55 protein-coding genes, 1 pseudogene and 1 riboswitch (2 of these 57 cut by a window edge) are annotated in these 55,665 nt (G+C 72.1%); of the genes and pseudogenes, 16 read left to right on the forward strand and 40 right to left on the reverse strand.

The genetic code is table 11. The features are described 5' to 3' along the window. The 7 genes in view from ACZ45E_RS21180 to ACZ45E_RS21210 are tightly spaced (at most 53 nt apart) and all read right to left on the reverse strand, a layout consistent with a single transcriptional unit that may run on beyond the window. A protein-coding gene (locus ACZ45E_RS21180; RefSeq protein WP_468222672.1) for a PH domain-containing protein crosses the window boundary here: on the reverse strand, nucleotides 1–141 show its beginning. Its footprint begins 300 nt before the window's first position; the window shows 141 of its 441 coding nt (coding positions 1–141); its start codon is at nucleotides 139–141; its stop codon lies off the left edge, out of view. A gap of 11 nt (nucleotides 142–152) precedes the next feature. Then, a complete protein-coding gene (gene hisG, locus ACZ45E_RS21185; protein WP_468222673.1) occupies nucleotides 153–1,001 on the reverse strand; it encodes an ATP phosphoribosyltransferase in 849 nt (282 codons plus the stop codon). Nucleotides 1,002–1,054: 53 nt separating this feature from the next. Further along, nucleotides 1,055–1,327 (reverse strand): phosphoribosyl-ATP diphosphatase, encoded by a 273-nt coding sequence (locus ACZ45E_RS21190; RefSeq protein WP_324775649.1) that lies wholly within the window; start codon nucleotides 1,325–1,327, stop codon nucleotides 1,055–1,057. Between the two features lie 34 nt (nucleotides 1,328–1,361). Beyond that, entirely contained in the window at nucleotides 1,362–1,847 is a 486-nt protein-coding gene (gene ribH, locus ACZ45E_RS21195) for a 6,7-dimethyl-8-ribityllumazine synthase (RefSeq protein ID WP_324775647.1), read from the reverse strand. A gap of 36 nt (nucleotides 1,848–1,883) precedes the next feature. Beyond that, nucleotides 1,884–3,173, reverse strand: a complete 1,290-nt coding sequence (locus tag ACZ45E_RS21200) for a bifunctional 3,4-dihydroxy-2-butanone-4-phosphate synthase/GTP cyclohydrolase II (protein WP_468222674.1) — start codon at nucleotides 3,171–3,173, stop codon at nucleotides 1,884–1,886. Beyond that, a complete protein-coding gene (locus tag ACZ45E_RS21205; protein ID WP_468222675.1) occupies nucleotides 3,170–3,820 on the reverse strand; it encodes a nicotinamide mononucleotide transporter family protein in 651 nt (216 codons plus the stop codon). The genes ACZ45E_RS21200 and ACZ45E_RS21205 overlap by 4 nt, the downstream gene beginning before the upstream one ends. Further along, a complete protein-coding gene (locus ACZ45E_RS21210) occupies nucleotides 3,817–4,464 on the reverse strand; it encodes a riboflavin synthase (RefSeq protein ID WP_468222676.1) in 648 nt (215 codons plus the stop codon). Before ACZ45E_RS21210 ends, ACZ45E_RS21205 begins: the two co-directional genes overlap by 4 nt. A gap of 162 nt (nucleotides 4,465–4,626) precedes the next feature. Then, a riboswitch (FMN riboswitch) is annotated at nucleotides 4,627–4,757 on the reverse strand. Between the two features lie 107 nt (nucleotides 4,758–4,864). On the opposite strand from ACZ45E_RS21210, the gene ACZ45E_RS21215 reads away from it, so the two are divergent. Both ACZ45E_RS21215 and ACZ45E_RS21220 read left to right on the forward strand, forming a co-directional pair. Continuing rightward, a complete protein-coding gene (locus ACZ45E_RS21215; RefSeq protein ID WP_468222678.1) occupies nucleotides 4,865–5,767 on the forward strand; it encodes an RNA polymerase sigma-70 factor in 903 nt (300 codons plus the stop codon). Nucleotides 5,768–5,885: 118 nt separating this feature from the next. After that, nucleotides 5,886–6,629: an SDR family oxidoreductase gene (locus ACZ45E_RS21220; protein ID WP_468223084.1), complete on the forward strand. Its 744-nt coding sequence runs from the start codon at nucleotides 5,886–5,888 to the stop codon at nucleotides 6,627–6,629. Nucleotides 6,630–6,660: 31 nt separating this feature from the next. Here the strand turns inward: ACZ45E_RS21220 and ACZ45E_RS21225 are convergent, their stop codons facing one another. Continuing rightward, complete coding sequence (locus tag ACZ45E_RS21225) at nucleotides 6,661–7,851, reverse strand: ROK family transcriptional regulator (protein WP_468222679.1); 1,191 nt, start codon at nucleotides 7,849–7,851, stop codon at nucleotides 6,661–6,663. Between the two features lie 109 nt (nucleotides 7,852–7,960). On the opposite strand from ACZ45E_RS21225, the gene ACZ45E_RS21230 reads away from it, so the two are divergent. Beyond that, nucleotides 7,961–9,163 carry an MFS transporter gene (locus tag ACZ45E_RS21230; protein ID WP_468222680.1) on the forward strand — a complete coding sequence of 401 codons (1,203 nt, stop codon included), beginning with the start codon at nucleotides 7,961–7,963 and terminating at the stop codon, nucleotides 9,161–9,163. 52 nt (nucleotides 9,164–9,215) lie between these two features. Here ACZ45E_RS21230 and ACZ45E_RS21235 read toward each other — a convergent pair whose 3' ends face one another. Beyond that, nucleotides 9,216–10,487: an alginate lyase family protein gene (locus ACZ45E_RS21235; RefSeq protein ID WP_468222682.1), complete on the reverse strand. Its 1,272-nt coding sequence runs from the start codon at nucleotides 10,485–10,487 to the stop codon at nucleotides 9,216–9,218. A gap of 182 nt (nucleotides 10,488–10,669) precedes the next feature. On the opposite strand from ACZ45E_RS21235, the gene ACZ45E_RS21240 reads away from it, so the two are divergent. From ACZ45E_RS21240 to ACZ45E_RS21250, 3 genes are all read left to right on the forward strand, one after another. Further along, nucleotides 10,670–12,100 carry a uracil-xanthine permease family protein gene (locus tag ACZ45E_RS21240; RefSeq protein ID WP_468222683.1) on the forward strand — a complete coding sequence of 477 codons (1,431 nt, stop codon included), beginning with the start codon at nucleotides 10,670–10,672 and terminating at the stop codon, nucleotides 12,098–12,100. Between the two features lie 143 nt (nucleotides 12,101–12,243). Continuing rightward, the gene (locus ACZ45E_RS21245) at nucleotides 12,244–12,960 is read left to right on the forward strand and encodes a DUF5995 family protein (RefSeq protein WP_468222684.1); all 717 of its coding nucleotides are present in this window, start codon (nucleotides 12,244–12,246) and stop codon (nucleotides 12,958–12,960) included. A 100-nt stretch (nucleotides 12,961–13,060) separates the two neighbouring features. Beyond that, a complete protein-coding gene (locus ACZ45E_RS21250) occupies nucleotides 13,061–13,990 on the forward strand; it encodes an LLM class F420-dependent oxidoreductase (protein ID WP_468222686.1) in 930 nt (309 codons plus the stop codon). 192 nt (nucleotides 13,991–14,182) lie between these two features. On the opposite strand, the gene ACZ45E_RS21255 is transcribed toward ACZ45E_RS21250, so the two are convergent. The 3 genes from ACZ45E_RS21255 to ACZ45E_RS21265 all read right to left on the reverse strand — a co-directional run bounded on the left by ACZ45E_RS21255 (nucleotide 14,183) and on the right by ACZ45E_RS21265 (nucleotide 18,044). Beyond that, complete coding sequence (locus ACZ45E_RS21255; protein WP_468222687.1) at nucleotides 14,183–15,886, reverse strand: flavin monoamine oxidase family protein; 1,704 nt, start codon at nucleotides 15,884–15,886, stop codon at nucleotides 14,183–14,185. A 213-nt stretch (nucleotides 15,887–16,099) separates the two neighbouring features. Then, nucleotides 16,100–16,552 (reverse strand): Lrp/AsnC family transcriptional regulator, encoded by a 453-nt coding sequence (locus ACZ45E_RS21260; protein WP_468222689.1) that lies wholly within the window; start codon nucleotides 16,550–16,552, stop codon nucleotides 16,100–16,102. A gap of 10 nt (nucleotides 16,553–16,562) precedes the next feature. After that, nucleotides 16,563–18,044: an amino acid permease gene (locus ACZ45E_RS21265; RefSeq protein WP_468222690.1), complete on the reverse strand. Its 1,482-nt coding sequence runs from the start codon at nucleotides 18,042–18,044 to the stop codon at nucleotides 16,563–16,565. 442 nt (nucleotides 18,045–18,486) lie between these two features. Between ACZ45E_RS21265 and ACZ45E_RS21270 the strand changes: the two genes are divergently transcribed. From ACZ45E_RS21270 to ACZ45E_RS21300, 7 genes are read left to right on the forward strand one after another with little or no spacing between them, the layout of a single operon-like run. Further along, a complete protein-coding gene (locus ACZ45E_RS21270; RefSeq protein WP_468222692.1) occupies nucleotides 18,487–19,371 on the forward strand; it encodes an STAS domain-containing protein in 885 nt (294 codons plus the stop codon). Continuing rightward, nucleotides 19,368–19,769 carry an STAS domain-containing protein gene (locus tag ACZ45E_RS21275; protein ID WP_468222694.1) on the forward strand — a complete coding sequence of 134 codons (402 nt, stop codon included), beginning with the start codon at nucleotides 19,368–19,370 and terminating at the stop codon, nucleotides 19,767–19,769. The genes ACZ45E_RS21270 and ACZ45E_RS21275 overlap by 4 nt, the downstream gene beginning before the upstream one ends. 16 nt (nucleotides 19,770–19,785) lie before the next feature. Beyond that, the gene (locus tag ACZ45E_RS21280; RefSeq protein ID WP_468223087.1) at nucleotides 19,786–20,208 is read left to right on the forward strand and encodes an ATP-binding protein; all 423 of its coding nucleotides are present in this window, start codon (nucleotides 19,786–19,788) and stop codon (nucleotides 20,206–20,208) included. Next, nucleotides 20,205–21,215: an ATP-binding protein gene (locus ACZ45E_RS21285; RefSeq protein ID WP_468222695.1), complete on the forward strand. Its 1,011-nt coding sequence runs from the start codon at nucleotides 20,205–20,207 to the stop codon at nucleotides 21,213–21,215. The genes ACZ45E_RS21280 and ACZ45E_RS21285 overlap by 4 nt, the downstream gene beginning before the upstream one ends. Then, a complete protein-coding gene (locus ACZ45E_RS21290; RefSeq protein ID WP_468222696.1) occupies nucleotides 21,212–22,450 on the forward strand; it encodes a PP2C family protein-serine/threonine phosphatase in 1,239 nt (412 codons plus the stop codon). The genes ACZ45E_RS21285 and ACZ45E_RS21290 overlap by 4 nt, the downstream gene beginning before the upstream one ends. Next, entirely contained in the window at nucleotides 22,447–22,848 is a 402-nt protein-coding gene (locus ACZ45E_RS21295; RefSeq protein ID WP_468222698.1) for an STAS domain-containing protein, read from the forward strand. Before ACZ45E_RS21290 ends, ACZ45E_RS21295 begins: the two co-directional genes overlap by 4 nt. A gap of 9 nt (nucleotides 22,849–22,857) precedes the next feature. Next, the gene (locus tag ACZ45E_RS21300; protein WP_468222700.1) at nucleotides 22,858–23,229 is read left to right on the forward strand and encodes an ATP-binding protein; all 372 of its coding nucleotides are present in this window, start codon (nucleotides 22,858–22,860) and stop codon (nucleotides 23,227–23,229) included. A gap of 28 nt (nucleotides 23,230–23,257) precedes the next feature. Here the strand turns inward: ACZ45E_RS21300 and ACZ45E_RS21305 are convergent, their stop codons facing one another. From ACZ45E_RS21305 to rpe, 5 genes are all read right to left on the reverse strand, one after another. Beyond that, nucleotides 23,258–24,700: a GuaB1 family IMP dehydrogenase-related protein gene (locus ACZ45E_RS21305; protein ID WP_468222702.1), complete on the reverse strand. Its 1,443-nt coding sequence runs from the start codon at nucleotides 24,698–24,700 to the stop codon at nucleotides 23,258–23,260. Nucleotides 24,701–24,869: 169 nt separating this feature from the next. Continuing rightward, nucleotides 24,870–25,217, reverse strand: coding sequence for a barstar family protein (locus ACZ45E_RS21310; protein WP_468222704.1), 348 nt, complete (start codon nucleotides 25,215–25,217; stop codon nucleotides 24,870–24,872). Further along, a complete protein-coding gene (locus ACZ45E_RS21315; RefSeq protein ID WP_468222705.1) occupies nucleotides 25,214–25,642 on the reverse strand; it encodes a guanyl-specific ribonuclease in 429 nt (142 codons plus the stop codon). Before ACZ45E_RS21315 ends, ACZ45E_RS21310 begins: the two co-directional genes overlap by 4 nt. Nucleotides 25,643–25,665: 23 nt before the next feature. Beyond that, nucleotides 25,666–26,646 (reverse strand): sugar-binding transcriptional regulator, encoded by a 981-nt coding sequence (locus ACZ45E_RS21320; protein ID WP_468223090.1) that lies wholly within the window; start codon nucleotides 26,644–26,646, stop codon nucleotides 25,666–25,668. A gap of 157 nt (nucleotides 26,647–26,803) precedes the next feature. Continuing rightward, a complete protein-coding gene (gene rpe / locus ACZ45E_RS21325) occupies nucleotides 26,804–27,487 on the reverse strand; it encodes a ribulose-phosphate 3-epimerase (RefSeq protein ID WP_468222707.1) in 684 nt (227 codons plus the stop codon). A 181-nt stretch (nucleotides 27,488–27,668) separates the two neighbouring features. On the opposite strand from rpe, the pseudogene ACZ45E_RS21330 reads away from it, so the two are divergent. Then, a pseudogene (locus ACZ45E_RS21330) lies at nucleotides 27,669–27,959 on the forward strand (MMPL family transporter); the annotation flags it as partial. Here ACZ45E_RS21330 and ACZ45E_RS21335 read toward each other — a convergent pair. Both ACZ45E_RS21335 and fmt read right to left on the reverse strand, forming a co-directional pair. After that, entirely contained in the window at nucleotides 27,948–29,441 is a 1,494-nt protein-coding gene (locus ACZ45E_RS21335) for an RsmB/NOP family class I SAM-dependent RNA methyltransferase (RefSeq protein WP_468222709.1), read from the reverse strand. The pseudogene ACZ45E_RS21330 and the gene ACZ45E_RS21335 overlap by 12 nt on opposite strands. A 124-nt stretch (nucleotides 29,442–29,565) precedes the next feature. Next, on the reverse strand, nucleotides 29,566–30,495 hold the full coding sequence (gene fmt, locus ACZ45E_RS21340; protein WP_468222710.1) for a methionyl-tRNA formyltransferase: 930 nt from the start codon (nucleotides 30,493–30,495) through the stop codon (nucleotides 29,566–29,568). Between the two features lie 270 nt (nucleotides 30,496–30,765). Here fmt and ACZ45E_RS21345 point away from each other — a divergent pair, with 270 nt between their 5' ends. Then, a complete protein-coding gene (locus ACZ45E_RS21345; protein WP_468222711.1) occupies nucleotides 30,766–31,308 on the forward strand; it encodes a hypothetical protein in 543 nt (180 codons plus the stop codon). A gap of 85 nt (nucleotides 31,309–31,393) precedes the next feature. On the opposite strand, the gene ACZ45E_RS21350 is transcribed toward ACZ45E_RS21345, so the two are convergent. The 14 genes from ACZ45E_RS21350 to pyrR form a co-directional block, all read right to left on the reverse strand. Next, a complete protein-coding gene (locus ACZ45E_RS21350; protein WP_468222713.1) occupies nucleotides 31,394–33,538 on the reverse strand; it encodes a primosomal protein N' in 2,145 nt (714 codons plus the stop codon). 108 nt (nucleotides 33,539–33,646) lie between these two features. After that, on the reverse strand, nucleotides 33,647–34,855 hold the full coding sequence (metK, locus tag ACZ45E_RS21355; protein WP_404219708.1) for a methionine adenosyltransferase: 1,209 nt from the start codon (nucleotides 34,853–34,855) through the stop codon (nucleotides 33,647–33,649). A gap of 211 nt (nucleotides 34,856–35,066) precedes the next feature. Beyond that, nucleotides 35,067–36,275 carry a bifunctional phosphopantothenoylcysteine decarboxylase/phosphopantothenate--cysteine ligase CoaBC gene (gene coaBC, locus ACZ45E_RS21360; RefSeq protein WP_468222715.1) on the reverse strand — a complete coding sequence of 403 codons (1,209 nt, stop codon included), beginning with the start codon at nucleotides 36,273–36,275 and terminating at the stop codon, nucleotides 35,067–35,069. A 105-nt stretch (nucleotides 36,276–36,380) separates the two neighbouring features. Continuing rightward, nucleotides 36,381–36,653, reverse strand: a complete 273-nt coding sequence (gene rpoZ / locus ACZ45E_RS21365; protein WP_005319902.1) for a DNA-directed RNA polymerase subunit omega — start codon at nucleotides 36,651–36,653, stop codon at nucleotides 36,381–36,383. A 69-nt stretch (nucleotides 36,654–36,722) separates the two neighbouring features. After that, nucleotides 36,723–37,280, reverse strand: coding sequence for a guanylate kinase (gene gmk / locus ACZ45E_RS21370; RefSeq protein ID WP_468222717.1), 558 nt, complete (start codon nucleotides 37,278–37,280; stop codon nucleotides 36,723–36,725). Between the two features lie 61 nt (nucleotides 37,281–37,341). Then, nucleotides 37,342–37,665 carry an integration host factor gene (locus ACZ45E_RS21375; protein ID WP_026246651.1) on the reverse strand — a complete coding sequence of 108 codons (324 nt, stop codon included), beginning with the start codon at nucleotides 37,663–37,665 and terminating at the stop codon, nucleotides 37,342–37,344. Between the two features lie 236 nt (nucleotides 37,666–37,901). Beyond that, nucleotides 37,902–38,750, reverse strand: coding sequence for an orotidine-5'-phosphate decarboxylase (gene pyrF / locus ACZ45E_RS21380; RefSeq protein WP_468222718.1), 849 nt, complete (start codon nucleotides 38,748–38,750; stop codon nucleotides 37,902–37,904). After that, the gene (locus tag ACZ45E_RS21385; protein ID WP_468222720.1) at nucleotides 38,747–39,850 is read right to left on the reverse strand and encodes a quinone-dependent dihydroorotate dehydrogenase; all 1,104 of its coding nucleotides are present in this window, start codon (nucleotides 39,848–39,850) and stop codon (nucleotides 38,747–38,749) included. The genes pyrF and ACZ45E_RS21385 overlap by 4 nt, the downstream gene beginning before the upstream one ends. A gap of 72 nt (nucleotides 39,851–39,922) precedes the next feature. After that, entirely contained in the window at nucleotides 39,923–43,231 is a 3,309-nt protein-coding gene (gene carB, locus ACZ45E_RS21390) for a carbamoyl-phosphate synthase large subunit (RefSeq protein WP_468222721.1), read from the reverse strand. Continuing rightward, entirely contained in the window at nucleotides 43,224–44,366 is a 1,143-nt protein-coding gene (gene carA / locus ACZ45E_RS21395) for a glutamine-hydrolyzing carbamoyl-phosphate synthase small subunit (RefSeq protein ID WP_468222723.1), read from the reverse strand. Before carA ends, carB begins: the two co-directional genes overlap by 8 nt. Beyond that, on the reverse strand, nucleotides 44,363–44,953 hold the full coding sequence (locus tag ACZ45E_RS21400) for a PH-like domain-containing protein (protein WP_468222725.1): 591 nt from the start codon (nucleotides 44,951–44,953) through the stop codon (nucleotides 44,363–44,365). The genes carA and ACZ45E_RS21400 overlap by 4 nt, the downstream gene beginning before the upstream one ends. Then, nucleotides 44,950–46,239 (reverse strand): dihydroorotase, encoded by a 1,290-nt coding sequence (locus tag ACZ45E_RS21405; RefSeq protein ID WP_468222726.1) that lies wholly within the window; start codon nucleotides 46,237–46,239, stop codon nucleotides 44,950–44,952. The genes ACZ45E_RS21400 and ACZ45E_RS21405 overlap by 4 nt, the downstream gene beginning before the upstream one ends. Before the next feature lie 2 nt (nucleotides 46,240–46,241). Next, complete coding sequence (locus ACZ45E_RS21410; protein ID WP_468222728.1) at nucleotides 46,242–47,219, reverse strand: aspartate carbamoyltransferase catalytic subunit; 978 nt, start codon at nucleotides 47,217–47,219, stop codon at nucleotides 46,242–46,244. 103 nt (nucleotides 47,220–47,322) lie between these two features. Next, nucleotides 47,323–47,895 carry a bifunctional pyr operon transcriptional regulator/uracil phosphoribosyltransferase PyrR gene (gene pyrR / locus ACZ45E_RS21415; protein ID WP_468222730.1) on the reverse strand — a complete coding sequence of 191 codons (573 nt, stop codon included), beginning with the start codon at nucleotides 47,893–47,895 and terminating at the stop codon, nucleotides 47,323–47,325. A gap of 242 nt (nucleotides 47,896–48,137) precedes the next feature. Here pyrR and bldD point away from each other — a divergent pair, with 242 nt between their 5' ends. Next, entirely contained in the window at nucleotides 48,138–48,638 is a 501-nt protein-coding gene (gene bldD / locus ACZ45E_RS21420; RefSeq protein ID WP_093894511.1) for a transcriptional regulator BldD, read from the forward strand. Nucleotides 48,639–48,732: 94 nt separating this feature from the next. On the opposite strand, the gene ACZ45E_RS21425 is transcribed toward bldD, so the two are convergent. From ACZ45E_RS21425 to aroB, 7 genes are all read right to left on the reverse strand, one after another. After that, nucleotides 48,733–50,193, reverse strand: a complete 1,461-nt coding sequence (locus ACZ45E_RS21425) for a pyridoxal phosphate-dependent decarboxylase family protein (protein ID WP_468222732.1) — start codon at nucleotides 50,191–50,193, stop codon at nucleotides 48,733–48,735. 16 nt (nucleotides 50,194–50,209) lie between these two features. Then, the gene (locus tag ACZ45E_RS21430) at nucleotides 50,210–51,604 is read right to left on the reverse strand and encodes an MFS transporter (RefSeq protein ID WP_468222733.1); all 1,395 of its coding nucleotides are present in this window, start codon (nucleotides 51,602–51,604) and stop codon (nucleotides 50,210–50,212) included. Nucleotides 51,605–51,705: 101 nt separating this feature from the next. Next, a complete protein-coding gene (gene nusB, locus ACZ45E_RS21435) occupies nucleotides 51,706–52,140 on the reverse strand; it encodes a transcription antitermination factor NusB (protein ID WP_468222735.1) in 435 nt (144 codons plus the stop codon). A gap of 2 nt (nucleotides 52,141–52,142) precedes the next feature. Next, nucleotides 52,143–52,709: an elongation factor P gene (gene efp, locus ACZ45E_RS21440; RefSeq protein ID WP_164303766.1), complete on the reverse strand. Its 567-nt coding sequence runs from the start codon at nucleotides 52,707–52,709 to the stop codon at nucleotides 52,143–52,145. Nucleotides 52,710–52,769: 60 nt separating this feature from the next. Then, nucleotides 52,770–53,888, reverse strand: a complete 1,119-nt coding sequence (locus ACZ45E_RS21445) for an aminopeptidase P family protein (RefSeq protein ID WP_468222737.1) — start codon at nucleotides 53,886–53,888, stop codon at nucleotides 52,770–52,772. An 85-nt stretch (nucleotides 53,889–53,973) separates the two neighbouring features. Next, complete coding sequence (locus ACZ45E_RS21450; RefSeq protein WP_468222739.1) at nucleotides 53,974–54,813, reverse strand: Pro-rich N-terminal domain-containing protein; 840 nt, start codon at nucleotides 54,811–54,813, stop codon at nucleotides 53,974–53,976. 134 nt (nucleotides 54,814–54,947) lie between these two features. Beyond that, nucleotides 54,948–55,665: the 3' portion of a 3-dehydroquinate synthase gene (aroB, locus tag ACZ45E_RS21455; RefSeq protein ID WP_468222741.1), read on the reverse strand. 392 nt of this gene lie beyond the right edge of the window; the window shows 718 of its 1,110 coding nt (coding positions 393–1,110); the start codon falls outside the window, past its right edge; it ends in the stop codon at nucleotides 54,948–54,950.

Here is a 55,665-nt window from a genome sequence, read left to right on the forward strand (position 1 = left end):
GATCCGCTCGCCCGGGCTCAGGGTGTCGAGGACCAGCGCGATGACGGTGATCACGACGAAGCAGGCGGCGCCGAGCCCGTGCAGGATGGCACGGGTGCGCCCGGGCCGGAAGGTGACGGGCAGGGTCGGGACGTCGGTCATGGCGGAGGTCCTCAGAGGCGGCAGGCGTGGATGGCCGTGGTGAGGATGGCCCGCGCGCCCAGGGCGTACAGGTCGTCCATGATGCGCTGCGCGTCCTTGGACGGGACCATGGCGCGCACGGCGACCCAGCCCTCGTTGTGCAGCGGCGAGATGGTCGGCGACTCCAGGCCCGGGGTGAGGGCGACGGCCTTCTCCAGGTGCTCGGCGCGGCAGTCGTAGTCCATCATCACGTAGGTGCGGGCGACGAGGACTCCTTGGAGTCGGCGCAGGAACTGCTGGACCTTCGGGTCCTCGGCGGTGTCTCCCTTGCGGCGGATGACGCACGCCTCGGACTTCATGATCGGCTCGCCGAAGACCTCCAGGCCCGCGTTGCGCAGCGAGGTGCCGGTCTCCACGACGTCCGCGATGGCGTCGGCGACGCCGAGTTCGATGGCGGTCTCGACGGCGCCGTCGAGGTGCACGACGGAGGCTTCCACGCCGTGCTCGGCGAGGTACTTGCCGACGATGCCCTCGTAGGAGGTGGCGATCGTCTTCCCGGCGAGGTCGGCGAGGTCCTTGACGGCGCCGGGCCGGGAGGCGAAGCGGAAGGTGGAGCGGGCGAAGCCGAGCGGCAGGATCGTCTCGGCGTCGGCCCCGGAGTCGATCAGCAGGTCCTGGCCGGTGAGGCCGATGTCGAGCTTGCCGGAGGACACGTAGATCGCGATGTCCTTGGGGCGCAGGTAGAAGAACTCGACCTCGTTGCCCGGGTCGACCGTGACGAGTTCCTTGGACTCCTTGCGCTGCCGGTACCCGGCCTCATGGAGCATCGCCGACGCAGGTCCGGACAGTGAACCCTTGTTGGGGACGGCGATGCGCAGCATGAGGTCGGATTCCTTTGCGTGAGGGGTGGGTCGGGCGAGCGCGGGGTGACGGCTCAGAGATGGGCGTACACGTCGTCGAGGGAGATGCCGCGGGCGACCATCATCACCTGGACGTGGTAGAGCAGCTGCGAGATCTCCTCGGCGGCGGCTTCCTTGCCCTCGTGCTCGGCCGCCATCCAGACTTCGGCGGCCTCCTCGACGACCTTCTTGCCGATGGCATGGACACCCTTGCCGACCAGCTCTGCGGTGCGGGAAGTGGCGGGGTCGCCGGTGGCGGCCTTCTGCTGGAGCTCGGTGAAGAGCTCCTCGAACGTCTTATTGGACATGGTGGTCCTTACTTTACGCGGCTCTCCCCGGGCCCTAGCGCCAGGGCTCGGAGACGGTACGCAGCGTGGTGGCGGTGGCCACGGCCGCGGTGACCGCTTCGTGCCCCTTGTCCTCGCGGGAGCCCTCGATGCCCGCGCGGTCCAGGGCCTGCTCCTCGGTGTCGCAGGTCAGCACGCCGAAGCCGACGGGGACGCCGGTGTCGATGGAGACCTGGGTGAGGCCCTGGGTGACGCCCTGGCACACGTACTCGAAGTGCGGGGTGCCGCCGCGGATGACGACGCCGAGCGCGACGATCGCGTCGTAGCCGCGGCCCGCGAGGACCTTGGCGACGACGGGGAGCTCGAAGCTGCCGGGGACGCGAAGGACGGTGGGCTCGCTGATGCCCAGCTCGGTCAGGGCGCGCAGGGCGCCGTCGACGAGACCGTCCATGACCTTCTCGTGCCACTGGGCGGCGATCACGGCCACCCGCAGGTCGCCGCAGTTCTTCACACTCAGTTCGGGGGCACCCTTACCGCTCACGCGCTTCTCCTCGTACGTAGTTGAAAACAGGGGGCTCTACTGGTTGGTGCAGGCGGACGTCGTGGGGACGTCCAGCCAGGGCAGGTCGTGGCCCATCCGGTCCCGCTTGGTGCGCAGGTAGCGGAGGTTGTGCTCGCCGGCGCTGATCGGCATCGGCTCGCGGGCGGTGACCGTGAGGCCGTGCCGGGTGAGGGCGTCGGTCTTGTCGGGGTTGTTGGTCATCAGGTGCACGGTGCGCACGCCCAGGTCGTCGAGGATCTGGGCGCCGGCCGCGTAGTCGCGGGCGTCGGCGGGCAGGCCGAGCTCCAGGTTGGCGTCGAGGGTGTCGCGGCCGCGCTCCTGGAGCTCGTACGCGCGCAGCTTGGAGAGCAGGCCGATGCCGCGGCCCTCGTGGCCGCGGAGGTAGACGACGACGCCGCGGCCCTTCTCGACGATGCGGCGCATGGACTCCTCCAGCTGGGGGCCGCAGTCGCAGCGCAGCGAGTGGAAGACGTCACCGGTGAGGCATTCGGAGTGGATACGGACGAGGACGTCCTCACCGTCGCCCATCTCGCCGTGGACGAGGGCGACGTGCTCGACGCCGTCGACGATGGAGCGGTAGCCGTACGCGGTGAACTCGCCGAAGGCGGTGGGGAGTTGCACGGTGGCTTCGCGCTTGACCGTGGGTTCGGCGGAGCGGCGGTAGGCGATGAGGTCCTCGATGGAGATGATCGTCAGGCCGTGCTTGCGGGCGAACGGGATCAGTTCGGGCAGGCGCAGCATGACGCCGTCCTCGCCGGCGATCTCGACGATGGCGCCGGCCGGGCGCAGCCCCGCGAGGCGGGCGAGGTCGACGGCGGCCTCGGTGTGGCCGTTCCTGGTCAGGACGCCGCCCGCCTTGGCGCGCAGCGGGAAGATGTGGCCGGGGCGGACGAAGTCGCCGGCCTGGGCCGTGCCTCCCGCCAGCAGGCGGAGCGTGGCGGCGCGGTCGGCGGCGGAGATGCCGGTGGTGACGCCGTGGGCACCGGAGGCGTCGACGGAGACGGTGAAGGCGGTCTTCATCGACTCGGTGTTGTTGCCGACCATCTGCGGGAGGTCGAGCCGGTCCAGTTCGTCGCCCTCCATGGGGGCGCAGATCAGGCCGCGGCACTCGCTCATCATGAAGGCGACGATCTCGGGCGTGATCTTCTCGGCGGCGACGACGAGGTCGCCCTCGTTCTCCCGGTCCTCGTCATCGACGACCACGACGGGGCGGCCGGCGGCGATGTCGCGGAGGGCCTGCTCGACCGGGTCGAGGCTCAGGTCGATGTTCGCGGAGACCTCGTACAGGTGGGCTGCGGTGCTCATGCGTGGGCTCCTTCGAGCGCGGGGGCGGCGGCCTGGGCGGCACGGGAGCGCAGCCACCAGTCGCGCATGCCCCACAGGACGAGCGCGCCGTAGATGACGTAGACGAAGCCGGAGAAGGCGAAGCCGTTGGCGAAGTTGAGCGGGACGCCGACGAGGTCGACGAGGAGCCAGGCGAACCAGAACTCGACCATGCCGCGCGCCTGGGCGTACATCGCGACGACCGTGCCGACGAAGATGTACGCGTCGGGCCAGGGGTCCCACGACAGGGTCGGGAACGCGGTGAACAGGCCGCCGACGGCGAGGGTGCCGACGGCCGCGGCGCCGATCAGGGCGCCGCGCTCGCGCCAGGTGGCGAACCGGACGGCGATGGAGCCGTCCTGCGCCTGCCCCTTGCCGCGGTTCCACTGCCACCAGCCGAAGAGGGCGACGACGATGACGACGAGCTGCTTGCCTGCGCTGCCCGAGAGGTGGGCGGTGGCGAAGGCGGTCAGCAGGATCGCGCCGGAGATCAGCTGGGCGGGCCAGGTCCACAGGGAGCGGCGCCAGCCGAGCGCGAGGGCGATCAGGCCGATGGTGTTGCCGATCATGTCCGACCAGAGGATGTGCTGGTCGAAGAGGGTGAATGCTTCGGTGTTGAGCCAGTTCACTTGGTGCCCCCCTGAGCGCTTCCCCGGCCGTTCTCCCGGTCGCTGCCCTGGTAACCGAGCATGCGCTCGACGTATTTCGCGAGGACGTCGACCTCGATGTTGACCGGGTCGCCGGGCTGCTTGAGCCCGAGCGTGGTCAGGTCGAGGGTGGTGGGGATGAGGCTGAGGGTGAAGTAGTCGGCGCCGGCCTCGACGACGGTCAGGCTCACGCCGTCGACGGTGATGGAGCCCTTCTCGACGACGTACCGGGCGAGCTCGGCGGGGAGCGAGATCTTGACGATCTCCCAGTGCGCGGAGGGGAGGCGCTCGATGATCGTGCCGGTGCCGTCGACGTGGCCCTGCACGATGTGGCCGCCGAACCGTCCGTCGGCGACCATCGGGCGTTCGAGGTTGACGCGGGAGCCCGTGGTGAGCGCGCCGAGGCTGGAGCGCTTGAGGGTCTCGGCCATGACGTCCGCGGTGAAGGAGTCGGCGTCGTGCTCCACGACGGTCAGACAGACCCCGTTGACCGCGATGGAGTCACCGTGCTTGGCGCCTTCGGTGACGACGGGGCCGCGGACGCGGAAGCGGGATGCCTCGACCGGGCTGCCGAGGTTCTCGACCGCCGTGATCTCGCCCAGTTCTTCGACGATTCCGGTGAACACTTCCCGGGTCCTCCCTCTTGGGGCATGGACTCCGGGGCACTGTCGCGCGACGGCGACAGAACGTACGGACGACGACACCGGGAGCGACGACGCCGCGTTCGACACCGCTCCCTTGCGGGAACGGCGAAACAATCGGCGACGCGCACACGAGGTGCCCGCCCGCCGCGCACTGCCTCCCATCCGGACTTTAACCGTCGGTCCAGGAATTTCACCTGGTCAACCGGCCACTGGAAGTGACCGGGTCGCGGACTGTAACCGCCGGTTCGGACTTTCACCGACCCCGGAGTGCGCTGCTTCTGGTACACGGCCAGTGTGCCACGTCCAGTGGTTGTGCATGCAAGCGAATACTGTGGGCTGACTCACAGATCTCGGACGATCTTCGCTCTGACAGGGTGAGGAGGTGACGACTTCGCCAGAACCCGGCCGGACGGCCGAGGAGTTCGAGAGCCACCGCCCGCGGATGTTCGGGCTCGCCTACCGGATGCTCGGCTCCGCCGAGGAGGCGCAGGACACGGTCCAGGACGCGTATCTGCGGCTGAGCGCCACCGAGCCGGGGTCGGTCGAGCACCTGGGTGCCTGGCTCGCGAAAGTGGTCACGAACCTCTGCCTCAACCGCCTCACCTCGGCCCGCGCCCGGCGTGAGCAGTACCCGGGCCCCTGGCTGCCCGAGCCCGTCCTCACCTCGGAGGGCGCGCTCGGCCCGCTGGAGTCGGCCGAGCGCCGCGACTCGGTGTCGTGCGCCCTGCTGCTGCTCCTGGAGCGGCTGACACCGACGGAGCGGGCGGTGTACGTGCTGCGCGAGGCGTTCGCGTACGGCTACCGGGAGATCGCCGGGGTGCTCGGCCTCGGTGAGGCGAACTGTCGTCAGCTGTACCGGCGGGCCGCGGCCCGCGTGGCGGCGCCCGGCGCCCGGTTCGAGCCGTCGGAGCGGGTCCACCGCGAGCTGGTGGAGGCGTTCGTCGATGCGGCCAGGGCCGGCGATCTGACGGCACTGGAGCAGACGCTGGCGGCCGATGTGAGCTGGTGGGGCGATGGGGGCGGCAAGGTCAGCGCCGCGCGCAGGCCCGTCGAGGGGCGCGAGAAGGTGGTGCGGTTCCTGCTCGGCATCCGGGAGCGGTTCGCGGCCGGCGCGGAGTTCACGTCCGCCGAGGTCAACGGGGCGCCGGCGCTGGTCGCACGGTCCGGCGGCGCGGTCTTCGCTGTCGTCTCGTTCGAGGTGCGCGGGGATGTCATCGTGGCCGCGCGGGCCGTGCTGAACCCGGACAAGCTGGGGTTCGTGGGCCGGCAGCTGGCCTCCGTCTGAGCGAAAATTCCCCGCCAAATCCCCCGCCACTGTCACATCCGTGGCACCCCGTCGGTTCTCAGCTGCCGAGGGGCGCTCCACGAGGGGGCGCTCCATGTCCGAAGGAGCTGATGCGGCGGTGACCACGATCCTGGTGACCGGAGGAACCGGAACGCTCGGCCGGCTCGTCACCGAGCGGCTGCGCGGCGCCGGGCACGAGGTGCGGGTGCTGAGCCGGCACGCCGAGCCGTACGCGGTGGACCTGCGGGAGGGCGGTCCCGCACTCGGCCGTGCGGTCGAGAACGTGGACGTGATCGTGCACTGCGCCTCGACGCCGCGGGGAGGCGACGAGCGGGCGGCACGGAATCTGATCGAGGCCGCGCGCGGCGCCGGTGTGCCGCACCTCGTCCACATCTCCATCGTCGGCGTGGACCGGGTGCCGCTCGGCTACTACAAGGCGAAGCACGCGGTGGAGCTCCTGATCGCGGAGTCCGGGCTCGGCTGGACGGTGCTGCGCACGACGCAGTTCCACGATCTCGTCCGCCGGCTGCTGCGGGTCCTCGCGAAGCTGCCGGTGGTGCTGCTTCCCGCGGGCGTCCGCGATCAGCCGATCGAGGTGGCCGAAGTGGCGGACCGGCTGGCCGGGTTGGCGCTGGAGCCCCCTGCCGGGCGGGTGGCGGACATGGGCGGCCCCGAGGTCCTTACGTTCTCCGAGCTGGCCCGCGCGTATCTGCGCGCGGAGGGCAGGCGCCGCCCGGTGCTGAGTGTTCCGCTGGCGGGCAGGGTGTACCGCGCGCTCCGCGCGGGCGGGCATCTGGCCCCGGAGCAGGCCGTGGGCAGGGGCACGTTCGAGGAGTACCTGAGCGAGCGCGCCGCGCGCTGACCCCGGCGGTGCCCGGCCGGGCAGGCACCCGCTACGCGGCGGGCGTCCGGCCGCCAGGCCCCGGGCCGAAGACGTCCTCCTGCGCGGCCTCCCGGGCCATCAGCAGCGCCCCGCGCAGCACCGCGCCGCCGCCGAGGGCGCCGGCCCGCACGTCCGTCGCCAGCGGTGACATCGCGGCCAGCCGCTCCGCGACCCGCCGGGCCAGCACGTCGCCCCCGGCGCGGCCGACCTCCCCGGCGAGCACCACGCACCCGGGGTCGAGGACCGCCACCACGGCGGCGGCGCCCAGCACCACACGGTCGGCCAGGGTGTCAAGGAACTCGTCCGTGCCGCGGGCGACGGCGTCGCGGACCACGTCGGCGGCTCGCTCCACCGGCTCGCCGGGCCCCACCAGGCCATGGGCGACGGCGAGTTCGAGGATGGCCGCCGATCCGGCCAGGGAGTGGAAGCCGCCGTCGCATCCGGTGGCGGAGGGCAGTCCGACCGTGCCCGGCACGGGCAGGAAGCCCACCTCGCCGGTTCCGCCGGAGGCGCCGCGCCGCAGTTTCCCGTCGAGCACGACCGCGGCCCCGATGCCGAGCCCGAGCCAGAGCAGCACGAACGTGGACCGGTCCCGGGTGGCTCCGTCGCGCTGCTCGGCGAGGGCCGCGAGGTTGGTCTCGTTCTCCACCAGCACCCGTGCGGGGAGCCGTTCCTGGAGCACCGCGATCAGGCGGCGGTGCCATGCGGGCAGGCCGGAGGAGTCGCGCAGCTCGCCCGAGGCCGGGTCGATCAGGCCGGGGGCGCCCACCCCCACCGTGTGCAGCCGCTCGGCGCCGGCCTCCTTCGCCGTCCGTTCCAGGAGGGCGACCGCCCGCTCGACGGCGGCGCCCGTCCTCTCGCCCTCCTCGACGGGCAACTCCGCCCGGGCGAGCGCGGTGCCCAGCAGGTCGGCGACGACGAGCCGCACGCCTTCGGTGCGTACGTCGAGGGCGGCGAGGTGGGCGCGGTCGGCGACGATCCCGTAGAGCCGGGCGTTCGGGCCGCGGCGCTGGGCACCCGTCTCTCCGACGACCGTGACGAGTCCGGAGGCGGTGAGCCGCTCGACGAGGTCGGCGACCGAGGGCCGGGAGAGTCCGGTGAGGTCCTTCAACTCTGTCGCGGTCAGCGGGCCTTCGTCCTGGAGGAAGCGCAGCGCGAGCCGGTCGTTGATGGCTCGGGCGGTCCTCGGTGATGCGGGCATGGCCGGGATCCTACGCCGGAAACAGGTTAACTATCAGGCAGGGTTCCTGATAGTTTACGGCCGCACCATGGGCGACGCGCATGGGGACGTACTGGGAGGGGCCCACCGGATGAGTGAAGTGACGTACGCGCTGGGGAAGGTGAAACGGGCGCGCTATGCCGTCGCGGCCGTGTTCTGCGTCCATGGAGCGGTGACCGGATCGTTCGCGACCCGTGTTCCGTGGATCCAGGACCACGCGGGCGTGAGCGCGGGCCAGTTGGGCCTGGCGCTCGCCTTCCCCGCGATCGGCGCCTCCGTGGCGATGCCGCTGGCCGGCAGTGTGAGCCACCGGTTCGGCGCGCGGACGGCGCTGCGCGGGCTGCTCGCCCTGTGGACGCTGGCTCTGGTCCTGCCGTCCCTCGCCCCGAACCTGCTCACGCTCTGCGCGGTGCTCTTCGTCTACGGCGCCTCGGCCGGCATGTCGGACGTGGCGATGAACGCGCTCGGCGTGGAGGTCGAGACCCGGCTCGACAAGTCGATCATGTCGGGCCTGCACGGCATGTGGAGCGTGGGCGCCCTCATCGGCTCGGCGGGCGGCACCCTCGCCGCGCACCTCGGCGCGGACGCACGCGTGCATCACCTGCTGGCCGCGGCGGTACTGACCGCGGCCGGGTTCGTGGCCTGCCGGTGGGTCCTCGACCTGCGGCCCACCGAGGACGAGGAGGCGCCGCCGCGGTTCGCGCTGCCGCCGAAGTCGGCGCTGCTCATCGGCGCGGTCGGGTTCTGTGCCGTCTTCGCCGAGGGCGCGAGCCTGGACTGGTCTGCGGTGTACCTGCGCGACGTGCTGGACACCTCGGCGGGGCTCGCGGCCGCCTGCACCACCGCGTTCACCCTCACCATGGCGGTGGCCCGGATCGCGGGGGACGCCGTGGTGGACCGGTTCGGCGCGGTGCGCACCGTGCGGGTGAGCGGGGTCGTGGCCACGCTCGGCGCGCTGCTCGTGGTGGTGGCCCCGCATCCGGCGCTCGCCATGGCCGGTTTCGGTCTGCTCGGCCTCGGCATCGCGGTCGTCGTGCCGCTCGCCTTCGCGGCGGCCGGGCGCAGCGGCCCGAACCCGAGCCAGGCCATCGCGGGCGTCGCCACGATCACGTACACCTCTGGCCTGATCGCGCCGTCGGCCATCGGCACGCTCGCGGACGCGACGAGCCTCGTGGTGTCGTTCGGCCTGGTGACGGTGCTGACCTGCGGCCTGATGGTGTTCGCGGAGGTGCTGCGCGGCGCCGACCGCACCGGCGCGGCCGCGCCGGACCCGTCCGTGGCCCGCATCAACTGACCCCCGGCCCCCCGCTTCGGACGGGGGGCCGGGCCCAGGGCACGGGGAGCGGTCAGCCCGTGATGGAGTCCAGCTGTTCCGCCGCGGGCCGCAGCGCCCACAGGTCGCCGCCGGGAGGCGCCTCAAGCCTCGGGACGGCCCGGCGCGCGGCCGCGTCCCCGGCGTCGGCCGCCGCCCGTACGACGTCGCTCGCGGCGAAGCGGTGGAACTCCAGCTCCGGATGGGGCCAGGCGGCCGCGCCCGTCGCCGCGGGCAGCAGATGGTCCACGGCCTTGAACAGGCTCTGCCCGTCCGGGCCTTCGTAGCTCCACAGGTCGACGCCGACGTGCCGTCCGATGGCGGCGAGCCGGGTGTAGGCGACCAGGTCGAAGGTGGAGTAGTGCCAGCTGCGGGTGCGGGCGAGCTCCTGCGGCTGGGTGCCGTCGCCGGCGATCTGCGCGTCGATGCGCCCGGCGCGGACGCCGAGGACGGTGCGGCGCGCGAGGTCCGTGTCGCCGGTCGCGTAGGCGAGGGCGGCGACCTGAAGGTCGTAGAAGGTGCCGTGGTTGTTGTCGGCGGCGCCCTCCTGCTTGCCGAAGTCGCTGCGCACGAGCCAGTCGAGGAACTCCTTGTTCCACTCCCCCATGCCCGCGCGGTCGCCGCGCGACCAGCCGGGGGCGCCGGTGGCGAGGAGCGCCACGGCGTCGACGATGCTCGTGTACGACTGCGAGAAGTCGATGATGCCGATGGCGCGGCCGTCGTACGTGCACGGGATGAACTGGGCGTGGTCCAGGTTCGGGTTCATCCTGGTGCCCGCGTCGAGGAACCAGGTGCGCAGTACCTGGCCGGCCTTCACGGCGTACCGCTTCTCGCCCGTGTAGTACCAGGCGAGGGCGAGGTCGTACGTGGAGTCGAAGACCTTCTCGACGTCCTGGCGGTCGGTGCCCGTGTCGACCTCGGGGTTGCGTTCTCCGTCGCGCTGCACGTACGGGCAGCCCCACGGGTTGTCGGCGGTTGGCGTCGTGGAGGGCCACCAGTACGGGGCCTGGCTCAGGTAGTCGTGGACGTCGCCGCCCGGCGCGGGCCTGGGTTTGTCGACGACCGTCCACGGGCCCTGGTCCAGCCAGCCGTCGGCGCGGGTCGTCAGGTCCTCGACCGCGCGCGCCAGTCGACGGTCGCCGTGGGCGAGTTGATGTCTGGTCCACAGCAGGCGTTCACCGTCGAGGACGGCGGTTCTCGGGGCGGGCTCGCGGGCGGCGGCATCCGCGGCCGGTACGAGGACGGCGGCCAGAGCGGCGGCGGCCGTGAGAAGGGCGCCGAGGCGTATCCGGGGTCCTGCACGCATCAACACGACTCCAGCCAGACATGTATCTGAACGATGTTCACGGACAAGTGCGTGTGAGGGTAGACCTCGGGTCTCTCCCCAACAAGGAGTACGACCGGCCCTCCCCCGCAGCGCGTCGGTACTCGCACGTGCGTGCCTCTACCATGAGGCGATCGTTTCGAGCCACAGAAAGCAGAACTCACATGGACCTCGGCGTGCGCTGGAAACTGCACGGCGACGGGCGCACCCCGGCCCCCGGGGCCGTCGTCCGCCCCGACGAGCGGCTGTCATGGCCGCGCACGATCGGGCTCGGCGCCCAGCACGTCGTCGCGATGTTCGGCGCCTCGTTCGTCGCACCGGTCCTGATGGGGCTCGACCCGAACCTCGCCATCATGATGTCCGGCGTCGCGACGGTGATCTTCCTGCTCGCGACGCGCGGCCGGGTCCCCAGCTACCTGGGCTGCTCGCTCTCCTTCGTGGGCGTGGCGGCCGTGATCCGGGCGCAGGGCGGCACCAGCGCCACCGTGACCGGCGCCGTCCTGGTCGTCGGTGCCGTGCTCTTCCTCGTGGGCGTCGCGGTGCAGCGGTTCGGGGCGCGGATCATCCATGCCGCGATGCCGCCGATCGTCACCGGCGCCGTCGTCATGCTGATCGGATTCAACCTGGCGCCGGTCACCGCCTCCACGTACTGGCCCGCGGACCAGTGGACGGCGCTCCTCGTGATGCTGTTCACCGGTCTGGCCGTCGTGTGCCTGCGCGGTTTCTGGTCCCGCATCGCGATCTTCCTCGGTCTGCTCTTCGGCTACGGCATCTCCTGGGTCTTCGACCGCCTCTTCGGCAGGATCCACTCGGTGAACGGCGGCGCCGAGGCCGTCGACCACTGGCGCCTGGACCTCTCCGGTGTCGGCACCGCGGACTGGGTCGGTCTGCCCTCCTTCCACGCGCCGTCCTTCCAGTGGTCGGCGATCCTCGTCGCGCTGCCCGTCGTCATCGCCCTGATCGCGGAGAACGCCGGGCACGTCAAGGCGGTCGGTGAGATGACCGGCGACAACCTCGACGGCAAGCTGGGGACCGCGATCTCGGCGGACGGCGTCGCCTCGATGCTCTCCACCGCCGTCGGCGGCCCGCCCAACACCACGTACTCCGAGAACATCGGCGTCATGGCCGCGACCCGGGTGTACTCGACGGCGGCCTACTGGGCGGCGGCCGGATTCGCCCTCCTCTTCGGGCTGTGCCCCAAGTTCGGCGCGATCGTCGCGGCGATCCCGGGCGGCGTGCTCGGCGGCATCACCGTCATCCTCTACGGCATGATCGGCCTGCTCGGCGCGCAGATCTGGATCAACGCCAAGGTGGACCTGCGCAACCCGCTGAACCTGGTCCCGGCCGCCGCGGGCATCATCATCGGCGTCGGCAACGTCTCCCTGAAGTTCACCGACACCTTCTCGCTGAGCGGTATCGCCCTCGGCACCATCGTCGTGATCACCGGCTACCACGCGCTGCGCGCGATGGCCCCCGCGCATCTCAAGTCGCAGGAACCGCTGCTGGATTCGGGTACGTCGAGGTATGACAAGGGCGACGACCCCCAGGAGCACGCGGCCGGCGGAGCCGACCGGAACCAGTCGGCCGGCTCGTAGGCGCAGTCGGGCGGGAACGTGCCGCCCGCGGAGGTCACCGCGCGCACCCGGGACGTGCGCGTGTCCGGCGGCCGTTCGCTCGTTCTGGGGAAGCCCCCGGCCAGCCGACACCCGCGTCGGCCCGGGGCTGGGACCCTTCGGCCATGGCGCAGTCGCAACGGTTCGCGAGTACTCAGACCCCCGCCGCGGCCGGGGTCGACGCGGTGATCGCGCGGATGCGCGCGCTCGCCCTCGACCTGCCGCCCCGGGACGGCGTGGCCGTCTTCAACCGGGTCTACCTCTCCGTCACCGAGGCGGTCGGCCGGGCCATCGACGACGGCGCGGCGGGCGGCTTCCTGGACCGGACCGCCGCGAGCACGCTGGACGTCCGGTTTGCCGAGCGGTATCTCGCGGCCCTGGACGCGGCGGCCCTCGGGCTCCGCGGCCCGGCGTGCTGGCGGCCGCTGCTCCAGTTCCGCCGCCACCCCGGCGTACGTCCCCTGCAGTTCGCGCTCGCGGGCATCAACGCGCACATCGGCCACGATCTGGCGCTGGCCGTCGTGGACGCCTGCCGTACGCTCGACTGCGAACCGGGCGTACTGGAGGACGAGTTCGAGCGCGTGGGCGACCTCCTCGTCCTGCTGGAGGAGCACATCCGCGAAGAGCTGATGCCGGGCCCCGATCTCCTCCAGGTCGCCGATCCGCTCACCCATCTGCTCGGCTCGTGGAGTCTGGAGCGGGCCCGCGACGCCGCGTGGGGCAGCGCCCGCGCCCTGTGGGCCCTGCGCGAACTCCCCAGCCTGGCAGCCGAGTTCAGTTGCCGCCTCGACACCTCGGTGGGCCTCGTCAGCCGCATGCTGCTCACCCCGCTCCCCGACTGAGCGGCGCCCGCTGTCGCCCCCGGAACTCCCGGGCATCAACCGCGCGTTCGACCGCTTGGACCGTACGGCACCCGACGCGCACGCGACGAAGGAGCACGGTATGACGACCCGACTCGGCCTGGGCCTCCCGCAGATGCGGCAGTACGACATCGGCCGCGACATCCCCGACGTGGCGCGCGCGGCGGAGGCGACGGGGTACGAGAGCCTGTGGGTCTTCGAGCGTGTCCTGTTCCCCGAGCCCGCCCGGCAGGGGCTCTACGGAATCCCGGGGCTGCCCTGGCCCGACCGCTACCGCTCGGTCGCCGATCCGCTGGTCTCGCTCACGCTCGCCGCGGCCGCCACCTCCCGCGCCCGGCTCGGCACGAGCGTCCTGGTGGCACCGCTGCATGTCCCCCTTCAACTGGCCCGCGCCCTCGCCTCGTTGGACGCGGCGAGCGGCGGCCGGGTCGTCGCGGGGTTCGGCACCGGCTGGTCGACCGACGAGTACGCGGCGGCGTCCGTGGCCCCCTTCGAGCGGCGCGGCCAGGTGCTGGACGAGCTGATCGACGTGTGCCGGGCGGTGTGGGGCCCGGACCCGGTGGCGTACGAGGGCACGCTGACGACCATCGCCCCGTCCGTGATCGGCCCCAAGCCGGCCCGCCCCGTCCCGATCCTCCTTCCGGCGAACAGCCCGAAGGCGGCGCGCCGGGTGGTCGACCGCGCGGACGGCTGGATGCCTGCCGCCGCGGGCGCCGAGCCGCTGCGCAGACAGTGGGAGGATCTGCGGGCCCTCGCCCGGGAGCGGGGGCGCGGGGCCCCGCTGCGCAGCGTGCTGCGGGCGAACGCGCTCTACACGCGCGAGGCGTACACCGCCGACGACCGGCAACCCTTCCAGGGCAGCACGGACCAGATCGTCGAGGACCTGGTCGCGCACGACGAGGTCGGCCTGGAGGAGATCCTCCTCGACCTCCAGGGCCCCCTCCGCGACGCCCAGGAGCTCAAGGACGTGGCGGCGGAGGTCTACGAGAAGGCACGGGCCGCCGGAGTCTGACCCCGGCGGCCCGACCCCGCGCTCTAGGTCGAAAGTCCCGTCGTCCGCCCGAAGGGCGGGCCCCGCGGCGTCTGGTGCGTGCGATCGCAAGGCGCCGGGGCGCCCTCATAGCGGAGCTATGCGGGCGTTCCGGCAACGCGGCGAGCCTGCGTGCCAGACGCCGCGGGGCAGGCAGGACTTTCGAAACACGCCCTAGTCCTCGGGGAGTTCGACCGGGGCGATCTCGTCGTAGAGGTCGCCCGGGCCCGGGTTGGTGGCGTCCGTGGCGCCGCCCAGGTGGTGCATCACGCCCCATACGGCGTTGAGCGCGGTCTGCACGGCGCCCTCGGCCCAGCCGGCCGTCCAGGAGATGTCGTCGCCCGCGAGGAAGATGCCGCGCCGGTTCTCGGGCAGCCGGTCCTGCATGAAGTGCGTGAACAGGCGCCGCTGGTAGCGGTAGTGGCCCGGCAGGTTCGCCTTGAACGCGCCCATGAAGTAGGGCTCGTTCTCCCAGGAGACCGTGACCGGGTTGCCGATGACGTGCTTGCGGATGTCGACCTTGGGATAGATCTCGCCGAGCGACTTGAGCATGACCTCCATGCGCTCGTTCGCCGACAGCGGCAGCCACTTCAGGCTGTCGTCGCACCACGTGTAGGAGAGGCAGATGACGGCGGGCTTGTCCGGCCCGTCGTCCAGCAGATACGTGCCGCGCGTCATCCGGTCGGTGAGCGTCATCGACATGACGTCACGGCCGGTGGTCTCGTCCTTGTCGAGCCAGAACGGCCGGTCGACCGGGACGAACAGCTTGCTGGACTCCATGTAGTGGGTCCGCTCGATCGCCGTCCAGTGGTCGATCGGGAACAGCTCGTCGTCGCAGGCCACCTTGGAGAGCAGCATCCAGGACTGGGCGGTGAAGATCGCGGTCCGGTACGTCCGGATGTCGCCGTCGGCGTCCGTGACCGTGATGTGGTTCCCGGCGGTGCGGGCGAGCCGGGTCACGGCGGGCCGCGGCTGCCCCGCCTCGTGCAGCGAGGCCAGCGAGGTCCCCTGCGCCCAGTGCACGATCTTCTCGGGCGTACGCTCCCACAGCCGCAGCGGCAGCTGCTGCGAGCCGCCGACGATGCCGCGGTGGTGGTCGTCGGCCTCGGTGTAGACGACGCGCAGGATCTCCAGGATCGAGTTCGGGAAGTCGGTGTCCCAGCCGCCGGTGCCGAAGCCGACCTGGCCGAATATCTCCCGGTGCCGGAAGGACTTGAACGCCTCGGAGTCGCACAGGAACCCGTAGAAGGTCTGGTTGTCGAGCTTCTCGACGAGCTGCGACCAGATCTCCCGGATGCGCGGCACGTCGCGTTCGCGCATCGCCCGGTTCATGTCCCTGAAGTCGGCGCCCTCCTCCAGACAGGCGTTCCACGCGGCGGCGACGTCACGGTAGACCTGCGGCAGGTCGTCGATGGTCTCGGCGTAGTGGCTCTCGCCCTTGAGGTCGACGACCGTCGACGGCGTCGCCGGGGAGAGAGGGTTGGGGAACGGCTGGGTGCGCAGGCCCACCAGGTCGATGTAGTGCTGGAGCGCCGTCGAGGACGGCGGGAAGCGCATCGCGCCCATCTCCGCGCTCAGCCCGGCGGCGTCCGGCGGCGTCCCGTCGAAGCCGACCGTCCGCAGCCGGCCGCCGATCTGGTCGGCCTCGTAGACGACGGGCTTGAGGCCCATCTTCATCAGCTCGTACGCGGCGACGATGCCGGACAGGCCACCTCCGATGACGGCGACCTCGGTGCCGTGCTCGGTCGCCGGGATCTGCCCGATCCCCGCCGGATGGGCGAGGAAGTCGTCGTACGCGTAGGGGAAGTCCGGGCCGAACATGGTGATCGGCGGCTGCGCTTCGGTGTGCTGGACGGCGGTGGGCACCGTGGACGTCATGGGGTACGGACTCCTAGCGGATACGGGTTCGCGGCGACGACGGCATGGCTGTGCACAGGGACGACGTACGACGGAGTGGGAGGGTCGCCGGAACTGCCGGGGACCGATACGACGGTACGTTTCCGCCGGGCGGCGGGGAAGCCGGGACTGTTGCGTCTGTACGTGCGATCCGTTGCGCGCGCCGAGGCCGTGGCGGCGATTCGTTGCGCCGTGTCAGACGGGCGAGCCCGAGGTGAAGCGGCGCATCAGCGGGGAGAGCACCAGCACGGACCGGGTCCGCTCGACGAACGGCTCCCCCGCGATCCGCTCCAGGACCCGCTCGAAGTGGCGCATGTCGGAGGCGAAGACCTGGACGAGGGCGTCCGCGTCCCCCGTGACGGTGGAGGCGGCCGAGACCTCCGGGTAGCGCTCCAGACCCCGCCGGATCGCGTCCGGCGAGGTGTTGCGGCGGCAGTAGATCTCGATGAACCCCTCGGTCTCCCAGCCGAGCGCGGCCGGGTCGACCCGCACGGTGAAACCGGTGATCGCCCCGGTGGCGCGCAGCCGGTCCACGCGCCGCTTCACGGCGGGCGCCGACAGGCCGACGAGCTGTCCGATGTCGGCGTAGGAGCGGCGGGCGTCCTCGGCGAGGGCGTGCACGATGCGTTCGTCGAGATCGTTCAGCAAGGCAGGCGGTTCACTTCTGTGCTTCTGCGGCAGCCGCGGGGGCGGCGAGACGGGAGCGACGCATCCCGTAGCAGAAGTAGAACACGAGGCCGACCGCCATCCAGACACCGAAGACGATCCAGGTGATGACGGACAGGGAGCCCATCATCCACAGGCACAGGGCGAAGCCGATGACGGGCAGCACCGGCGACAGCGGAACCCGGAAGGTGCGTGGCATGTCGGGGCGGGTCCGGCGCAGCACGATCACGGCGATGTTGACCAGGGCGAAGGCGAAGAGGGTGCCGATGCTCGTGGCGTCGGCGAGCTGGCCCAGCGGGATGGCCGCGGCGAGCACACCGCAGAACAGGGAGACGATGACGGTGTTGACGCGCGGCGCGCCGCTCTTGGCGTGGACCTTGGAGAACACCTTGGGCACGAGCCCGTCCCGGCTCATGGCGAACAGGACACGGGTCTGTCCGTAGAGCACGGTCAGGACGACGGACGCGATGGCGATGACCGCGCCGGCGGCGAGCAGCGTGCCCCAGAACGCCTGACCGGTGACGTCCTTCATGATCCCGGCGAGCGCGGCCTCCGAGTCGTTGAACTGCTTCCAGGGCCGGGCCCCGACGGCGACCGCGGCGACCAGGACGTACAGCGCGGTGACGATGACGAGCGAGAGCATGATGGCGCGGGGCAGATCGCGCTGCGGGTTCGTGGCCTCCTCACCCGCGGTGGAGGCGGCGTCGAAGCCGATGTACGAGAAGAAGAGCGTGGCGCCGGCCGCGCTGACGCCGGCCATGCCGAGCGGCATGAAGTGCTCGTAGTTGCCGGACTGGAAGCCCTTGAGGCCGATGGCGCAGAACAGCAGCAGCGACACCATCTTCACCACGACCATGATCGTGTTGGCCCGCGCGGACTCCCGGGCGCCGCCCAGCAGGAACACCATGGCGAGCAGCACCACGATGAGCGCGGGCAGATTGAAGATGCCGCCACCGCCGGGCGGCGCGGAGAGCGCGTCCGGGATGGTGACGCCGATGGTGCCGTCGAGCAGCTCGTTGAGGTACTCGCCCCAGCCGACGGCGACGGCCGCGACGGAGACGCCGTACTCCAGGACCAGGCACCAGCCGCACACCCAGGCGATCAGCTCGCCCATCGTTGCGTATGCGTACGAGTAGGAGGAGCCCGCGACCGGGATGGAGCCGGCCAGCTCGGCATAGGAGAGGGCCGAGAAGAGAGCGGTCAGGCCCGCGATCACGAACGACAGCGTGACGGCGGGACCGGCCTTCGGGACGGCTTCGCCGAGGACCACGAAGATACCGGTGCCCAGCGTGGCACCAATGCTGATCATGGTCAGCTGCCACAGCCCGAGGGAGCGTCGCAGTGTGCCGCCCTCGCCCTGACCACCCTCGTCCACCAGGCGTTCCACCGGTTTGCGGCGCATCAGACGGGCGCCGAGGCCCGCGGGTGCGGTCTCGGACTGCGGGGTGCGCGGGGGTGCGCCGTGATCGGGCACGGACTGGCTCCTTCATCGCTGCCGGTTGGGGTCGGGCGGGGACGAGGGAGCGTACGGCGGTCACACCGACCGGGGATCGCCGAGCAGGCCGTCCCTCGCCGTGCCACGTACAGCGGATGACTCTAGAGGACTCGGCTTCCCAGCTGTAATGCAGCAACCTTGCGTACCGGCGCGTGAACGTTGCGCGAATCCCGCATTGCCGGGCGATCGTTGTGGCGTCCGTTTCGTCTGTTGCGCATGGTGTGTTCGGGCTCACAGACCGGTGCCGGGACTGAATCGGCCGTCCGTGGGTACGCGGTGGGGCCGTCCCGTGCCTCGGCAGTCCATCGGCCGTGCACGGGACGGTCGCGCGTGGCCCCGGGTTTGGGCGACGAATGTTCGATGTGTGCATCATGTGCCGGACGCATATGGCCGTACGAGAAGAACGGTGTGAGAGGGGCTTGTGAGTACCAGCGAGACCGATATCCGCAATCTGCTGCTCGAGGCGCTGCGCGACCAGGAGGGGCAGATCGCCGACCGGTGGACGCTGCTCCAGCTGGAGCAGGCGGCCCTCGGCACCGACATGACCGAGAGCGAGCTGCGCGAGGAGGCGCATCTGCTCATCGACGCCCTCACCGAGGCGCTGGCCAGCGACACCCCGGTCGGCCGCCTCGTGACGTCGCACCACAATCTGCGGACGACGGTGACCCAGCTCTCCCTGCGCCGGGTGCGGGCCGGGGCCACGCCCACCGACACCTCGCTCGCCGTGCTCTCCCTCAAGGAGGCGCTCCTCGCGGCGGTGCAGCACACCACACGCGACACGAGCGAGCTGTTCTCGGCGGCCGTGCTGGTCAACCGGATGCTGGACGCCGCGGGCGCCCTCTCCTTCGAGACCTATGTCGAGGGGCGCGAGGAGATCATCCAGCGCCAGAGCCGCCAGCTGATGGAGCTGTCCACGCCCGTCGTGCGGCTGTGGCGGCACGTGCTGGCCGTCCCGCTCATCGGCACGCTGGACACGGCCCGCACCCAGATCGTCATGGAGTCGCTGCTCCAGGCGATCCAGGACGACGAGGCCAAGATCGCCATCATCGACATCACCGGCGTGCTGACCGTGGACACGGCGGTCGCCCAGCACCTCATGCACACGGTCAACGCGGTCCGTCTGATGGGCGCGGACTGTGTCATCAGCGGCATCCGGCCGCCCATCGCCCAGACCATCGCCCAGTTGGGAATCGACCTGTCCACCATCCTGACCCGCGCGACCCTGGCCGACGCGCTGGCCGACGCCGTCAAACTGACCGACCAGCCGGCGGTCGGCTTCGCGGTGACCGGATCGGCACCGCGGTGAACACGCAGCGCCCGACGGGCGTCCCCATTCTCCGGCTCGCCGATGTCCTGGTGACGGGACTTCTCAACGAACTGGACGACCGGTCCGCGGTCGCGTTCACCGATGAGCTGACCGAGCGGATCGTGTCCGACCGGGCCCGCGGCGTGCTCATCGACATCTCCCGCCTCGAACTCATCGACTCGTTCGTGGCCCGGACCCTGATGGAGCTCACCAACATGGCCCGCCTGCTGGGTGCCCGGGTCATCGTCGCGGGCATGCGCCCGGCCGTCGCCATCACCCTGGTCGAACTGGGCATCCAGCTCACCGGGGTGGAGACGGCGCTCAACGCCGAGCAGGGTCTGACCGCGCTCGGCTGGCAGCGGACCCCGGAGGGCCCAGGCCGTGATCATGTCGGATGAGCGCGCCGCGCACACGATGCGCGCCGCGGCCGAGGTCGCCGTCCGCCGCGACTACGAAGTGCGCTCGGAGGACGACCTGCTGACGGTCCGTCACGCCGTGCGCGCGGCCACCGTCGAGTGCGGCTTCGGTCTGGTCGACCAGACCCGGGTGGTGACCGCCGCCAGCGAACTGGCCCGCAACGCCTTCATCTACGGCGGCGGCGGCACCCTGACCGTCGAGTTGCTCAAGCGGCGCGGCGCGGAGGGGATCCGGCTCGTCATACAGGACGAGGGGCCCGGCATCCCCGACCTCGGCACCGCGATGACGGACGGCTGGACCTCGGGCAGTGGCCTCGGCCACGGTCTGGGCGGGGCCCGGCGGCTGATGGACGAGTTCCACGTCGACACACTGCCCGGCGTCGGCACGACGGTCACCGTGGTCCGCTGGACGGTGCGGTGACGGTCTTCGCCGACGCCGCCGTGACCGCGCACGTCGTCGTCGACCACTCCAGCGCCGTCCACCACGCGACGACGCTGGCCAGGGACTCCGCGCGGGCCGGCGGCCTCGGGGCCACCACCGTCGAGCGGGCCGCGGTACTGACCAGCGAGCTCGCCGGGAACCTGCTGCGGCACGCGGTCGACGGCGCCGTCTACGTGCAGCGCCTTCCCCAGGGCGGCCTCGACGTGGTCGCCGTCGACCGGGGCCCCGGCATGGCGAGCCCCGACCGGGCCATGGCCGACGGATACAGCACCGCCGGCACGCTCGGCTCCGGCATGGGCGCGGTCCGCCGGCTCGCCGACGAGCTGACCCTGCGTACGCTGCCGGGCGTCGGCACACTGATCTGCGCCCGCTTCCACGGTCCCGGGGCCGCGCCGCTCCGCGCCGACCTCGGCCTGCTCTGTCTGCCGCTGCGGGGCGAGGAGGCGTGCGGGGACAGCGCTGCCGTGGCGGACGCGCCGGGCGGCCGGACCGCGCTCGTCGTGGACGGCCTCGGGCACGGCGCCGAGGCCGCCGAGGCGAGCGCCGCCGCCGTGCGGGTCTTCCACGAGGGCCCCGAGCGGCCCCTGCCGGAGCTGCTCGGGGCGATGGACCGGGCGCTGCGCGGAGGGCGCGGCGCCGCCGTCGGTCTGCTGCGGCTGCGGCCGGGCACGGCGGAGCACTGCGGGATCGGCAACATACGCATGCTGCTCGTCAGCCACGACGGCGTCGGCCCCAGGGCCGCCGGGCAGCCGGGCGTGGTCGGCTGGAACATGCCGCGCCCCCTGCCGCGTTCCCTGGCCATGCCCGAGACGAGTGCGGCGGTCCTGCACAGTGACGGAATCGCGGCACGCTGGCCGGAGACGGCCACCCCGTTCCTGCTGGGGCTGCCGCCGCGGTTGCTCGCCGCGGCCCTCGGCCACGGCCACCGTTCGGCACGGGACGACGCGACCGCCCTGGTCACCGGGGCGGTAAGGAGGAATTCATGACCGACCGGGCAGCCGCGCCCGCGCAGCGCACGACCCATCGCTCCCCGGCCGAACTCCGGTCCGCGGTCCGGGCGTTGGCGGTCACCTACCGGCTCTCCGCCGAGCTGCGCACTCAGCTGACCCTCTCCGTGGCGCGGGTCGCGGAGTCGGAGCTGCGGGCCGGCCGGCCCGTCACGCTGGAGGCGGCGTACGAACGGACCGGGCACGGGCAGGCGCTGACGGTCCGGCTCCGGGCGCCGCAGACGCCGTGGGCCGCGCCGGTCGAGGCGCTGCCGCTGCCCGGGCGGCGCGAGGCGGACACGACGGTGTGGCGCGTGCCGCTGCCCGGGCAGCGGCGCCCGCCGGCCCTGGAGGCCACCGCGCCCTCCCCCACCGAGCTGCTGGAGGAGGAGCTGCGGGTGGCGGTCGCCCGCGCCGACGCCCTGGAGGCCGACCGGCGCCGGCTCACGCACGAACTGGACGAGACGAACAGCGGCGTCCTCGCCCTGTACGTCCAGCTGGAGGAGCGCGACGAGCAGCTGCGCCGCGCCCACGGCCAGATGCTGCGCGAGCTGGAGGACGCGCTGCGCCCGGGCCCGATGAAGGTCGACGGGCTCGAACTGGCCATCCACTACGCGCCCGCGGGCACGGACGCCCCGACCGGCGGCGACCTGTACGACTGGTTCCAGCTCCCCGACGGGACCGTGCACATCACGGTCGTCGACGCGCTCGGCCACGGTCTGACCAGTACCAGCAGCGCCCTGAACGTGACGCACGCCGTCCGCACGCTCGCCCTGGAGGGCCACCCCCTGGAGACGATCGTCGCGCGCACCGACGAGATCCTGCTCCCCTACGACCGCGACCTGATGGCGACGGTCCTGCTGGTCCGCATCGACCCGGTCTCGGGCCGCGTCGACCTCGCCAACGGCAGCCATCCGCCGCCCCTCCTCGTCTCCGAGGACGGCGCCGCCCGTTTCCTCGAAGTACGCGGCCGGGGCATCGGCTATCCGATGGCCGGCAGCGACCGGCTGTGGCACCAGCAACTCGCCCCGGGCGACCTGCTGGTGCTGTACACGGACGGGCTCACCGAGAGCCGCCGCGACCCCTACGAGGGCGAGCGCCGGCTGGTGTCGGCGGCCGTCCGGCACCGGCACCGTCCGACCGACGACATCCCCGGCGCCCTCGCCGAGGAGATGCACACCGTGATCCTGCACCCGGACGACACCCTCGCCCTGACCGTACGGAGAAGCCGATGACGCACGCGGCACCCGAGTCCCTACCCGACGGGCCGCACGTCGCGCCGGTCCCCTCCCTCACGGAGGTGGCGCAGGAGCCCGAGGGTCCCGTGATCACGGTCACCGGCGATCTCGACTACGCGACGGCCCCCGAGCTGCTCGCGTCGGTGACCGGGCTCGCCGCCCCGGCCGGCACCGTCGTCACGCTCGACCTGTCGGGTGTGCACTTCTTCGACTCGGGCGGCATCAACGTGCTGCTGCGGGCCCGCGGCGCGCTCCAGGAGCGCGGCGCCGAGCTGGCCGTCCGCCGCCTCTCGCCCGTCGTCGAGCGGATCTTCCACATCACGGGCCTCGACACGGTCCTCCTCCCCGGCCCCGCATCCGCGGCCGGGGACCATGAAGATCCGGTTGCGGGGTAGCTGTCCGGTATGGAGATCGTGGTGGACGGCCCCGTGACGGGGGCCCAGGCCAGAGGTACCGCTGCCCGGTTCCTCGCCGAGCACTGTCCGTGGGCCGACGCGGACGCGGTCCTGCTCGTCGTCTCGGAGCTGGTCACCAACGCCGCCCGGCACACCGGTGCCTTCGCGCGCCTGCGGCTGCGGGTGGACGCGAGTGGCCTCTCGGTGGCGGTGGAGGACGGGGACCCGCGCCCGCCGGTGCCGCGCACCCCCGACATGGGCGGCGGGGGCGGCTTCGGCTGGCACATGGTGGAGCGGCTGGCCGAGCGCATCGCGGTGCTCCCGGCGCCGGACGGCAAACGCATCGAGGCGGCGTGGGCGGCACCGGCGCCGGCGCTCTGAGCCGCAGCGCCCGCACCGCCCCGCCCGATCAGCTCCAGCTGGCGTGCAGCGGCTTGCCCTCGGCGTAGCCCGCGGCGGACTGGATCCCGACGACGGCCTTCTCCTCGAACTCGGCGAGCGAGTTGGCGCCCGCGTAGGTGCACGACGAGCGGACGCCCGCGATGATCGAGTCGATCAGGTCCTCGACGCCCGGACGCTCCGGGTCGAGGAACATCCGGGAGGTGGAGATGCCCTCCTCGAACAGCGCCTTGCGGGCCCGGTCGTAGGCGGACTCCTCGGAGGTCCGGTTCTTCACGGCGCGCGCGGAGGCCATGCCGAAGGACTCCTTGTACGCGCGGCCCTTGGCGTCGTGCTGGAGGTCGCCGGGGGACTCGTAGGTGCCCGCGAACCAGGATCCGATCATCACGTTCGACGCGCCGGCGGCGAGCGCCATGGCGACGTCGCGCGGGTGGCGGACGCCACCGTCCGCCCAGACGTGCTTGCCGTACTTCTTCGCCTCGGCGGCGCACTCCATGACGGCGGAGAACTGCGGCCGGCCGACGCCGGTCATCATCCGCGTGGTGCACATGGCGCCGGGTCCGACCCCGACCTTGATGATGTCCGCGCCAGCCTCGATCAGGTCCTTCACACCCTCGGCGGCGACGATGTTCCCGGCCACGATCGGGACCTGCGGGTCGAGCCCGCGCACGGTCCTGATGGCGCTGATCATCGACTCCTGGTGCCCGTGGGCCGTGTCGATGACGAGGGTGTCGACGCCCGCGTCGAGGAGCTGCTTGGCCTTGCCCGCGACGTCCCCGTTGATGCCGACGGCGGCGGCGACGCGCAGCTTGCCGTCCGCGTCGGTGGCCGGGGTGTAGAGCGTGGCGCGCAGGGCGCCCGTACGGGTCAGGATGCCGGCCAGCCTGCCGTCCTTGCCGACCGCCGGGGCGTAGCGGCGGTTGGCGCCGTCCAGCTTGTTGAAGGCGTCGCGGGGGTCGATGTCGGCGTCGAGCAGCAGCAGGTCCTTCGCCATGACCTCGGAGAGCTGCGTGAAGCGGTCGACGCCGGTCAGGTCCTGGTCGGTGACGACACCGACGGGACGCTGCTCGTCGTCGACGACCACACCGGCGTTGTGCGCGCGCTTGGGCAGCAGGGCCAGGGCGTCGGCGACGGTCTGCGTCGGCGCGAGGACGATCGGGGTGTCGAGCACCAGGTGGCGGGTCTTGACCCAGGAGATGACCTCGGTGACGACCTCGATCGGGATGTCCTGGGGAATGACGACGAGTCCACCGCGGCGGGCCAGCGTCTCGGCCATGCGGCGCCCGGCGATGGCCGTCATGTTGGCGACGACCAGCGGGATCGTGGTGCCCGTGCCGTCCGGCGACGAGAGGTCGACGGCCTGGCGGGAGCCGACGGCGCTCCGGCTCGGCACCATGAAGACGTCGTCGTACGTCAGGTCGTACGCGGGCTTGATGTCATTGAGGAAACGCACGTGCGGACATCCCAGTCGGTAGAAGGGGGCCCCGGAAGAGTGCCGCCGGAGCACAAAGCACGTACTTCATTTTCCCACGCGGCCGAGGTGCCCGTCTCCGGGCCGAACGTCCCAAGGTCACCGGGGCCCCTTGGATGATCACCCAAGCGCACCTCGCGGCGGCGCCGGTTCAGCCGAGACCGAGCACCACGGTCAGGGCGGCACCGCTGTCGTGACGCCGCCCGGCGGCCTCCGCGAACACCTCGCGCGCCGTCTCCCACTCCTCGGGGCGCCGCCCGCCGAACTCCTCCCAGCCGGTCACGACGACCACCAGCCCGTGCGCGGAGCCCGGCCAGGCGCCCGGGTCGCCGAGCAGGTCGGCCAGCGCGTCCCAGTTCCGGCCGAACCAGCCGGGCAGCTCCAGAGCGGTGGCGCAGCGGTCCATGAACGCGGCCTTGTCGGCGGCCCCGGCCAGGTCGAGCCGTCGCACCGCCCACCCGGCCTCCTGCAGCGCCTCCACCGGCGAGGGACCGCTCATCTCAGCACCGCCTCGAACGACTCGTAGTGGTCATCGGTGTAGTACGTCTCCGCGCCGCCGCCGGTGACGATGCGCCGCGCGCCGCGGTCACGCTCGCCCGGGGTGCGCACGGTGTACTCGTGGTAGTACCCGCGCTGGTGGCGGGGGAGCTCCCGCTCGAAGTTCCCGAAGACGCTGCCGTCCTTCTCGTACGGGAAGGGCCCGCCGGCGTCGATGAGCTCCAGCGTCCGCCGCGCCTCGGCCGGCAGCCCCTCCGCCCGCACGGTGTCCATGCCCTGGGCCCACCGCGGTACGGAGGAACCCGCGGACGAGGGCGCGGAGGAGGGCTCGGTCGGGGGCGCGGAGGACGTCGCGCACCCGGTGAGCACAAGGCCGACGCAGGCCAGCAGCGCGCCGAGGGAGCGGAGCGGGAGCCATCTGGACACGGCGCGACCTCAGCCCCTGCCGCTCAGTCGTCCGGGTCGGTCCGCTGCGACGCGGACTTCGGCGCGGACCCCGCGGCCAGCAGGAAGTCGGCCGCGGCGGTATCGGTGACCAGGCTGGTCACCAGGCCCGACCGCAGCACGGCGTCGATGGCGGCGGCCTTGCGCTGGCCGCCCGCGATGGCCACGACCTCCGGTATCCGCCGCAGCCGGTCCGCCTCGACGGTGATGCACCGCTCGCCCAGGTCCCGGCCGACCCGGCGGCCCTGCGCGTCGAAGAGGTGCGCGGACATCTCGGCCGCGACACCGAGGGAGGCGTAGTGGGCGCGCTCCTCGTCGCTGAGCATGTCGTGCACGGTCGAGATGCCGGGCTCCCACGAGCCGATCGACACACACGCCACCGTGACCTTGTCGAAGTACTCGAAGGCGCGGGCGATCCCCGTCTGGTTGCGCAGCGCGGCCGCGGTCGCGGCGTCGGGGAGCAGCATGGGCGCGTAGATGGGGTGGGCGTCGCCGCCCGAGACCTGCGCGGCACGCCGTACGGCCTCCACCGATCCGCGCTCCGCGGTCCCGGCGTCGTACACGCCGGTCAGCTGCACCACGGTGCACGGCGGGAGCTGGTCGAGGGCGGCCGCCATGTGGATGGTGGAGCGGCCCCAGGCGAGGCCGAGGACATCGCCCTCGTTCACCAGTTCGCCGAGCAGGTCGGCGGCGACCTCCCCGAGGTTCTCCGGGTCGGGCGACTCCTCCGCCTCGGCCGGCGACTCGACGACGACCGCGTGCCGCAGACCGTAGCGGGCGCGCAGCGCGTCGGAGCGCTCGGCGTCCAGCTCGGCCGGGACCCGGATCTCGATGCGTACGAGATCTCGCTCCAGGGCGGTCTCCAGGACCCGGGCCACCTTGAAGCGGCTGACGCCGAACTCCTCGGCGATCTGGATCTTGGACTTGCCCTCTAGGTAGAAGCGACGGGCCATGGCCGCCGCCTGCACCAGCTCCGCGGGTCCCATCCGCAGGGCTGACCGACCTGCCGATGATGCGGACACGGCGATCTCCTCACTGCTCTTCTGCACGACTCACTGCGTTCACAACCTGGATACGCCGTTCATCCTTGCAGATCCTGCGGGCTTGATCAGCCCTGATGGACGGCGTTCACGTATCCGTGGCTCAGTGGTCGCATGCCCACGCGGCAGAAGCCGTCGCGCTCTCCGCCTGGGTGCGCAATGCACGGACCGCTTCCGCCGGGTCGTTCGCCCCGTACACCGCCGAACCGGCGACGAAGACGTCCGCCCCGGCCTCGGCGCACCGCTCGATCGTCGAGGCCGAGACTCCGCCGTCGACCTGGAGCCACAGTTCGAGGCCGTGCTTGGCGATGAGCTGCCGGGTCCTGCGGATCTTCGGCAGCATGATGTCGAGGAACGCCTGGCCGCCGAAGCCCGGCTCCACCGTCATGATCAGCAGCATGTCGAGCTCGGGGAGCAGGTCCTCGTACGGCTCGATGGGCGTCGCCGGCTTGAGGGCCATGGAGGCACGGGCACCCTTGGCGCGGATCTCGCGGGCGAGACGGACCGGGGCGGCGGCGGCCTCGGCGTGGAACGTGACGGAACCGGCCCCCGCTTCGACGTACCGAGGTGCCCACTGATCGGGGTTCTCGATCATCAGATGGCAGTCCAGCGGCGTGTCCGTCGCCCGCGCCAGCGACTCTACGACCGGCACCCCGAGCGTGAGGTTGGGGACGAAGTGGTTGTCCATGACGTCGACATGGAGCCAATCGGCGCCCTCGACGGCCTTTGCCTCGTCGGCAAGGCGGGCGAAGTCCGCGGACAGGATGCTGGGGTTGATCTGAGCCATGCCCCCAGCCTGTCATGCCCGGCGCCCGTTGCCCTCCCCGGTCCGGACCTGGACGCGATACCGATGCCGAGCCGTGCCCTCCCGCGCCACTCTGGGCCGCCCACAGCGGGCCGACAGGAATCGGCACCGGCGACCCGCTCGCCGTCGTCGCGAACAGTGCGGGTCCTGTACGTGGCGACACGGGACGGTCGTCCTGACGTTCGCCGCGGCGCTCGGCCCGAGCGCGCTCGCCTTCCGGTACCTCTTCGACTACGCGGGTGAGCCGACGGACTTCCCACTGTTCGTCTTCGTGTTCCTGGCGGCGCTCGGCACCGACCCGACGGGGGCCTTCGCGGAGATCGGCTTCACGGTGGCGCTCGGCGTCCTCCTGGACACCTTCATCGTCCGCTCGGTGCCGGTGACCCCGCTCTTCGTAGGCGTGGGGCCGCGCGTGCGGTGGCCCCACGCCCTGTCCCGCGCGTCAGGCGGTGCGCCGGATCAGCGCCAGGTACATCGCGTCGGTGCCGTGCAGGTGCGGCCACAGCTGCACGTCGGGGCCGTTCCCGATCGCGGGCACGCCCTCCATCAGGGGCCGCGCGTCGATGAGTTCGGCCCCGGGGGCCGCCTTCAGCACGTCGTCGACGACCGCCCGCGTCTCGGCCATGTGCGGCGAGCAGGTCGCGTACCCGACGACGCCGCCGACGCGCACCGACTCCAGCGCCGACCGCAGCAAGGACCGCTGGAGCGGAGCGAACCCTTCGAGGTCCTCCGGGCGGCGCCGCCAGCGCGCCTCGGGACGGCGCCGCAGCGCGCCGAGCCCCGTGCAGGGCACGTCCACCAGGACCCGGTCGAACGTGCCGGGCCGCCACGGCGGGCAGGTGCCGTCGGCGGCGATCACCTGGTACGGCCCCGGGTTCCCGTCGAGCGCCTTCGCGACGAGCCCCGCGCGGTGCGGCTGCTTCTCGGCGGCGAGCAGCGTCGCCCCGCGCCCGGCGGCGAGCCCGGCGAGCATCGCTGCCTTGCCGCCGGGGCCCGCGCAGCCGTCGAGCCACTTCTCGTCCCTGCCCTCCAGCGGGGCGTTCGCGAGAGCAAGGGCGACCAGCTGGCTGCCCTCGTCCTGCACCCCGGCCCGGCCGGAGCGCACGGCGTCGAACGACCCCGGCTCGCCGCCCTCGGAGAGGCGCACGGCATACGGGGACCAGCGACCCGGCAGCCCGGACTCCTCGCCGACCTCGGCGAGCACGGCCTCGGCCGTGGTCCGCCCGGGCCGTGCCACGAGCGTCACCTCGGGCCGCTCGTTGTCCGCCTCCAGCAGGTCCTCGATCCCGGCGCGGCCGCCGCCCAGGGAGTCCCAGAGCGCGGAGACGACCCATCGCGGGTGCGAATGGACCACGGCCAGGTGTTCCTCGGGGTCATCGTCGTACGGCGGCGCGACCCGCTCCAGCCAGGTGTCGAGATCGTCCCGCGAGACCTTGCGCAGCACGGCGTTGACGAACTTGGCCCGCCCGTCGCCGAGTACGACCCGGGCCAGCTCCACGGAGGCGGAGACCGCGGCGTGCGTGGGGATACGCGTCCCGAGCAACTGGTGCACGCCCAGGTTCAGCACGTCGAGCACCGGCGGGTCGACCTCGCGCAGCGGCCGGTCGATGCAGGCCGCCACGATCGCGTCGTACGTGCCCTGACGGCGCAGCGTCCCGTACACGAGCTCGGTGGCGAGCGCGGCGTCCCGGCCGTCGAACTTCTCGGGCCCCTCCTTCTCGCGCGCCTTGCGCAGCAGGGGCGGCAGCACGAGGTTCGCGTAGGCGTCCCGCTCGTCGACGGCGCGCAGCGCCTCGAACGCGAGGAAGCGCACGGGGTCCTTCTTCGGACGCCTGTGGGGCTTGCCGGGCTGACCGGACTTGCCGGGCTTGCCGGACTTCCCGGCGGCACCGGCCTTCTGGGGACGGCGGTTCGACGAGGTCGGCTGGTCGCTCAAAGGTGCTCCGCTGGTGGGGTCGTACGGGCGGTACGCAGAGGTCGTCCGCCGAAATGAACCCTCCCAGCCTACGTCGCGGCCGCCCGTGCGGCCCCCGGGCCCCTCACGGGACCCGGGGCGGGGCTCAGCCCAGCTGTTCGCCCGCCGCGATGCGCACCCCGCGCGCCCAGTCGGCGGCGGCCATCGGTTTCTTGCCCTGGGCCTGCACCCACAGCAGCTCGACGGCGTGCGACCCGGTGCCGACGTGCAGATGCTTCTTGCCGACGCTCAGCTCGCCCGGCGCGAGATCCGTGCGGTCCGGCGCGAGCACGGTGGTGCGCACCTTCAGCCGCTCGCCGCGGAACTCGGTCCACGCGCCGGGGGCCGGCGTGCAGCCGCGCACCACCCGGTCGACGCGCAGCGCGGGCGCCGCCCAGTCGATCCGGGCGTCCTCGACGGTGATCTTCGGGGCGAGCGAGACCCCGTCGGCGGGCTGCGGAACCGCCTGGAGCGAGCCGTCCTCGATGCCGTCCATCGTCGCGACGAGCAGCCCGGAGCCCGCGAGGGCGAGCCGGGTCAGCAGGTCGCCGCTGGTGTCGGTGGAGCGGACCGGCTCGGTGACGGTGCCGTACACGGGCCCGGAGTCGAGCCCCTCCTCGATGAGGAAGGTGGAGGCGCCGGTGATCTCGTCGCCCGCCATGAGCGCGTGCTGCACGGGCGCGGCGCCGCGCCAGGCGGGCAACAGTGAGAAGTGCAGGTTGACCCAGCCGCGGGCCGGCACGTCGAGGGCGACCTTCGGCAGCAGCGCGCCGTAGGCGACGACCGGGCAGCAGTCCGGGCCGATCTCGCGCAGCCGGGCGAGGAACTCCTCGTCACGCGGCTTGTGCGGCTTGAGCACCTCGATGCCGGCCTCCGCGGCCCGCTCGGCGACCGGGCTCGCGACGAGGCGACGGCCGCGCCCGGCCGGGGCGTCGGGCCGGGTGACGACCGCGGCGACCTCGTGCCGGTCGGAGGCGATCAGGGCGTCCAGAGCGGGAACGGCGACCTCGGGGGTGCCGGCGAAGACAAGCTTCATCAGTGGCTAACGGCCTCTCGGGGCAGGGTCACGGGCAGCGCACCAGTCTATGGCGGTCCCGTGGCGGCCACACATGGGGCGCACGCCTGAACGTGCGCCCTGCGCATATGCGGATACGCCTGAACAGCGTGACCCCTCACTGGATGGCGCGTTGGTCAAGAAAGAGTTGACCAGTCCAGGGGCCGTGATCACTCGTTCGGCGGCGGAAGTTGTCGCTTGCCGCGTGCGCGGGCCCATCCTTTTTTCATCGCCGGTTCGAGAGGCTCGTACATGGCCGACCACGCAACCCACGACGCCCAGGCACGGGCCAGCCTGCATCTGCTGGTGCGGGACATCGAGCGGGTCCGCCGGCAGGTGGACGCACTGCGCACCCTCACCGCACAGCTCGGCAACGTCTACCGGCCGCGCCGCTCCGGCCCCTCCGCGGGGTTCGTCGTCTACGGGCGGGCGCCCGCGCCGACCGTCCGTCTCGCCCAGGAGCTGCGGGACAGCGTCGAGACCCTGGTGACCGCCGCCGTGGACTTCGACCGCTCGCTGGGTTTCTCGTGGGACGCCGTGGGCTCCGCGCTCGGTGTCACCAAGCAGGCGGTGCACCGCCGCTACGGGGCCCGCAGGGCGCTCACGCAGGCGGCGGCCGACGCCGAGCGCGCCACCGACACCCCCGCGCCGCCGCGCCCCGCCCTCCCGGTGGGCGCGGGTCCGCTGCCCTCGGTGCCCGCCGCCCGCGCCATGCCGACCCAGCCGACCGCCGGCAGCCAGGGCCTGCGCGACGAGGTGCGGCCGGGCGCCTTCCCGGGTCCGCGCAACGGCTGATCGGGCCGTCCACTGCCTCCCCGCACCGGGTGCGGGGAGGCAGTGGTGTGTTGACGCCCCCGCGTCACCGTGGCCTGACGTCCGGTCAGCCGATGTCGGGCGGATCCACCCGTACGCGCACCGGCTCGACCCCGCCGCGCGCCATCCGCGCGGCCTGCGCCTGCTTGAGGGCGCGGGCCAGCGCGGCCCCGCTGCCCGGCGGCACCCGCACCAGGACCCGCTCCCCCTGCTCGTCGACCGGCGGCGCCCCCGGCCGCCGGGCGGCCTGGCCGGCGCCGGGCAGCGGTACGGGGCCCAGCACCTCGGCGTCCGCCGGTAGTTCGACCGCGCCGAGGAAGCCGCTGAGCGCGTCCGGGGTCCCGCTCACCGACGCCATCCGGGAGACCGGCGGAAAGCCCAGCTCGGCCCGGTCCGCGAGCTCCCGCACCGCGTGCCCGACCGGGTCCCAGCGCACCAGGGCCTGCACCGGCCGCAACGTCGGCTCGGCCATGATCACCACGGTGCCGCCCGCCTCCTGGGGCCGGACCAGCGCGGCCGCGGCGATCCAGCGGCGCAGCGCGTCCTCGCCCGCCCGCAGATCGGGCCGCCCGAGCATGGCCCACCCGTCCAGCAGCAGCGCGGCCGCGTACCCGCCCTCCGCGACGGGCTCGGCGCCCGGGGTGCTCACGACCAGCGCGGGCGCGTCCGGCACGGTGTCGAGGACCTGCTCGCGCCCCGACGTCCGCACCGGCACCGTGGAGAAGGCCCGCCCCAGCTCCTCGGCGGTGCGCCGGGCCCCGACCACCTGGGCCCGCAGCCGGGAGCCCCCGCACTCGGCGCAGTGCCAGTTCGCCTCGTCCCGGCCGCACCAGCCGCAGGCCAGCACGCCGGTGCTCTCCCGCGCCTCCAGCGGGCCCGCGCAGTGCCGGCACCGGGCGGGCTCCCGGCACCGCTGGCAGGCGAGGCGCGGCACATATCCGCGCCGCGGCACCTGCACCAGTACCGGCCCTTCGCGCAGGGCGGCCCGCGCCACGTCCCAGGCGATGCTGGGCAGCCGGGCGGCCCGCGCCGCCTCGTCCCGGGCGACGTCCAGATCGCCCACGGTCCGTACCAGCGGAGCGACGCGGCGCACCACCTCCCGGGGCGCGGCGACAGGCGCCGCCCAACCGCTGCGCACCAGCTGCGCGGCCTCGACCGTGCAGCTCCAGCTCCCCAGCAGGAACGCGCACTTGTCCCGGGTGGCCCGCAGCTCCAGGACCTCGCGCACATGCGGGAAGGGCGCGTGATCATCGCTGTGGTGGCCGTCCCCGTCGTCCCACACCACGACCAGTCCGAGGTCGCGCACGGGAGCGAACATCGCGGCCCGCGTCCCCACCACGGCCCGCACGGCGCCCCGGTGCACGGCCAGCCACTCCTGATAGCGGCGCTGCTGCCCGGCGTCCGAGGTCAGCAGCGCGTGCCGGCCCTCCCCGAGCGCCTCCCGCAGCGCGGCATCGACCCGGGCCGCGAGCCGCACCGTCGGCAGGACGACGAGCGCGCCCCGCCCCGAGGCGAGGGTCGCCTGCACGGCGCCGGCGATCTCGGCGGCCCACTCGGGGCCGGGCAGCGCGGTCCACACGGCGCGCGGCGCGCCCCCGGCGGCGAGGGAGGCCAGCAGGTCGGCCCCGCGCTCGTAGCGCTGCCAGGAGCCGGGCTCGGGCGCGGCGGGTGGGGCCGGCGGCGGCGGGAACTCCCGTGCCTCCGCCTTGGCGTGCCGGGGCGGCACCGCGAGCTGCAGCACGTCCGCGAGGCTCCCCGCGTACCGGTCGGCGACGGCGCGCGTCAGCCCCAGCAACCCGGCGTCGAGGACCGGTTCGGGCGACAGCACCTGGGCCAGGGCGGCCAGCGGGCCCTGGTACTCGGCCTCGGCGACCCGCTCCACCAGGAATCCGTCGATCAGGCCACCACCCTCGCGGCGGCCGTCCCGTACGTTCCGCGATCCGGCGCCGAACCGCACCCGCACCCGCACCCCCGGCTGCGCGACGGCGTCCAGCTCCTCCGGTACCGCGTACTCGAAGTACCGGTCGAGGTGCAGCACCCCCTTGTCGACCAGCACCCGGGCCACCGGCAGCTCCTTGGCGAGCGCGGCGCCCCGCCAGGTCCGCGGCTTCGCCTTCGGCGCCTTCGACCTGCGCACGCTCTCCCGGATGAGCGCAAGCTGCTCCGGCTCGCCGCCGACGGGCTGCTCGGGGGTGTCGTTCTCGCTGCTCACAGCTGCATTCCTACCAGAGGGCACCGACAGCGGAAGGACCGGGAAAACACCGGGGGCCCGGCTCTCCCGAAGGAGAGCCGGGCCCCACGAGCGCGGAACTCAGGAGAGCTACAGACCCGCCGCCTTGCGCAGCGCGTCGACGCGGTCCGTCTTCTCCCACGTGAAGTCGGGCAGCGGACGCCCGAAGTGTCCGTAGGCGGCCGTCTGGGAGTAGATCGGGCGGAGCAGGTCGAGGTCGCGGATGATCGCGGCCGGGCGCAGGTCGAAGACCTCGCTGATCGCGGCCTCGATCGTGTCCGTGTCGACGGTGTTCGTGCCGAAGGTCTCCACGAAGAGGCCGACGGGCTCCGCCTTGCCGATCGCGTACGCGACCTGGACCTCGCAGCGAGACGCCAGACCGGCCGCGACGACGTTCTTGGCGACCCAGCGCATCGCGTACGCGGCACTGCGGTCCACCTTGGACGGGTCCTTGCCGGAGAAGGCGCCGCCGCCGTGGCGGGCGTAGCCGCCGTACGTGTCGATGATGATCTTGCGGCCGGTGAGGCCGGCGTCGCCCATCGGGCCGCCGATCTCGAAGCGGCCTGTCGGGTTGACCAGGAGGCGGTAGCCCTCGGTCTCCAGCTTGATGCCGTCGTCCAGGAGCGCCTTCAGCTCCGGCTCGACGACGAACTCGCGGATGTCGGGGGCGAGCAGCGAGTCGAGGTCGATGTCCGAGGCGTGCTGGGACGAGACCACGACGGTGTCCAGGCGGACCGCCTTGTCACCGTCGTACTCGATGGTGACCTGGGTCTTGCCGTCCGGGCGCAGGTAAGGGATGGTGCCGTTCTTGCGGACCTCGGAGAGGCGGCGCGAGAGGCGGTGCGCGAGGTGGATCGGGAGCGGCATGAGCTCCGGCGTCTCGTCGCACGCGTAGCCGAACATCAGGCCCTGGTCGCCGGCGCCCTGCTTGTCGAGCTCGTCGTCATCGCCCTCGACCCGGTTCTCGTAGGCCGTGTCGACGCCCTGCGCGATGTCCGGGGACTGCGACCCGATGGAGACCGAGACGCCGCAGGAGGCGCCGTCGAAGCCCTTCTTGGAGGAGTCGTAGCCGATCTCGAGGATCTTGTCGCGCACGAGCTGCGCGATCGGCGCGTACGCCTTGGTCGTGACCTCGCCGGCCACGTGGACCAGGCCGGTGGTGATCAGCGTCTCGACGGCGACGCGGGACGTGGGGTCCTCGCGGAGGAGCGCGTCGAGGATGGTGTCGCTGATCTGGTCAGCGATCTTGTCGGGGTGACCCTCGGTCACGGACTCCGAGGTGAACAGGCGACGGGACACAACGCTCCCTGTGGTTGCAGCGGCTGCTGGCTGATCATTGATGGACTGCCGGGAGCTGCGCCCGGCGACGTCCACGACCAGTTTATCGGTCACGCTCGGCCGCCGGACCACGCGTCTCGCCACTTGGGAGCGCTGTGACCTGCGACACCGCATTCTGCGACACGACGATCGGTCTTCGGAAGACTACTGGGCGCCCGGAATCACCAGGTTTTCAGACACGCCGGACGACTTCGTCCCAGATGCGGTCCGCGAGCGCTTCCTTCGGGCCGTACGGAATCGGTGTCTCCGTGCCGTCGGCGCCCAGGATCACGGCCTCGTTCTCCTCGGAGCCGAAGGTCTTGCGCTCTCCGACCTCGTTGACGACGAGCAGGTCACAGCCCTTGCGAGCCAGTTTGGCGCGGCCGTTGGCAAGGACGTCGTCGGTCTCGGCGGCGAATCCGACGACCACCTGGCCGGGGCGCGGCCGGGCGGCGGCCACCTCGGCGAGGATGTCCGGATTGCGGACGAGGGCGATCGGCGCGGGTTCTTCGCCATCCTTCTTCTTGATCTTGCCGGTGGCGTACACCTCGGGGCGGAAGTCGGCCACGGCCGCCGCCATGACGACCGCGTCGGCGTCGGCGGCCGCCTCGATGACCGCCTCGCGCAGCTGCACGGCCGTGCCCACGTGGACGATGTCGACACCGGCCGGGTCGGGCAGCGCCGCGTTCGCGGAGAGCAGGGTGACGCGGGCGCCGCGGGCCGCCGCCGTGCGGGCCAGCGCGTAGCCCTGCTTGCCGGAGGAGCGGTTGCCGAGGAAGCGGACCGGGTCGAGGGGTTCGCGGGTGCCGCCCGCGCTGACGACCACGTGCTTGCCCGCGAGGTCGGCGGAGCGGACGGCGTCGGCGCCGCGCGCCAGCACACGGCGTACGTACTCGAAGATCTCGACGGGGTCGGGGAAGCGGCCCTTGCCGGTGTCGACGCCGGTCAGGCGGCCGACCGCGGGCTCGACGACGAGGGCGCCGCGGCGGCGCAGCGTGGCGACGTTCTCCTGGGTGGCCGGGTGCTCCCACATCTCGGTGTGCATGGCGGGCGCGAAGACGACCGGACAGCGGGCCGTCAGGAGGGTGTTGGTGAGGAGGTCGTCGGCGAGGCCGTGGGCCGCCTTGGCGAGCAGGTCGGCGGTGGCCGGGGCTACGACGACGAGGTCCGCGTGCTGGCCGATCCGCACGTGCGGGACCTCGTGGACGGAGTCCCAGACCTCGGTGGAGACCGGGTTGCCGGAGAGGGCCGACCAGGTCGCGGCGCCGACGAAGTGCAGCGCCGAGGCCGTGGGGACGACGCGTACGTCATGGCCGGATTCGGTCAGCCGCCGCAGCAGCTCGCACGCCTTGTAGGCGGCGATGCCGCCGCTGACCCCCAGAACGACCTTGGGCCTGTCCACCGTCTCCACCGTCCGTGCCTCCCCGCGCTCGCTGTATGTACGACTCCATGACACACCACAGGCCCGACAGCCGGGCTGTCGGGCCTGTGGTGAAGGGAACGAGCGTTACTGCGCGGGGCCCTCGATGGCCTCGGACGTCAGCAGACCCGCGTTGATCTCCCGAAGGGCGATCGAGAGCGGCTTCTCGTGGACGTGCGTGTCCACCAGCGGGCCGACGTACTCGAGAAGGCCCTCGCCGAGCTGCGAGTAGTACGCGTTGATCTGACGCGCGCGCTTGGCGGCGTAGATGACCAGGCTGTACTTCGAGTCGGTTGCCTCGAGGAGCTCATCAATCGGCGGGTTGATGATGCCCTCGGGCGCGGTGATGGAAGAGGACACGCTCTGCCTTCCGATGGGTAAAGACTGGGGTGAAGAACTACTGAGATCTACTCAGAACTACGGTAAAGATCAAACAACTTTCATCAAGGCTAGCAGCTCACGCGCCACGTCCTCGACCGAGGTGTTGACCAGGGTGGTGTCGAACTCCGACTCGGCGGCCAGTTCCACCTTGGCGGCCCCGAGCCTGCGCTCGATGACCTCGGGGGCCTCGGTGCCGCGCCCGGTGAGCCGGCGGACCAGCTCCTCCCAGCTCGGCGGGGCCAGGAAGACCAACTGCGCCTCGGCCATCGACTCCCGGACCAGGCGTGCGCCCTGGAGGTCGATCTCGAGCAGTACCGGCTCGCCCGCCTCCAGGTGCTCGAGGACGGCACGGCGCGGCGTGCCGTAACGGTTCCCCGCGAACTCGGCCCACTCGAGGAGCTCGCCGTTGGCGATCAGCTTGTCCATCTCGTCGTCGGTGACGAAGAAGTACTGGACTCCATGCTTCTCGCCGGGGCGCGGCTTGCGGGTCGTCGCCGACACCGAGAGCCAGACCTCGGGGTGTTCCTTGCGCATATGGGCGACGACCGTGCTCTTGCCGACCCCGGAGGGGCCGGAGAGCACGGTCAGCCGCGGACGTTCACTCATGCAGCGATTATTCCAGTTGTTCCGGAGTGCCCCGGACCAGCCCTGCGGCCGGCCGGCGCGCTCAGGCTCCGGTGCTGCCGAACTCGCGCTCCAGGGAGGCGATCTGGTTGGAACCGAGACCGCGCACCCGGCGGGATTCGGAGATCCCGAGCCGCTCCATGATCTGCTTGGCGCGGACCTTGCCCACGCCCGGCAGGGACTCCAGGAGGGCGGAGACCTTCATCTTGCCGATGACGTCGTTCTCCTGGCCCTGCTTGATGACCTCGTGGAGGGAGGCGCCGGAGTGCTTGAGTCGATTCTTCACCTCGGCCCGCTCCCGGCGAGCCGCGGCGGCCTTTTCGAGCGCGGCTGCGCGCTGTTCAGGGGTAAGGGGCGGAAGAGCCACGCCTACGTCACCTCGGATGTCGAAACTGTCGGATACGGACCGGTGAGGAACCTAGTCGCCCCACACCTCTCGACGGAGACTAGCGGCCAAGGCCGTCTGAGTCAGCGAGAACAGACGAAAAGTCCTGGTCAGCCTCTGTCGAGCCGTGCATTTCCGGCATAACGACCTGTAAATCGGTCAGGAATCGGACGCGGGCCTCAAGGTAGGCACGCAGTGCCACCCCCGAGCACCTCTCCTCAGGCGCCTCCGACCGCCTCACGCACCTCGTCCGCGTACCGCACGGCCGCGTCCCGCAGGGCCGGCACGGAGGGTCCGGCCTTCAGGACACCGCGGCTCACGTTCGGTACGACGTTGCGCACGGCCGCGCCGAACACCGTCGGGAGATCGGCGGGCGTGGCCCCTTGCGCGCCGAGGCCGGGCGCGAGGAGCGGGCCGTTGATGTCGAGCTCGTAGGACGCCGTCAGATCGCCCAGGGTCGCGCCGACGACCGCGCCGAAGGAACCCAGGGGGCTCTCCCCCGCGTTCTCCTCGGCGAGGTGCCCGAGCATCGTCGCGCCGACGGTGCGGCCGTCGGCCCGCACGGCGTGCTGGACCTCGCCGCCCTCGGGGTTCGAGGTGAGCGCGAGGACGAAGAGGCCCGCGCCGGACTCGCGCGCGAGGTCGACCGCGGGCTTCAGCGACCCGTAGCCCAGGTACGGGGAGACGGTCAGCGCGTCCGAGAACAGCGGGGAGTCCTGGCGCAGGAAGGTCTGCGCGTACGCGGCCATGGTGGAGCCGATGTCGCCGCGCTTGGCGTCCATGACGACGAGGGTGCCGGCGGCGCGCAGGTCGGCGACGGCCCGCTCCAGGACGGCGATGCCGCGCGAGCCGAACCGCTCGAAGAACGCCGACTGCGGCTTCACGACGGCCACGGTGTCGGCCAGGGCCTCGACCGTCGTACGGGTGAAGGACTCCAGGCCCGCGATGTCGTCACCGAGGCCCCAGGAGGAGAGCAGGGCGGCGTGCGGGTCGATGCCGACGCACAGCGGGCCGCGTTCGTCCATCACGCGGCGCAGGCGGGCGCCGAAGGGTTCCAGGGCTGTCATGCGGAGACCTTCCTGACATCGGCGCCGACCGCTTCGGCGAGCGTGGCGTACGGGGAGTTGTTCAGGCGGGCGGCGAGGCCCTTGTGGATGGCGCGGGAGTAGAACGGGCCTTCGTAGATGAAGGCGCTGTAGCCCTGGACGAGCGTGGCGCCCGCGAGGATGCGCTGCCAGGCGTCCTCGGCGCTCTCGATGCCGCCGACGCCCACGAGGGTCACCTGGTCCCCCACGCGCGCGTAGAGGCGCCTGAGGACCTCCAGGGAGCGCTTCTTGAGCGGGGCCCCGGACAGGCCGCCCGTCTCGTCCACGACGCTGCCCTTGGTGGCGAGGCCGTCGCGGGAGATCGTGGTGTTCGTGGCGATGATGCCGTCCAGGCCGAGTTCGACGGCGAGGTCGGCGACCGCGTCGATGTCCTCGTCGGCGAGGTCGGGCGCGATCTTCACCAGGAGCGGGACGCGGCGCGAGCGCACGGTGCGGTCGGCCGCCTCGCGCACCGCGGTGAGCAGCGGGCGCAGCGCCTCGGTGGCCTGGAGGTTGCGCAGGCCCGGGGTGTTGGGCGAGGAGACGTTCACGACGAGGTAGTCGGCGAAGGCGGCGAGACGCTCGGTCGACTTCACGTAGTCGGCGGCGGCCTCGGCCTCCGGCACGACCTTGGTCTTGCCGATGTTCACGCCGACGGTGGCCTTGAAGACCGGGTTGCGGGAGGCCAGGCGGGCGGCGACGACCAGCGAGCCCTCGTTGTTGAAGCCCATGCGGTTGATGAGCGCGCGGTCCTGCACGAGCCGGAAGAGGCGCTTCTTGGGGTTGCCCGGCTGCGGCTCGCCCGTGACGGTGCCGATCTCGATGTGGTCGAAGCCGAGCATGGCCATGCCGTCGATCGCGACGGCGTTCTTGTCGAAGCCGGCGGCGAGCCCGAAGGGGCCGTGCATGCGCAGGCCGAGGGCCTCCGTGCGCAGCTCCTTGTGGCGCGGCGCGAGGGCCGCGGCCAGGAAGGTGCGCAGCACGGGGGTGCGGGCCGCGCCGCGGATCCAGCGGAAGGCCAGGTAGTGGGCCTTCTCCGGGTCCATGCGCTTGAAGACGAGGTGGAAGAAGAGCTTGTACATGATGGGTTCCCCAGGGGACCTCATGAAGAGGGGGACACCGGTGTGGTGTCCCCCTCGTTCGCATCGGGATTGCTAGTCGCGGGCCGCCGTCAGGTGTTCCGCGTGTTCCTGCAGGGAGCGGACGCCCACGCCGCCGTGGTTGAGGGCGTCGATGCCCTGGACGGCGGCGGCGAGCGCCTGGACCGTCGTCAGGCAGGGCACCGAGCGGGCCACGGCCGCCGTCCGGATCTCGTAGCCGTCGAGGCGGCCACCGGTGCCGTACGGGGTGTTGACGATGAGGTCGACGTCGCCCGAGTGGATGAGCTGGACGATGGTCTTCTCGCCGCCGGGGCCCTCGCCCTCGGACTGCTTGCGCACGACGGTGGCGTTGATGCCGTTGCGCTTGAGGACCTCGGCGGTGCCGGAGGTGGCGAGCAGCTCGAAGCCGTGGGCGACCAGCTCGCGCGCCGGGAAGATCATCGAGCGCTTGTCGCGGTTGGCGACGGAGATGAACGCCCGGCCCTTCGTCGGCAGCGGCCCGTAGGCGCCCGCCTGCGACTTGGCGTACGCCGTGCCGAAGACGGAGTCGATGCCCATGACCTCGCCGGTGGAGCGCATCTCCGGGCCGAGGACGGTGTCGACGCCGCGGCCGTGGATGTCGCGGAAGCGCGACCACGGCATGACGGCCTCCTTGACGGAGATCGGCGCGTCGAGCGGGAGCGTGCCGCCGTCGCCGGTCTTCGGCAGGAGCCCCTCGGCGCGCAGCTCGGCGACGGTGGCGCCCAGCGAGATGCGGGCGGCGGCCTTCGCGAGCGGCACCGCGGTCGCCTTCGAGGTGAAGGGGACGGTGCGCGACGCGCGCGGGTTGGCCTCCAGGACGTAGAGGATGTCCCCGGCCAGGGCGAACTGGATGTTGATGAGGCCGCGTACGCCGACGCCCTTGGCGATGGCCTCGGTGGAGGCCCGCAGGCGCTTGATGTCGAAGCCGCCCAGGGTGATCGGGGGCAGCGCGCACGCCGAGTCGCCGGAGTGGATGCCGGCCTCCTCGATGTGCTCCATGACGCCGCCGAGGTAGAGCTCCTCGCCGTCGTAGAGGGCGTCGACGTCGATCTCGATGGCGTCGTCGAGGAAACGGTCCACGAGGACCGGCCGCGACGGGCTGATCTCGGTCGACTCCTCGATGTACGAGGACAGGCGGGTCTCGTCGTAGACGATCTCCATGCCGCGGCCGCCGAGGACGTAGGACGGGCGGACGAGGACCGGATAGCCGATCTCGTCGGCGATCGCCTTCGCTTCCGCGAACGTGGTGGCGGTGCCGTGCTTCGGCGCCGGGAGGCCGGCCTCCGCGAGCACGCGGCCGAAGGCGCCGCGGTCCTCGGCGGCGTGGATCGCCTCCGGCGGGGTGCCCACGACCGGCACCCCGTTGTCCTTGAGCGCCTGGGCCAGGCCCAGCGGGGTCTGGCCGCCGAGCTGGACGACGACGCCCGCGATCGGGCCGGCGAGGGACTCCGCGTGCACGATCTCCAGCACGTCTTCCAGCGTCAGCGGCTCGAAGTACAGGCGGTCGGAGGTGTCGTAGTCGGTGGAGACGGTCTCCGGGTTGCAGTTGACCATCACGGTCTCGTAGCCCGCGTCGCTGAGTGCGAAGGAGGCGTGGACGCAGGAGTAGTCGAACTCGATGCCCTGGCCGATGCGGTTCGGGCCGGAGCCCAGGATGATCACCGCGGGCTTGGTGCGCGGGGCGACCTCGCTCTCCTCGTCGTAGGAGGAGTAGAAGTACGGCGTCTTCGCGGCGAACTCGGCGGCGCAGGTGTCGACCGTCTTGTAGACCGGGCGGACCCCGAGGGCGTGCCTGACCTCGCGGACGACGTCCTCGCGCAGGCCGCGGAGTTCACCGATCTGCTGGTCGGAGAAGCCGTGGCGCTTGGCCTCGGCGAGCAGCTCCGCGTCGAGGCGCTCGGCGGCGGCGAGCTCGTCGGCGATCTCCTTGATCAGGAACAGCTGGTCGACGAACCAGGGGTCGATCTTCGTGTAGTCGAAGATCTCCTGGGGCGTGGCGCCGGCCCGGATCGCCTCCATGACGGTGTTGATGCGGCCGTCGGTGGGGCGGACGGAGGCTTCGAGCAGTTCCTTCTTGTCGCCGACCGGGCCGACGAAGGTGAACTGGCTGCCCTTCTTCTCCAGCGAGCGCAGCGCCTTCTGGAACGCCTCGGTGAAGTTGCGGCCGATCGCCATGGCCTCGCCGACCGACTTCATGGTCGTGGTGAGGGTGGAGTCGGCGCTCGGGAACTTCTCGAAGGCGAAACGCGGAGCCTTCACGACCACGTAGTCGAGCGTCGGCTCGAACGAGGCCGGGGTCTTCTCGGTGATGTCGTTCGGGATCTCGTCGAGCGTGTACCCCACGGCCAGCTTCGCGGCGATCTTCGCGATCGGGAAGCCGGTGGCCTTGGAGGCGAGCGCGGACGAACGCGACACGCGCGGGTTCATCTCGATGACGATGACGCGGCCGTCCTCGGGATCGATCGCGAACTGGATGTTGCAGCCGCCGGTGTCGACACCGACCTCGCGGATGATCGCGATGCCGACGTCCCGCAGCCGCTGGTACTCGCGGTCGGTGAGGGTCATGGCGGGCGCGACCGTGATCGAGTCGCCGGTGTGCACGCCCATCGGGTCGAAGTTCTCGATGGAGCAGACGACCACGACGTTGTCGTTCTTGTCGCGCATCAGCTCCAGCTCGTACTCCTTCCAGCCGAGGATGGACTCCTCCAGGAGTACCTCGGTGGTGGGCGAGAGGGTCAGGCCCTGGCCGGCGATGCGGCGCAGCTCCTCCTCGTCGTGGGCGAAGCCGGAACCGGCGCCGCCCATGGTGAAGGAGGGGCGGACGACGACGGGGTACCCGCCGAGGGTGTCGACACCCTTCAGCACGTCGTCCATGGAGTGGCAGATCACGGACCGGGCGGACTCGCCGTGCCCGATCTTCTTGCGGACCTCCTCGACGACGCCCTTGAAGAGGTCGCGGTCCTCACCCTTGTTGATCGCCTCGACGTTGGCGCCGATGAGCTCGACGCCGTACTTCTCGAGGACGCCCTGCTCGTGCATGGAGATCGCGGTGTTGAGCGCGGTCTGGCCGCCCAGCGTCGGGAGCAGCGCGTCGGGGCGCTCCTTGGCGATGATCTTCTCGACGAACTCGGGGGTGATCGGCTCGACGTACGTGGCGTCGGCGATCTCCGGGTCGGTCATGATCGTCGCGGGGTTGGAGTTCACGAGGATCACCCGCAGGCCCTCGGCCCGCAGGACGCGGCACGCCTGGGTGCCGGAGTAGTCGAACTCGGCGGCCTGGCCGATGACGATCGGGCCGGAGCCGATGACCAGGACGGACTGGATATCGGAGCGCTTAGGCACGCTGGCCCTCCATCAGGGAGACGAAACGGTCGAAGAGGTACGCGGCGTCGTGCGGTCCCGCTGCCGCCTCTGGGTGGTACTGGACGGAGAAGGCCGGCTGGTCGAGCAGCTGGAGACCTTCGACGACCTGGTCGTTCAGGCAGACGTGGGAGACCTCGGCGCGGCCGAAGGGCGTCTCACTGACCTTGTCGAGCGGGGCGTCCACGGCGAAGCCGTGGTTGTGCGCGGTGACCTCGACCTTGCCGGTGGTGCGGTCCTGCACCGGCTGGTTGATACCGCGGTGACCGTACTTCAGCTTGTACGTGCCGAAGCCGAGGGCGCGGCCGAGGATCTGGTTGCCGAAGCAGATGCCGAACAGCGGCGTCCTGCGGGCGAGGACGGCGGTCATCAGCGCGACCGGTCCCTCGGCGGAGGCCGGGTCGCCGGGTCCGTTGGAGAAGAAGACGCCGTCGGGGGCGACGGCGTACACCTCCTCCTCGGTGGCGGTGGCGGGCAGGACGTGCACCTCGATGCCGCGCTCCGCCATGCGGTGCGGGGTCATGCCCTTGATGCCGAGGTCGATGGCGGCGACGGTGAACTTCTTCTCGCCGACGGCCGGGACGACGTAGGCCTCCTTGGTGGTGACCTCCTCGTACAGGCTCGCGCCCTTCATGTGCGGCTGCGCCTGGACGCGCTCGACGAGCGCGGCGTCGACCGCCAGCGTCGCGCCGGAGAAGATGCCGGAGCGCATGGAGCCGCGCTCGCGCAGGTGGCGGGTGAGGGCGCGGGTGTCGATGCCGCTGATCCCGACGACGCCCTGGGTGTCCAGCTCGTCGTCGAGGCTGCGGCGGGAGCGCCAGTTCGACGGGATGCGGGCGGGGTCGCGGACCACGTAGCCGGAGACCCAGATGCGGGCCGACTCGTCGTCCTCGTCGTTCCAGCCCGTGTTGCCGATCTGCGGGGCGGTGGCGACCACGATCTGGCGGGCGTACGACGGGTCGGTGAGCGTCTCCTGGTAGCCGGTCATGCCGGTGGAGAACACGGCCTCACCGAAGGTCTCCCCCACGGCCCCGTAGGCGCGGCCGCGGAACACCCGGCCGTCCTCCAGGACGAGTACGGCGGGAACCTTGCTGGCTCCCCTTGTGGAGGTGGTCATCGTGCGGTGCCTTCCGTCGTGATGTGCGTGGTGATCATGTCGTTGATGGCGGTGACCCAGGCGGCCTGCTCGGCGGCGTGGTCCGAGCGGAACCCGGAGTCGATCAGCTTGTCGCCGTGCGCCCAGGTGACGATCAGCAGACCGCCCTCCGTGAGGACCTTGCCGGCGATGCCCTTGTCGAGCCGGGCCTCGCGCAGCGCGTCCGCCGGGACGAAGAAGTCGCTCGCGCCGGGGCGTACGACGTCCAGGCCCGCGTCCGTCAGCGTCAGCTCGACCCTGCTGCGGGTGCCGAGGCCGTGCGCCACGATGCGGTCGAGCCACTGCCCGGCGGTGGTGGAGCCGTGGTACCGGCCGCTCAGTTCAAGTCTGACCGGGCCGCGCTCGCTCGGCGCGTCGGGCAGCGGGGGCACGTCGCCCTGCAAGGTGCCGCGCCACTTCCAGCCCTGGCGCATCAGCCAGTAGACGAGGGCGATGAAGAGCAGCAGTCCGACGATCCAACCGATCCGGTCGGCCCAGTCGGTCACGTCCGCCGACTTCTGTTCGGCGGCCAGGCGGGCGGTGTGGGCCAGGTGGGGCAGAGGTGTCACGCGAGCTTCCCGTCGGCGAGGGTGGCCTTGCCCCGCAGCCAGGTGTGGGTGACGCGCCCCGGCAGCTCACGGCCCTCGTAGGGGGTGTTGCGGCTGCGGGAGGCGAAGCCCGCGGGGTCAACGCTTCCACGGTAGTCGGCGTCGACGAGAACCAGGTTGGCGGGCTCACCTGCCGAGACGGGTCGGCCATGGCCGGTGGCCCGGCCGATCGCGGCGGGCTTGACGGACATCCGGTCGGCGACGCCGGCCCAGTCGAGCAGCCCGGTCTCGACCATCGTCTGCTGCACGACGGAGAGCGCGGTCTCCAGGCCGACCATGCCCATGGCGGCGGCGGCCCACTCGCAGTCCTTGTCCTCGTGCGGGTGCGGGGCGTGGTCGGTGGCGACGATGTCGATCGTGCCGTCGGCGAGCGCCTCGCGCAGCGCCATGACGTCCTTCTCGGTGCGCAGCGGCGGGTTGACCTTGTAGACCGGGTTGTAGGAGCGCACGAGCTCGTCGGTGAGCAGCAGGTGGTGCGGGGTGACCTCGGCGGTCACGTCGATGCCGCGGGACTTGGCCCAGCGCACGATCTCCACCGACCCGGCGGTCGACAGGTGGCAGATGTGCACCCGGGAGCCGACGTGCTCGGCGAGCAGCACGTCACGGGCGATGATCGACTCCTCGGCGACGGCGGGCCAGCCGCCCAGGCCCAGCTCGGCGGAGACGGTGCCCTCGTTCATCTGGGCGCCCTCGGTGAGCCGGGGCTCCTGCGCGTGCTGGGCGACGACGCCGCCGAACGCCTTCACGTACTCCAGGGCGCGGCGCATGATCACGGCGTCGTGGACACACTTGCCGTCGTCGGAGAAGACGGTGACGCCTGCGGTGGACTCGTACATGGCGCCGAGCTCGGCGAGCTTGTGCCCCTCCAGGCCGACGGTGACGGCGCCGATGGGCTGCACGTCGCAGTAGCCGTGGTCCTGACCGAGCCGGTGGACCTGCTCGACGACGCCCGCGGTGTCGGCGACCGGGAAGGTGTTGGCCATGGCGAACACGGCGGTGTAGCCGCCGGAGGCGGCCGCGCGCGTGCCGGTCAGAACGGTCTCGGAGTCCTCGCGGCCCGGCTCGCGCAGGTGCGTGTGCAGGTCGACGAGGCCCGGCAGGAGCACCTTGCCGCCGGCCTCGACGATCTCGTCGACGCCGTCGGTGGACAATCCGCCGCCGACCTCCGCGATGACGGCACCGTCGATCAGGACGTCCTGCGGCTCGCCGCCGAGCACCTTCGCACCACGGATCAGGATCTTGCTCATACTTACTTCTCCTCGGTACGAGAGTGGGTGACGGCGGGTTCGTTGCCGCCGAGCAGCAGGTAGAGGACGGCCATGCGGGTGTGGACGCCGTTGGCGACCTGTTCGATGGCCGTGCAGCGGTCGGAGTCGGCGACCTCGGCGGTGATCTCCATGCCGCGGACCATCGGTCCCGGGTGCATCACGATGGCGTGCTCCGGCATCTTCGCCATGCGGTCGCCGTCGAGACCGTAGCGGCGCGAGTACTCGCGCTCGGTCGGGAAGAACGCCGCGTTCATGCGCTCGCGCTGGACGCGCAGCATCATCACCGCGTCGGACTTGGTCAGGGTGGAGTCCAGGTCGTAGGAGACCTCGCAGGGCCAGCTCTCGACGCCGACGGGCAGCAAGGTGGGCGGCGCGACGAGGGTGACGTGGGCGCCGAGGGTGTGCAGCAGGTCGACGTTGGAGCGGGCGACGCGGCTGTGCAGGACGTCACCGACGATGGTGACGCGCCTGCCGTCGAGGCCCCGGCCGATGCCGGCGTCCGCGCCGACCAGGCGGCGGCGCATGGTGAAGGCGTCCAGGAGCGCCTGGGTGGGGTGCTGGTGGGTGCCGTCGCCCGCGTTGATCACCGGGGCGTCGATCCAGCCGGAGGTCGCGAGCCGGTACGGGGCGCCGGACGCGCCGTGCCGGATGACGACGGCGTCGACGCCCATCGCCTCCAGGGTCTGCGCGGTGTCCTTCAGGGACTCGCCCTTGGAGACGCTTGAGCCCTTGGCCGCGAAGTTGATGACGTCGGCGGAGAGGCGCTTCTCGGCGGCCTCGAAGGAGATCCGGGTCCGGGTCGAGTCCTCGAAGAAGAGGTTGCAGACGGTCCGCCCGCGCAGGGCGGGCAGCTTCTTGATGGGCCGGTCGGCGACGCGGACCATCTCCTCGGTGGTGTCGAGGATGAGGACGGCGTCGTCGCGGGTGAGGTCGGCGGCCGAGATGAGGTGGCGCATCATCGGGGGGCTCCGTAGGGAGGTTCAGGAGATTCAGGGCATACGGGCGCGCGAGGGCACACCTGTGCTGGCGTACGGCCCGTCGGGGACGCACGCCCGCAGGTGGCTACTGCTCGGCCGCCTTGGAGTCCCGCTTGGCACCGAGCAGCACGGCGTCGCGGCCGTCCTCCTCGGCGAGCTGGACCTTGACCGTCTCCCGCAGCGACGTGGGGAGGTTCTTGCCGACGTAGTCGGCGCGGATCGGGAGTTCGCGGTGGCCGCGGTCGACGAGGACCGCGAGCTGCACGGCGCGCGGGCGCCCGATGTCGTTCAGCGCGTCGAGGGCGGCGCGGATGGTGCGGCCGGAGAAGAGCACGTCGTCGACGAGGACCACGAGGCGGCCGTCGATGCCGTCACCGGGGATCTCGGTGCGGGCGAGCGCGCGCGGCGGGTGCATGCGCAGGTCGTCCCGGTACATCGTGATGTCGAGCGAGCCGACGGGGACGGGGCGGCCGGTGATCTCTTCGAGCTTCTCGGCCAGCCGGCGGGCGAGAAAGACGCCGCGCGTGGGAATGCCCAGGAGGACCACGTCCTCGGCGCCCTTGGCGCGCTCGACGATCTCGTGGGCGATACGGGTCAGTACCCGCGCGATGTCAGGGCCTTCGAGAACGGACCTGGCATCGGAATTCTGCGTGTCCATACGAAACGGACCCCCTTCTCCGCCTCACGGGACGGATCTTAAAGGACGTCGGATTTGCGCCACCCAGACTATCAGCCCGCGAACATCACCGATCACCCTCCTGAAGGTGCGGGATCGCCCGATTTGGGAGAAGGTCGGTACGGACCATTCGGCTTGACGCGGCCAAGTAACGCTGCGTAACCTCACAGTGAGTTACAGCCACGCGGCGCAGCCGCACAGTGATGCAGTGTCCGGGGAGCTATATGTCCAGCGAATACGCCAAACAGCTCGGGGCCAAGCTCCGTGCGATCCGTACCCAGCAGGGCCTTTCCCTCCACGGTGTCGAGGAGAAGTCCCAGGGACGCTGGAAGGCGGTCGTGGTCGGGTCGTACGAGCGCGGTGACCGTGCCGTGACCGTGCAGCGCCTTGCCGAGCTGGCGGACTTCTACGGGGTTCCGGTGCAGGAGCTGCTGCCGGGCACCACCCCGGGCGGCGCCGCCGAGCCGCCGCCGAAGCTCGTCCTGGACCTGGAGCGCCTGGCCCACGTGCCGCCGGAGAAGGCGGGCCCGCTGCAGCGTTATGCCGCCACGATCCAGTCGCAGCGCGGTGACTACAACGGCAAGGTGCTCTCGATCCGCCAGGACGACCTGCGCACGCTCGCGGTCATCTACGACCAGTCGCCCTCGGTCCTCACCGAGCAGCTGATCAGCTGGGGTGTGCTGGACGCGGACGCGCGGCGTGCGGTGGCGCACGAAGAGGCCTGATCGAAGCCCGGACCGAAGAAACGTCACACCGCAAGGGGCGGAGCCGACGGGCTCCGCCCCTTGGGTGTTCTCCGGGCCCGGGCGTCGCTCCTTCTCAGAGCTGGTAGAGCCGCCCGATGACCTCGGGCAGGAGCCGTTCGCTCAGCTTCGGCGGCAGCGCCTGGAGGACCGCGAGCACCGGTGCCATCCGTTCGGGCAGCCTGCCCCCCTCGCCGACGCCCGCGAGGGCCAGCGCCACCTCGACCTCCTCCGGGGTCAGCGCCTCCGGGTCGAGTGCGCCGGCGGCCTCGACGATCGCCGGGTCGACGCGGACGGGACCGGCCGCCCGCGCCCGCGCCACCGCCTTCTCCAGCTCGCCGAGCAGCAGCCGCACGGTCTCCTCGTCCGCCACCGCGGCGGTCACGGTCAGATGCAGGTTGGCGGGCGACGCCCCGAACGCGGGCTGCGGCTGCAGGTACCAGCCGCTCCCCCGGATCTCGTCCGCGACCACGAAGACGTCGACCTCCGCGCCGTGCCGGTCCTCGGCGGCGGCGACCGCGAGCAGGGACGCGTCGGGCTGCGCGAGCAGCCGCAGCCCCTCGATCCGCTCGATGCCGTCGGCGAGGGCGCGGGTCGCCCGGTGTACGCGCGACGACAACGCCGCGTAACCCTCGGTGCCGACGCGCTCCGTCACGGCCCAGGCCGCGGCGAGCGGTCCGGCGGACTTGGTGCCCTGGAGCGTGGAGTTGACCACGGGGTAGCCGGGCCAGGAGGCGTGCGCGAACCAGCCATGGCGGCGCAGTCCGGCGTCGCGGAAGAGGAGGAGCGAGGCCCCCTTCGCCGTGTACGCGTACTTGTGGAGGTCCACCGAGAGGGAGGTCACACCCGGTACGGACAGGTCGAACTCGGGTATCTCCGGCGCGTCCTGGGCAAAGTGGCCGTCCCGTACCGCCGTTCGCAGGTGCCCGAGGTACCAGCCGCCGATGCAGGCGTCGACGTGGCAGAGCACCCCGCGCCGGGCCGCCTCGGCCGCCACTTCGGGAACGGGGTCGATGACGCCGTGCGCGTACGAGGGCGCCGAGACGACGACCAGGGCCGTGCGGCCGGTGATCGCCGCGGCCACGTCGGCGAGGCGCACCCTGAACGTGTCCGGGTCGACGGGCACGCTCACCACACGCAGCCCGAACACTTCGGCGGCCTTGTGGAACGCGGCGTGCGCCGTCTCCGCGAGGACCAGCTCCGGGTCGCGCACGCCCCGCACCCTGCGGGCGTGCTGACGTGCCGTCAGGACAGCGAGCAGGCAGCTCTCGGTGCCGCCGCTGGTGAAGGTGCCCGCGCCGCCGCCCAGCAGTGCGGTGGCCCGCCGTACCAGGTCGTTCTCCAGCTCCACGACGCTCGGGAACGCCGTCATGTCGAGCCCGTTGACCCCGGCGAAGGCGGCGTGCGCGGCGGCGGCCAGGTCGTCGAGCCCGGCAAGACCGGAATCGTAGACGTAGGCCATCGTGCGTCCGCCGTGGACGGGGAGATCACCCGCGCGCAGCGTGGCGAGGCGCGACAGGATCGGGTCGGTCGTCATGCACACACTCCGGTCGTCATGCGGATTCCTTGTCCCGGGCGGCGGTCGCGGCCTCGGACGCGTCGCGCAGCCGGACCAGTTCGGCCTCGGTGAGGCGGTAGCGGGCCAGCAGCGGAAGGCTGAGGAGGAGCAGGGCGGCGGGCAGGGCGCCGAAGCCGACGACGATCGCGCTGAGCGCGGAGTCCGGCTGGGCCACGCGGTGGTCGGCGTCGGACGAGGCGAAGCCGCCGAGCGCGAGCACGAGCCCGAACAGTCCGGGCCCCAGGGCGAGTCCGAGCGTCTCGCCCGCGGTCCACAGTCCGGTGAAGACCCCGGCCCGGCGCCGCCCGCTGGTGTACGCGTCGGCGGCGATGGCGTCGCCGAGCATCGCCATCGGCAGCATCTGCATGCCGGCGTACCCGACCCCGGCCACGGCGACGGCTCCGTAGACCAGCGGCGCGGCCGGCTCGCGGCCGGCCGCGGCCCCCAGGGCTCCCAGCAGGAAGCAGAGCGAGGCCATCAGGGCCGCGTTCCGCTTGCCGCGGCGGCGTCCGACCGCCAGCCACAGGCCCGTCGCGAGCAGCGAGGGGACGATGAGGCAGACGAACAGCACCGTCGTGGCGGCCGGGCTGTCGAGGATGTACGTGGCGAAGTACTGGGTGCCCGCCAGCATCAGGCCGGTCGCTGCGGCCTGCGTGACGAAGGCGCCGAGCAGCCAGGCGAAGGGCGCGTTGCCGCGGGCCGCGCGGAGCTGTGCGCGCAGGCCGGGCTCGCTCCGCGCCGGGACGGCGCTGCCGGCCCCGGCGGTCGCGGCCACGGCGGCGAGCATGCCGGCGGCGAGGAGAGCGCCGATCACCGCGCCCATCAGCCGGTAGCCGCCCGCGCTGCCGCGGTCGTCGGCGGTGGCGCCGGCCAGCAGCGGCGCGACCGCTCCGGACAGCAGGATCGCGACGGCCAGGAACGCGACGCGCCAGGACATCACGCGGGCGCGCTCGTCCGGGTCGGCCGTGAGTTCGGCGGGCAGCGCCACGTAGGGGACCTGGAAGCAGGCGTACGCGGAGGCGGTGAGCAGGAAGAGGACGGCGACGTACGCGGCCGCGGGTCCGCCGTCGAGGCCCGGCGCGGCGAACATGGCGGCGAAACAGAGCGGCATGGTGAGGGCGCCGAGCAGCATCCAGGAGCGGCGTGGGCCGAAGCGGCTGCGGGTGCTGCGGTCGGAGAGGCTGCCTATCCAGGGGTTGAGCAGGACGTCCCACGCCTTGGGCAGGAAGACGAGCAGTCCCGCCAGGCCCGCGCCGACGCCGAGGACGTCGGTCAGGTAGTAGAGCAGGAGCAGGCCGGGGACGGTGCCGAAGGTGCCGGTGGCGAAGGAGCCGAGGCCGTAGCCGACGCGCACTCGGGCGCCGAGCGGACGGGGGCCTGTTGGGGGCATGGCCAGAACCTAGTGAAGGCCCCGGGGAACGCACCAGGCCCGAAGCAGAACATTGTTCAAGTTCTGCTTCGGGCCTGCGGTGTTACGCGCCCTCTGCGGCGTTATGCCTGGTCGCGGCGGAGCGAGGGCTTCAGGTCCTTGAAGCGGCCCAGAAGTCCGTTGATGAACGCCGGTGACTCGTCGGTGGAGAACTCCTTGGCCAGTGACACGGCCTCGTCGAGCACCACGGCGTCCGGTGTCCCGTCGACCCAGACCAGCTCGTGGGCGCCGAGCCGCAGGATGTTGCGGTCGACGACCGGCATGCGGTCCAGGGTCCACCCGACGGCGTACTGCGCGATGAGCTCGTCGATCCGGGCCGCGTGTCCGGCGTACCCCTCGACCAGCTCCATCGTGTACTCGCTGACGGGCGGCTGCCGCGTGTCACTGCGGGAGTGCCGGACCCAGTCGGCGAGGACCGTCAGTACGTCGGCGCCGCGCTGATCGGCCTCGAAGAGGATCTGGAAGGCGCGCTTGCGGGCTGTATTACGGGCAGCCACGGTTAGCTGTTCACCCGGCCGAGGTAGCTGCTGTCACGGGTGTCGACCTTGATCTTCTCGCCCGTGGTGATGAAGAGCGGCACCGCGATCTGGTGACCGGTCTCCAGCGTCGCGGGCTTGGTGCCACCGGTGGAACGGTCGCCCTGGACGCCCGGCTCCGTCTCCTGGATGACGAGCTCGACGGCGGCCGGCAGCTCGACGAAGAGCACCTCGCCCTCGTGCTGCGCGACGGAGGCGTTGAAGCCCTCGATCAGGAAGTTGGCGGCGTCACCGACGGCCTTGCGGTCGACGTGCAGCTGGTCGTAGGTCTCCATGTCCATGAAGACGAAGTAGTCGCCGTCCATGTAGGAGAACTGCATGTCGCGCTTGTCGATCGTGGCCGTCTCGACCTTGACGCCGGCGTTGAACGTCTTGTCGACGACCTTGCCGGAGAGCACGTTCTTGAGCTTGGTGCGCACGAAGGCCGGGCCCTTGCCGGGCTTGACGTGCTGGAACTCGACGACGGACCAGAGCTGGCCCCCGTCGAGCTTGAGCACCAGGCCGTTCTTGAGGTCGTTCGTGGAAGCCACGGTTGCGGAATCTCCTGGACTGACGTGGACGACCCCGGGGGCACGCGAGCAGCCCGGAGGCTAGAGCGCGAGCAGCTCCTTGGTCGTGATGGTGAGTAGCTCGGGTCCGCCGTCCGCCTCGGGGCGAACGACGAGCGTGTCATCGATCCGGACACCGCCCCGGCCGGGGAGGTGGACCCCCGGTTCGACGGTGACCGGCACACAAGCGTCCAGTTTACCCATGGCCGCGGGGGCCAGCTGCGGGTCCTCGTCGATTTCGAGTCCCACCCCGTGTCCGGTCAGCTGTGCGAGCCCGTCACCGTACCCCGCCGCGTCCAGTACATGGCGGGCGGCCCGGTCCACCTCACGGCACTCCGCACCGGGCAGCAGGCTCTCCCGTCCGGCGCGCTGAGCGGCGAAGACGAGGTCGTACAGCTCGATCTGCCAGTCCGCGGGCGAGGTCCCGATGACGAAGGTCCGGCCGATCTCGCAGCGGTAGCCGCGGTAGGTGGCGCCCAGACAGACGGAGAGAAAATCGCCTTCCTCGACCCGGCGGTCGCTGGGCCGGTGGCCACCACGGCCGGAATTCGGCCCCGTGCCCACGGAGGTCGGGAAGGCGGGCCCGTCCGCGCCGTGGTCGACGAGCCGGCGTTCCAGTTCCAGGGCGAGATGGCGCTCGGTGCGGCCGACGAGGATCGACTCGAGCAGCTCGCCCAGCGCCTGGTCGGCGATCTCGGCGGCGATGCGCAGGCAGGAGATCTCGTCCTCGTCCTTGACCAGGCGCACCTGCTCGACGGCCCTGTTCAGGTCGGCCAGGAGCAGTCCGGGTGCGACCGATCCGATGGCCCGGTGCCTGGCCATCGTCAGATGGTGCTCCTCGACGGCGAGCGAGTCGGCGCCCTGGGCCAGCGCCATGTCGGCGGCGGCGACGGCCGGGTCCCCGACGGGTGCGGCCAGGACCTGCACGCGCAGCTCCTCGTCGGCCCGTCCCTCGGCGATCTGCCCGCTGGGGGGAGACGGGCAGAGCAGGACGTCGCCGCTGCCGTCCGCGTCCCGGCCGAGCAGCAGAACGGCGCCGGGTGGCGCCGCCCCGGTGAGATAGCGCACGTTGGCGGAGCGGGACACGAGGGCGGCCGCGCTGCCACCCGCTGTCGCGCGCTCTCTGAGCCGGTCCCGTCGTGCCGCGTACGCCTCTGCCATGAGGCCGAGCGTAGGAGCGGGCGCGCCGGGCGGCCGGTTCAGCGCGTCCGGACGGGCGTCGCCGTGTCCGCCGCCCGGGGGGCGGTCACCACTGCGGCGGGCTCGCGATCGCGCGGGCGAGCACCTCGTCGAGGACCTGCGCGGTGGCGGCCACGTCGAGCTGCGAGTTGTCGATGATCGGCAGGCCCGAGCCGTACCAGCCCGCCATGCGGCCGTGGATGCGGGCCACTTCCTCGTCGCTGAGGCGGCGGTTCCCGCTGCGCTGCGCGTTGCGCTCCAGGACGATCTCCAGGCCCGGCAGCAGGACGACGGGCAGCAGACCGGGGCCGACGTGCCGCTTCCAGCCGCCGAGGCCGACGACCGGCCGGTCGGGGAAGACGGCGTCGTCGAGGATGCAGGAGATCCCGTTCGCCAGGAAGTTGCGGGCGGCGAAGCCGCAGGTGCGGCGGGCGAGGCGGTACTGCGCCTCGCTGTTGTCGTTCCACCCGGTCTGCGGGTCGGCGAAGCCGGAGCGCACCCATTCGCGGACGTCGTCGAGGCTGATGTGGGCCGTCGGGACGCGCCGGCGCTCCGCCCAGTGCTTGGCGACGCTGGTCTTGCCCGCGCCGGCGGGGCCGATGAGCAGCACGGCGAGGATGGTCGCGGCCGGATCGGCGGGGGCCTGCGCGGGCGGCGGGCTCGGCACGGCGACGGGTGCGCCGGGCGGGAGCTGGACGTGCCCGGTGGTGTCGCGCTGCGGCGGGGCCGGCGGGTGCGGGGCCTGGGGCGTCTGCGCGTGCGGCGGGAGGTGCGGAGGGTGCGGGGCGCCGGTGAAGCCGGGCGCTCCGGGGTGCTGCTGCGCCTGGGGCGCCACGGGCCAGGGGCCGGCCGGTCCCTGCCCCGGCCGATGGGGCGGTGGCAGCGGAGACCCCACTGCGTGCTGCATCCGGTGCCACTCCGTCTCGTACAACCGTCAAAAGGGCGCCGGCGATCAGGGCGCTACCGAACGGTACCGCCCCCGGCCGCCGTTGTGTGAACGGCCGGGGAGGTCACAAAGTGCCCTTGTCCGAACGAGCGGCGCTATTCGGCCACTTCGCCATAGGCGGCGAGGAGGACGGCGGGGTCGGGGCCCTCCAGGACGGTGGGCTTGCCGAGGCCGTCGAGGACGATGAAGCGCAGCAGGTCGCCGCGGGACTTCTTGTCGACCTTCATGGTCTCCAGGAGCTTGGGCCACTGGTCGTAGCGGTAGCTCAGCGGGAGACCGACGGATTCCAGGACGGTGCGGTGCCGGTCGGCGGTCGCGTCGTCCAGCCGCCCGGCGAGACGGCCGAGCTCCGCGGCGAAGTGCATGCCGACCGCGACGGCCGCGCCGTGGCGCCACTTGTACCGCTCGTTCTTCTCGATGGCGTGCGCGAGGGTGTGCCCGTAGTTGAGGATCTCGCGCAGCCCCGACTCCTTGAGGTCGCCGGAGACCACCTCGGCCTTGACCTTGATGGACCGCTCGATCAGCTCGGCGGCGTGCGGTCCTGCCGGGGTCCGCGCGGCCTGCGGGTCCTCCTCGATGAGCTCCAGGATCCGCGGGTCGGCGATGAACCCGGCCTTGATGATCTCGGCGAGGCCGGAGACGTAGTCGTGGACCGGGAGGGAGTCGAGCGCGGCCAGGTCGCAGAGCACGCCGACCGGCGGGTGGAAGGCGCCCACCAGGTTCTTGCCCTCGGCCGTGTTGATGCCGGTCTTGCCGCCGACCGCGGCATCGACCATGCCGAGCACGGTCGTCGGGACGGCGATCCAGCGCACT

The sequence above is a fragment of the Streptomyces sp. NPDC030991 genome (assembly GCF_055571235.1).

Bases quoted from the DNA above. Each gene is read 5' to 3' on its own strand.
- hisG (WP_468222673.1), bottom strand. From the start codon at position 1,001: ATGCTGCGCATCGCCGTCCCCAACAAGGGTTCACTGTCCGGACCTGCG.
- ACZ45E_RS21190 (WP_324775649.1), bottom strand. From the start codon at position 1,327: ATGTCCAATAAGACGTTCGAGGAGCTCTTCACCGAGCTCCAGCAGAAG.
- ACZ45E_RS21200 (WP_468222674.1), bottom strand. From the start codon at position 3,173: ATGAGCACCGCAGCCCACCTGTACGAGGTCTCCGCGAACATCGACCTG.
- ACZ45E_RS21225 (WP_468222679.1), bottom strand. From the start codon at position 7,851: ATGCCCGCATCACCGAGGACCGCCCGAGCCATCAACGACCGGCTCGCG.
- ACZ45E_RS21230 (WP_468222680.1), top strand. From the start codon at position 7,961: ATGAGTGAAGTGACGTACGCGCTGGGGAAGGTGAAACGGGCGCGCTAT.
- ACZ45E_RS21235 (WP_468222682.1), bottom strand. From the start codon at position 10,487: ATGCGTGCAGGACCCCGGATACGCCTCGGCGCCCTTCTCACGGCCGCC.
- ACZ45E_RS21240 (WP_468222683.1), top strand. From the start codon at position 10,670: ATGGACCTCGGCGTGCGCTGGAAACTGCACGGCGACGGGCGCACCCCG.
- ACZ45E_RS21245 (WP_468222684.1), top strand. From the start codon at position 12,244: ATGGCGCAGTCGCAACGGTTCGCGAGTACTCAGACCCCCGCCGCGGCC.
- ACZ45E_RS21250 (WP_468222686.1), top strand. From the start codon at position 13,061: ATGACGACCCGACTCGGCCTGGGCCTCCCGCAGATGCGGCAGTACGAC.
- ACZ45E_RS21255 (WP_468222687.1), bottom strand. From the start codon at position 15,886: ATGACGTCCACGGTGCCCACCGCCGTCCAGCACACCGAAGCGCAGCCG.
- ACZ45E_RS21280 (WP_468223087.1), top strand. From the start codon at position 19,786: ATGCGCGCCGCGGCCGAGGTCGCCGTCCGCCGCGACTACGAAGTGCGC.
- ACZ45E_RS21290 (WP_468222696.1), top strand. From the start codon at position 21,212: ATGACCGACCGGGCAGCCGCGCCCGCGCAGCGCACGACCCATCGCTCC.
- ACZ45E_RS21295 (WP_468222698.1), top strand. From the start codon at position 22,447: ATGACGCACGCGGCACCCGAGTCCCTACCCGACGGGCCGCACGTCGCG.
- ACZ45E_RS21300 (WP_468222700.1), top strand. From the start codon at position 22,858: ATGGAGATCGTGGTGGACGGCCCCGTGACGGGGGCCCAGGCCAGAGGT.
- ACZ45E_RS21310 (WP_468222704.1), bottom strand. From the start codon at position 25,217: ATGAGCGGTCCCTCGCCGGTGGAGGCGCTGCAGGAGGCCGGGTGGGCG.
- ACZ45E_RS21320 (WP_468223090.1), bottom strand. From the start codon at position 26,646: ATGGGACCCGCGGAGCTGGTGCAGGCGGCGGCCATGGCCCGTCGCTTC.
- rpe (WP_468222707.1), bottom strand. From the start codon at position 27,487: ATGGCTCAGATCAACCCCAGCATCCTGTCCGCGGACTTCGCCCGCCTT.
- fmt (WP_468222710.1), bottom strand. From the start codon at position 30,495: ATGAAGCTTGTCTTCGCCGGCACCCCCGAGGTCGCCGTTCCCGCTCTG.
- ACZ45E_RS21345 (WP_468222711.1), top strand. From the start codon at position 30,766: ATGGCCGACCACGCAACCCACGACGCCCAGGCACGGGCCAGCCTGCAT.
- gmk (WP_468222717.1), bottom strand. From the start codon at position 37,280: ATGAGTGAACGTCCGCGGCTGACCGTGCTCTCCGGCCCCTCCGGGGTC.
- pyrF (WP_468222718.1), bottom strand. From the start codon at position 38,750: ATGACAGCCCTGGAACCCTTCGGCGCCCGCCTGCGCCGCGTGATGGAC.
- ACZ45E_RS21385 (WP_468222720.1), bottom strand. From the start codon at position 39,850: ATGTACAAGCTCTTCTTCCACCTCGTCTTCAAGCGCATGGACCCGGAG.
- carA (WP_468222723.1), bottom strand. From the start codon at position 44,366: ATGACCACCTCCACAAGGGGAGCCAGCAAGGTTCCCGCCGTACTCGTC.
- ACZ45E_RS21405 (WP_468222726.1), bottom strand. From the start codon at position 46,239: ATGAGCAAGATCCTGATCCGTGGTGCGAAGGTGCTCGGCGGCGAGCCG.
- ACZ45E_RS21410 (WP_468222728.1), bottom strand. From the start codon at position 47,219: ATGATGCGCCACCTCATCTCGGCCGCCGACCTCACCCGCGACGACGCC.
- pyrR (WP_468222730.1), bottom strand. From the start codon at position 47,895: ATGGACACGCAGAATTCCGATGCCAGGTCCGTTCTCGAAGGCCCTGAC.
- bldD (WP_093894511.1), top strand. From the start codon at position 48,138: ATGTCCAGCGAATACGCCAAACAGCTCGGGGCCAAGCTCCGTGCGATC.
- ACZ45E_RS21425 (WP_468222732.1), bottom strand. From the start codon at position 50,193: ATGACGACCGACCCGATCCTGTCGCGCCTCGCCACGCTGCGCGCGGGT.
- ACZ45E_RS21430 (WP_468222733.1), bottom strand. From the start codon at position 51,604: ATGCCCCCAACAGGCCCCCGTCCGCTCGGCGCCCGAGTGCGCGTCGGC.
- ACZ45E_RS21445 (WP_468222737.1), bottom strand. From the start codon at position 53,888: ATGGCAGAGGCGTACGCGGCACGACGGGACCGGCTCAGAGAGCGCGCG.
- ACZ45E_RS21450 (WP_468222739.1), bottom strand. From the start codon at position 54,813: ATGCAGCACGCAGTGGGGTCTCCGCTGCCACCGCCCCATCGGCCGGGG.